Source organism: Sphingomonas bacterium, assembly GCF_903642285.1.
GTDB lineage: Bacteria > Pseudomonadota > Alphaproteobacteria > Sphingomonadales > Sphingomonadaceae > Sphingomonas.
The window spans coordinates 1-54,610 of record NZ_CAHJWJ010000018.1; the positions used below are offsets into that span (position 1 = coordinate 1).

The 54,610-nt window shown below is 66.4% G+C and carries 60 protein-coding genes, 1 tRNA gene and 1 pseudogene (1 of these 62 cut by a window edge); 28 read left to right on the forward strand and 34 right to left on the reverse strand.

The window, feature by feature from the left end:
- Window positions 1-315: pseudogene (locus HUU99_RS10115) on the reverse strand (tRNA (N(6)-L-threonylcarbamoyladenosine(37)-C(2))-methylthiotransferase MtaB); the annotation flags it as partial.
- Between the two features lie 150 nt (window positions 316-465).
- Between HUU99_RS10115 and HUU99_RS10120 the strand changes: the two are divergent.
- From HUU99_RS10120 to rimM, 5 genes are all read left to right on the forward strand, one after another.
- On the forward strand, window positions 466-762 hold the full coding sequence (locus tag HUU99_RS10120) for a GIY-YIG nuclease family protein (RefSeq protein WP_174286461.1): 297 nt from the start codon (window positions 466-468) through the stop codon (window positions 760-762).
- Between the two features lie 316 nt (window positions 763-1,078).
- A complete protein-coding gene (gene ffh / locus HUU99_RS10125) occupies window positions 1,079-2,596 on the forward strand; it encodes a signal recognition particle protein (RefSeq protein WP_174286462.1) in 1,518 nt (505 codons plus the stop codon).
- Window positions 2,597-2,632: 36 nt separating this feature from the next.
- A complete protein-coding gene (gene rpsP, locus HUU99_RS10130; RefSeq protein WP_174286463.1) occupies window positions 2,633-3,127 on the forward strand; it encodes a 30S ribosomal protein S16 in 495 nt (164 codons plus the stop codon).
- A gap of 60 nt (window positions 3,128-3,187) precedes the next feature.
- The gene (locus HUU99_RS10135; RefSeq protein WP_174286464.1) at window positions 3,188-3,334 is read left to right on the forward strand and encodes a hypothetical protein; all 147 of its coding nucleotides are present in this window, start codon (window positions 3,188-3,190) and stop codon (window positions 3,332-3,334) included.
- 7 nt (window positions 3,335-3,341) lie between these two features.
- The gene (gene rimM / locus HUU99_RS10140) at window positions 3,342-3,830 is read left to right on the forward strand and encodes a ribosome maturation factor RimM (RefSeq protein WP_174286465.1); all 489 of its coding nucleotides are present in this window, start codon (window positions 3,342-3,344) and stop codon (window positions 3,828-3,830) included.
- Between the two features lie 3 nt (window positions 3,831-3,833).
- Here rimM and HUU99_RS10145 read toward each other — a convergent pair whose 3' ends face one another.
- Entirely contained in the window at window positions 3,834-4,739 is a 906-nt protein-coding gene (locus HUU99_RS10145; protein ID WP_174286466.1) for an NAD(P)/FAD-dependent oxidoreductase, read from the reverse strand.
- Window positions 4,740-4,824: 85 nt separating this feature from the next.
- On the opposite strand from HUU99_RS10145, the gene HUU99_RS10150 reads away from it, so the two are divergent.
- The 5 genes from HUU99_RS10150 to HUU99_RS10170 all read left to right on the forward strand — a co-directional run bounded on the left by HUU99_RS10150 (window position 4,825) and on the right by HUU99_RS10170 (window position 7,669).
- Window positions 4,825-5,094 carry an AbrB/MazE/SpoVT family DNA-binding domain-containing protein gene (locus HUU99_RS10150; RefSeq protein ID WP_174286467.1) on the forward strand — a complete coding sequence of 90 codons (270 nt, stop codon included), beginning with the start codon at window positions 4,825-4,827 and terminating at the stop codon, window positions 5,092-5,094.
- Window positions 5,095-5,484 carry a type II toxin-antitoxin system VapC family toxin gene (locus HUU99_RS10155; protein WP_174286468.1) on the forward strand — a complete coding sequence of 130 codons (390 nt, stop codon included), beginning with the start codon at window positions 5,095-5,097 and terminating at the stop codon, window positions 5,482-5,484.
- A complete protein-coding gene (gene trmD / locus HUU99_RS10160) occupies window positions 5,481-6,215 on the forward strand; it encodes a tRNA (guanosine(37)-N1)-methyltransferase TrmD (RefSeq protein WP_174286469.1) in 735 nt (244 codons plus the stop codon). Before HUU99_RS10155 ends, trmD begins: the two co-directional genes overlap by 4 nt.
- Window positions 6,212-6,604 (forward strand): 50S ribosomal protein L19, encoded by a 393-nt coding sequence (rplS, locus tag HUU99_RS10165; RefSeq protein ID WP_174286470.1) that lies wholly within the window; start codon window positions 6,212-6,214, stop codon window positions 6,602-6,604. The genes trmD and rplS overlap by 4 nt, the downstream gene beginning before the upstream one ends.
- Window positions 6,605-6,682: 78 nt before the next feature.
- The gene (locus HUU99_RS10170; protein ID WP_174286471.1) at window positions 6,683-7,669 is read left to right on the forward strand and encodes an MlaA family lipoprotein; all 987 of its coding nucleotides are present in this window, start codon (window positions 6,683-6,685) and stop codon (window positions 7,667-7,669) included.
- 223 nt (window positions 7,670-7,892) lie between these two features.
- On the opposite strand, the gene rpoD is transcribed toward HUU99_RS10170, so the two are convergent.
- From rpoD to HUU99_RS10190, 4 genes are all read right to left on the reverse strand, one after another.
- Window positions 7,893-9,929 (reverse strand): RNA polymerase sigma factor RpoD, encoded by a 2,037-nt coding sequence (rpoD, locus tag HUU99_RS10175; RefSeq protein ID WP_174286472.1) that lies wholly within the window; start codon window positions 9,927-9,929, stop codon window positions 7,893-7,895.
- Entirely contained in the window at window positions 9,929-11,800 is a 1,872-nt protein-coding gene (dnaG, locus tag HUU99_RS10180; protein ID WP_174286473.1) for a DNA primase, read from the reverse strand. Before dnaG ends, rpoD begins: the two co-directional genes overlap by 1 nt.
- Window positions 11,797-12,180 carry a GIY-YIG nuclease family protein gene (locus tag HUU99_RS10185; protein WP_174286474.1) on the reverse strand — a complete coding sequence of 128 codons (384 nt, stop codon included), beginning with the start codon at window positions 12,178-12,180 and terminating at the stop codon, window positions 11,797-11,799. Before HUU99_RS10185 ends, dnaG begins: the two co-directional genes overlap by 4 nt.
- Before the next feature lie 110 nt (window positions 12,181-12,290).
- Entirely contained in the window at window positions 12,291-12,758 is a 468-nt protein-coding gene (locus HUU99_RS10190) for a GatB/YqeY domain-containing protein (RefSeq protein ID WP_174286475.1), read from the reverse strand.
- 142 nt (window positions 12,759-12,900) lie between these two features.
- On the opposite strand from HUU99_RS10190, the gene carA reads away from it, so the two are divergent.
- The 5 genes from carA (at window position 12,901) to HUU99_RS10215 (ending at window position 19,456) form a co-directional block, all read left to right on the forward strand.
- Window positions 12,901-14,181: a glutamine-hydrolyzing carbamoyl-phosphate synthase small subunit gene (gene carA, locus HUU99_RS10195; protein WP_174286476.1), complete on the forward strand. Its 1,281-nt coding sequence runs from the start codon at window positions 12,901-12,903 to the stop codon at window positions 14,179-14,181.
- Window positions 14,181-14,927 carry a hypothetical protein gene (locus HUU99_RS10200; protein ID WP_174286477.1) on the forward strand — a complete coding sequence of 249 codons (747 nt, stop codon included), beginning with the start codon at window positions 14,181-14,183 and terminating at the stop codon, window positions 14,925-14,927. The genes carA and HUU99_RS10200 overlap by 1 nt, the downstream gene beginning before the upstream one ends.
- Complete coding sequence (gene carB, locus HUU99_RS10205; protein WP_174286478.1) at window positions 14,927-18,259, forward strand: carbamoyl-phosphate synthase large subunit; 3,333 nt, start codon at window positions 14,927-14,929, stop codon at window positions 18,257-18,259. Before HUU99_RS10200 ends, carB begins: the two co-directional genes overlap by 1 nt.
- A gap of 76 nt (window positions 18,260-18,335) precedes the next feature.
- A complete protein-coding gene (gene greA, locus HUU99_RS10210; RefSeq protein ID WP_174286479.1) occupies window positions 18,336-18,812 on the forward strand; it encodes a transcription elongation factor GreA in 477 nt (158 codons plus the stop codon).
- Window positions 18,813-18,922: 110 nt separating this feature from the next.
- Complete coding sequence (locus tag HUU99_RS10215; protein ID WP_254603116.1) at window positions 18,923-19,456, forward strand: rhomboid family intramembrane serine protease; 534 nt, start codon at window positions 18,923-18,925, stop codon at window positions 19,454-19,456.
- A gap of 106 nt (window positions 19,457-19,562) precedes the next feature.
- On the opposite strand, the gene HUU99_RS10220 is transcribed toward HUU99_RS10215, so the two are convergent.
- From HUU99_RS10220 to HUU99_RS10240, 5 genes are read right to left on the reverse strand one after another with little or no spacing between them, the layout of a single operon-like run.
- Window positions 19,563-19,793, reverse strand: a complete 231-nt coding sequence (locus HUU99_RS10220; RefSeq protein WP_174286480.1) for a DUF4170 domain-containing protein — start codon at window positions 19,791-19,793, stop codon at window positions 19,563-19,565.
- A 38-nt stretch (window positions 19,794-19,831) separates the two neighbouring features.
- Complete coding sequence (locus HUU99_RS10225; RefSeq protein WP_174286481.1) at window positions 19,832-20,305, reverse strand: hypothetical protein; 474 nt, start codon at window positions 20,303-20,305, stop codon at window positions 19,832-19,834.
- Window positions 20,302-20,622 carry a DUF3618 domain-containing protein gene (locus HUU99_RS10230; protein WP_174286482.1) on the reverse strand — a complete coding sequence of 107 codons (321 nt, stop codon included), beginning with the start codon at window positions 20,620-20,622 and terminating at the stop codon, window positions 20,302-20,304. The genes HUU99_RS10225 and HUU99_RS10230 overlap by 4 nt, the downstream gene beginning before the upstream one ends.
- Window positions 20,619-20,975: a phage holin family protein gene (locus HUU99_RS10235; protein WP_174286529.1), complete on the reverse strand. Its 357-nt coding sequence runs from the start codon at window positions 20,973-20,975 to the stop codon at window positions 20,619-20,621. Before HUU99_RS10235 ends, HUU99_RS10230 begins: the two co-directional genes overlap by 4 nt.
- Complete coding sequence (locus HUU99_RS10240) at window positions 20,975-21,475, reverse strand: hypothetical protein (protein ID WP_174286483.1); 501 nt, start codon at window positions 21,473-21,475, stop codon at window positions 20,975-20,977. The genes HUU99_RS10235 and HUU99_RS10240 overlap by 1 nt, the downstream gene beginning before the upstream one ends.
- Window positions 21,476-21,609: 134 nt before the next feature.
- Here HUU99_RS10240 and eno point away from each other — a divergent pair, with 134 nt between their 5' ends.
- Together eno and HUU99_RS10250 are read left to right on the forward strand one after the other, a co-directional pair.
- Window positions 21,610-22,890, forward strand: coding sequence for a phosphopyruvate hydratase (gene eno, locus HUU99_RS10245; RefSeq protein ID WP_174286484.1), 1,281 nt, complete (start codon window positions 21,610-21,612; stop codon window positions 22,888-22,890).
- A gap of 32 nt (window positions 22,891-22,922) precedes the next feature.
- Window positions 22,923-23,234: an FtsB family cell division protein gene (locus HUU99_RS10250; protein WP_254603117.1), complete on the forward strand. Its 312-nt coding sequence runs from the start codon at window positions 22,923-22,925 to the stop codon at window positions 23,232-23,234.
- A 28-nt stretch (window positions 23,235-23,262) separates the two neighbouring features.
- Here the strand turns inward: HUU99_RS10250 and HUU99_RS10255 are convergent, their stop codons facing one another.
- Complete coding sequence (locus HUU99_RS10255) at window positions 23,263-24,090, reverse strand: alpha/beta fold hydrolase (RefSeq protein ID WP_174286485.1); 828 nt, start codon at window positions 24,088-24,090, stop codon at window positions 23,263-23,265.
- A 113-nt stretch (window positions 24,091-24,203) separates the two neighbouring features.
- Window positions 24,204-25,601, reverse strand: a complete 1,398-nt coding sequence (locus tag HUU99_RS10260; RefSeq protein WP_174286486.1) for an MFS transporter — start codon at window positions 25,599-25,601, stop codon at window positions 24,204-24,206.
- Window positions 25,602-25,721: 120 nt separating this feature from the next.
- Between HUU99_RS10260 and HUU99_RS10265 the strand changes: the two genes are divergently transcribed.
- Window positions 25,722-27,830: a prolyl oligopeptidase family serine peptidase gene (locus HUU99_RS10265; RefSeq protein WP_174286487.1), complete on the forward strand. Its 2,109-nt coding sequence runs from the start codon at window positions 25,722-25,724 to the stop codon at window positions 27,828-27,830.
- Here HUU99_RS10265 and HUU99_RS10270 read toward each other — a convergent pair whose 3' ends face one another.
- Window positions 27,831-28,292 (reverse strand): DUF3617 domain-containing protein, encoded by a 462-nt coding sequence (locus HUU99_RS10270; protein ID WP_174286488.1) that lies wholly within the window; start codon window positions 28,290-28,292, stop codon window positions 27,831-27,833.
- Window positions 28,293-28,419: 127 nt separating this feature from the next.
- On the opposite strand from HUU99_RS10270, the gene HUU99_RS10275 reads away from it, so the two are divergent.
- Window positions 28,420-28,833, forward strand: coding sequence for a DoxX family protein (locus tag HUU99_RS10275; RefSeq protein WP_174286489.1), 414 nt, complete (start codon window positions 28,420-28,422; stop codon window positions 28,831-28,833).
- 30 nt (window positions 28,834-28,863) lie between these two features.
- Here HUU99_RS10275 and HUU99_RS10280 read toward each other — a convergent pair whose 3' ends face one another.
- From HUU99_RS10280 to HUU99_RS10300, 5 genes are all read right to left on the reverse strand, one after another.
- The gene (locus tag HUU99_RS10280) at window positions 28,864-29,280 is read right to left on the reverse strand and encodes a hypothetical protein (protein ID WP_174286490.1); all 417 of its coding nucleotides are present in this window, start codon (window positions 29,278-29,280) and stop codon (window positions 28,864-28,866) included.
- A 428-nt stretch (window positions 29,281-29,708) separates the two neighbouring features.
- The gene (locus tag HUU99_RS10285) at window positions 29,709-29,924 is read right to left on the reverse strand and encodes a DUF2283 domain-containing protein (RefSeq protein WP_174286491.1); all 216 of its coding nucleotides are present in this window, start codon (window positions 29,922-29,924) and stop codon (window positions 29,709-29,711) included.
- Window positions 29,925-30,169: 245 nt separating this feature from the next.
- The gene (locus HUU99_RS10290) at window positions 30,170-32,446 is read right to left on the reverse strand and encodes an ATP-dependent helicase (RefSeq protein ID WP_174286492.1); all 2,277 of its coding nucleotides are present in this window, start codon (window positions 32,444-32,446) and stop codon (window positions 30,170-30,172) included.
- Between the two features lie 210 nt (window positions 32,447-32,656).
- Window positions 32,657-33,199, reverse strand: coding sequence for a 16S rRNA (guanine(966)-N(2))-methyltransferase RsmD (gene rsmD, locus HUU99_RS10295; RefSeq protein ID WP_174286493.1), 543 nt, complete (start codon window positions 33,197-33,199; stop codon window positions 32,657-32,659).
- Window positions 33,199-34,395, reverse strand: a complete 1,197-nt coding sequence (locus HUU99_RS10300) for a pseudouridine synthase (protein WP_438827180.1) — start codon at window positions 34,393-34,395, stop codon at window positions 33,199-33,201. Before HUU99_RS10300 ends, rsmD begins: the two co-directional genes overlap by 1 nt.
- A 241-nt stretch (window positions 34,396-34,636) precedes the next feature.
- On the opposite strand from HUU99_RS10300, the gene HUU99_RS10305 reads away from it, so the two are divergent.
- A complete protein-coding gene (locus tag HUU99_RS10305) occupies window positions 34,637-35,065 on the forward strand; it encodes a response regulator (protein WP_174286495.1) in 429 nt (142 codons plus the stop codon).
- A gap of 64 nt (window positions 35,066-35,129) precedes the next feature.
- The gene (locus tag HUU99_RS10310; protein ID WP_254603118.1) at window positions 35,130-36,515 is read left to right on the forward strand and encodes an AmpG family muropeptide MFS transporter; all 1,386 of its coding nucleotides are present in this window, start codon (window positions 35,130-35,132) and stop codon (window positions 36,513-36,515) included.
- Here HUU99_RS10310 and HUU99_RS10315 read toward each other — a convergent pair.
- From HUU99_RS10315 to HUU99_RS10380, 14 genes are all read right to left on the reverse strand, one after another.
- Window positions 36,493-37,803, reverse strand: a complete 1,311-nt coding sequence (locus HUU99_RS10315) for a bifunctional folylpolyglutamate synthase/dihydrofolate synthase (protein ID WP_174286496.1) — start codon at window positions 37,801-37,803, stop codon at window positions 36,493-36,495. The genes HUU99_RS10310 and HUU99_RS10315 overlap by 23 nt on opposite strands.
- A 107-nt stretch (window positions 37,804-37,910) precedes the next feature.
- A complete protein-coding gene (gene accD / locus HUU99_RS10320; RefSeq protein WP_174286497.1) occupies window positions 37,911-38,762 on the reverse strand; it encodes an acetyl-CoA carboxylase, carboxyltransferase subunit beta in 852 nt (283 codons plus the stop codon).
- Window positions 38,759-39,571: a tryptophan synthase subunit alpha gene (gene trpA, locus HUU99_RS10325; protein WP_174286498.1), complete on the reverse strand. Its 813-nt coding sequence runs from the start codon at window positions 39,569-39,571 to the stop codon at window positions 38,759-38,761. Before trpA ends, accD begins: the two co-directional genes overlap by 4 nt.
- Before the next feature lie 118 nt (window positions 39,572-39,689).
- The gene (trpB, locus tag HUU99_RS10330) at window positions 39,690-40,919 is read right to left on the reverse strand and encodes a tryptophan synthase subunit beta (protein WP_174286499.1); all 1,230 of its coding nucleotides are present in this window, start codon (window positions 40,917-40,919) and stop codon (window positions 39,690-39,692) included.
- A gap of 85 nt (window positions 40,920-41,004) precedes the next feature.
- Entirely contained in the window at window positions 41,005-41,640 is a 636-nt protein-coding gene (locus tag HUU99_RS10335; protein ID WP_174286500.1) for a phosphoribosylanthranilate isomerase, read from the reverse strand.
- A complete protein-coding gene (locus HUU99_RS10340) occupies window positions 41,640-42,152 on the reverse strand; it encodes a GNAT family N-acetyltransferase (RefSeq protein ID WP_174286501.1) in 513 nt (170 codons plus the stop codon). Before HUU99_RS10340 ends, HUU99_RS10335 begins: the two co-directional genes overlap by 1 nt.
- Window positions 42,153-42,203: 51 nt before the next feature.
- Window positions 42,204-42,875: an orotidine-5'-phosphate decarboxylase gene (pyrF, locus tag HUU99_RS10345; RefSeq protein ID WP_174286502.1), complete on the reverse strand. Its 672-nt coding sequence runs from the start codon at window positions 42,873-42,875 to the stop codon at window positions 42,204-42,206.
- Entirely contained in the window at window positions 42,872-43,219 is a 348-nt protein-coding gene (locus HUU99_RS10350) for a lipopolysaccharide assembly protein LapA domain-containing protein (RefSeq protein WP_174286503.1), read from the reverse strand. The genes pyrF and HUU99_RS10350 overlap by 4 nt, the downstream gene beginning before the upstream one ends.
- Window positions 43,220-43,295: 76 nt before the next feature.
- Window positions 43,296-45,593 carry a patatin-like protein gene (locus HUU99_RS10355; RefSeq protein ID WP_174286504.1) on the reverse strand — a complete coding sequence of 766 codons (2,298 nt, stop codon included), beginning with the start codon at window positions 45,591-45,593 and terminating at the stop codon, window positions 43,296-43,298.
- 2 nt (window positions 45,594-45,595) lie between these two features.
- Window positions 45,596-46,309, reverse strand: a complete 714-nt coding sequence (locus HUU99_RS10360; protein ID WP_174286532.1) for an endonuclease/exonuclease/phosphatase family protein — start codon at window positions 46,307-46,309, stop codon at window positions 45,596-45,598.
- Between the two features lie 57 nt (window positions 46,310-46,366).
- Window positions 46,367-46,442: transfer RNA gene (locus tag HUU99_RS10365), tRNA-Thr, on the reverse strand.
- Between the two features lie 17 nt (window positions 46,443-46,459).
- A complete protein-coding gene (locus HUU99_RS10370; RefSeq protein WP_174286533.1) occupies window positions 46,460-47,314 on the reverse strand; it encodes a hypothetical protein in 855 nt (284 codons plus the stop codon).
- Window positions 47,304-47,648, reverse strand: a complete 345-nt coding sequence (locus HUU99_RS10375) for an MmcQ/YjbR family DNA-binding protein (protein ID WP_174286505.1) — start codon at window positions 47,646-47,648, stop codon at window positions 47,304-47,306. The genes HUU99_RS10370 and HUU99_RS10375 overlap by 11 nt, the downstream gene beginning before the upstream one ends.
- Complete coding sequence (locus tag HUU99_RS10380; RefSeq protein WP_174286534.1) at window positions 47,645-48,967, reverse strand: replication-associated recombination protein A; 1,323 nt, start codon at window positions 48,965-48,967, stop codon at window positions 47,645-47,647. Before HUU99_RS10380 ends, HUU99_RS10375 begins: the two co-directional genes overlap by 4 nt.
- Before the next feature lie 300 nt (window positions 48,968-49,267).
- Between HUU99_RS10380 and HUU99_RS10385 the strand changes: the two genes are divergently transcribed.
- A complete protein-coding gene (locus HUU99_RS10385) occupies window positions 49,268-49,849 on the forward strand; it encodes a PadR family transcriptional regulator (protein WP_217430815.1) in 582 nt (193 codons plus the stop codon).
- Complete coding sequence (locus tag HUU99_RS10390) at window positions 49,846-50,169, forward strand: DUF2218 domain-containing protein (RefSeq protein WP_174286507.1); 324 nt, start codon at window positions 49,846-49,848, stop codon at window positions 50,167-50,169. The genes HUU99_RS10385 and HUU99_RS10390 overlap by 4 nt, the downstream gene beginning before the upstream one ends.
- Before the next feature lie 47 nt (window positions 50,170-50,216).
- On the opposite strand, the gene HUU99_RS10395 is transcribed toward HUU99_RS10390, so the two are convergent.
- On the reverse strand, window positions 50,217-51,365 hold the full coding sequence (locus HUU99_RS10395; protein ID WP_174286508.1) for a glycosyltransferase family 4 protein: 1,149 nt from the start codon (window positions 51,363-51,365) through the stop codon (window positions 50,217-50,219).
- Between the two features lie 89 nt (window positions 51,366-51,454).
- Here HUU99_RS10395 and HUU99_RS10400 point away from each other — a divergent pair, with 89 nt between their 5' ends.
- The 5 genes from HUU99_RS10400 to HUU99_RS10420 all read left to right on the forward strand — a co-directional run.
- Window positions 51,455-51,673, forward strand: a complete 219-nt coding sequence (locus HUU99_RS10400; RefSeq protein ID WP_174286509.1) for a DUF2945 domain-containing protein — start codon at window positions 51,455-51,457, stop codon at window positions 51,671-51,673.
- 35 nt (window positions 51,674-51,708) lie between these two features.
- Window positions 51,709-53,082 carry a DNA repair protein RadA gene (gene radA, locus HUU99_RS10405; protein ID WP_174286510.1) on the forward strand — a complete coding sequence of 458 codons (1,374 nt, stop codon included), beginning with the start codon at window positions 51,709-51,711 and terminating at the stop codon, window positions 53,080-53,082.
- A 251-nt stretch (window positions 53,083-53,333) separates the two neighbouring features.
- Entirely contained in the window at window positions 53,334-53,912 is a 579-nt protein-coding gene (locus tag HUU99_RS10410; RefSeq protein WP_174286511.1) for a CvpA family protein, read from the forward strand.
- Window positions 53,909-54,355, forward strand: a complete 447-nt coding sequence (locus HUU99_RS10415) for an iron-sulfur cluster assembly scaffold protein (protein WP_174286512.1) — start codon at window positions 53,909-53,911, stop codon at window positions 54,353-54,355. The genes HUU99_RS10410 and HUU99_RS10415 overlap by 4 nt, the downstream gene beginning before the upstream one ends.
- Window positions 54,352-54,610, forward strand: partial view of a cation:proton antiporter domain-containing protein gene (locus HUU99_RS10420; protein ID WP_174286513.1) — the start only. 1,505 nt of this gene lie beyond the right edge of the window; only the first 259 of its 1,764 coding nucleotides appear in the window; the start codon lies at window positions 54,352-54,354; its stop codon lies off the right edge, out of view. Before HUU99_RS10415 ends, HUU99_RS10420 begins: the two co-directional genes overlap by 4 nt.

The window sequence follows — 54,610 nt, forward strand, 5'->3', positions numbered from 1 at the left end:
CGGCGGCGCGGCGGGCAGCGCGCTGCCCCAGCTGGCGGGCGCGAGCTTGGCGTAGTTGGCGACGACCCGGTCGACCTCGGCCATCGCGGCGAACCCGGCGGGGTCGATCGTTGCCGCGCAGCCGGTGACGATCAGCTCGGCACCCGGCCGCTCGCGGCGCAGGCGTCTGATCGCGGCGCGCGTTTCCTTGACGGCGGCGGCGGTGACCGCGCAGCTGTTGACCACTACCGTGTCGCAGTCGCCGAGCAGTGCACGGATGGTTTCGCTTTCGGCGATGTTTAGGCGGCAGCCTAGGGTTACGACGTCTGCGGACATGGCAGCGCGACGTAGGGATGGGGTGGGGGTAAGTCCACGGAAAGGACGGCGACCGCCTCGCGTCCCGAGCGCTTTGACCTTGCAAATCCATCCCTGTACCTATCCTGATCCACCCCCGCGAAGGCGGGGGCCCAGTTGGGAAGCGCCCCGATGAGCGAACAAGCGTGCGTCTACATCATGGCCAGCAAGCGCAACGGCACGATCTATATCGGCTCCGCCACCGACCTCGCGAAGCGCATATGGGAACACCGCAACGACGTCGTCCCCGGTTTCACGCGCCAGTACGACTGCAAGCTCCTGGTCTGGTACGAGGTCGCGGGAAGCTGGGAAGCCGCGCGGCTCCGCGAGCGGCAGATGAAGAAATGGAACCGCGCCTGGAAGCTGCGCGAGATCGAAGGCTTCAACCCTGATTGGGAAGATTTGTACGACCGTGTGGCGTTGCCGTGAGGACATCCCAACTGGGCCCCCGCCTTCGCGGGGGTGGAGCGGTTACCACCTCGCGAGCTGTGAACAGCGAGGGGTACCTTCTCGCTTTCGGCGATGTTGAGAAGCGAGGGTGATGTTGCGGTTGTTGATCGGCGTCGAATGCACCCACTTTCGCGACGAGTTAGCCATCTTGTATTTTGCCTGGCTGCCGTCTAACGCTTCGCCAACGTTCAGTCACTGAACGCCCAATCCTAGCGCCCACGGGCGCACGCTGGCCGGCGAGGTTTCGCCCGCCGGCGTTTTGTGCGTTTTGTGGCCCGATTGGAGGTGAAGGCGCATGTTCGACAGTCTGAGCGACCGGCTAGGCGGCGTCTTCGATCGCCTGCGCGGTCGCGGCGCGCTGACCGAGGCGGACGTGCGGGCGGCGATGCGCGAGGTCCGCGTCGCGTTGCTCGAAGCGGACGTCGCGCTGCCCGTCGCGCGCAAGTTCGTCGACGAGGTCACCGAACAGGCGGTCGGCCACAACGTCCTGCGATCGATCACGCCCGGCCAGCAGGTCGTCAAGATCGTCAACGACGCGCTGGTCGCGATGCTGGGCGGCGCCGAGGGACAAACCGGTGCGTCCGAGCTGGACCTGAACGTCGCGCCACCCGCGATCGTCATGATGGTCGGGCTCCAGGGTTCGGGCAAGACGACGACGACCGCGAAGATCGCCAAGCGGCTGTCGGGCGGGCAGGGTGGGCGCGACCGCAAGAAGGTCTTGATGGCGTCGCTCGACGTCAATCGCCCCGCCGCGCAGGAACAGCTGGCGACTTTGGGCACGCAGATCGAGGTCGCGACGCTGCCGATCGTGCAGGGCCAGCAGCCGGTCGACATCGCCCGGCGGGCGATCCAGGCGGCGAAGCTGCAGGGCTACGACGTCCTGATGCTCGACACCGCGGGCCGGTTGCACGTCGACCAGGCGCTGATGGACGAGATGAAGGCGGTCGCCGACATCACGCGGCCGCAGGAGATCCTGCTCGTCGTCGATTCGCTGACCGGCCAGGACGCGGTCAACGTCGCGCAAAATTTCAGCGAGCAGGTGCCGCTGACGGGGATCGTGCTGACGCGGATGGACGGCGATGCGCGCGGCGGCGCGGCGCTGTCGATGCGCGCGGTGACGGGCAAGCCGATCAAGTTCGCTGGCACGGGTGAGAAGCTCGATGCGCTGGAGGCGTTCCATCCGGAGCGTGTCGCGGGCCGTATCCTCGGCATGGGCGACGTCGTGTCGCTCGTCGAGCGCGCCGCGGAATCGATCCAGCAGGAAGACGCCGAGCGCATGGCGTCGCGGCTGGCCAAGGGTCAGTTCGACATGAACGACCTGCGCGGCCAGCTGCAGCAGATGCGGCGCATGGGTGGCCTCGGCGCGCTGGCGGGGATGATCCCCGGCATGAAGAAGGCGCAGAACGCGATGGCGGCCGCGCCCGGCAGCGACAAGGTGCTGGTGCATATGGAGGCGATCATCGGATCGATGACGCTGAAGGAGCGCGCCAAGCCCGAGGTCATCACCGCCAAGCGCAAGATCCGCATCGCCAAGGGCTCCGGCACCAATGTGCAGGACGTCAACAAGCTACTGAAGATGCACCTGGAAATGTCGACCGCGATGAAGAAGATCCGCAAAATGGGCGGCATCAAGGGCATGATGGCGATGCTGGGCAAGGGCGGCATGGGCGGCCTGGGCAACGCGATCGGCGGTGCCGACATGGGTGAGGCGATGAAGGGGCTCGGCGGCGGCCTGCCCGGCCTGCCGGGGCTTCCCGGATCGGGCGGCGGGTTGCCACCGGGCATGGCCGGTTTCGGCAACCGCAAGAAATAATCAATCAACGCAATAAGCTACAAGGAAGACTATATAATGGCACTCAGCATTCGTCTGTCGCGGGGCGGCTCCAAGAAGCGTCCTTACTACCGCATCATCGTCGCCGATGCGCGTAGCCCGCGCGATGGCAAGTTCATCGAGAAGATCGGCAACTACAACCCGCTTCTCGCCAAGGATAACGACCAGCGCGTCCAGATCGACGCCGAGCGCGCGAAATACTGGCTGTCGAACGGCGCGCAGCCGACCGACCGCGTCGCGCGCTTCCTCGATGTGGCGGGCGTGCGCGAGCGCGCGGCACGGCTGAACCCCACCAAGGGCAAGCCCGGCGAGAAGGCCACCGAGCGCGCCGAGGAACGCGCGACCAAGCAGGCCGAAGCCGACGAGGCCGCCGCTGCCGCTGCAGCCGCTGCGACCCCCGCCGCCGACACGCCGGAAGAGGCCGAAGCCGTCGTCGCCGCCGATGTCGAGGCCGCGACCGAAACGCCGACGGCCGAGGCCGAGCAGGTCGCCGAGGCCACCAGCGAACAGTAAGGCACGGATCATGGCACCGCGCGTTTCGTTCTTCCCGACCCGATAAGAAAGGAACGCGCGATGACCTTGCCACCCGATCCGCGAACGGCGTCCGATGAACCGGTGGAAACCGGACCCGATGTCGGCAACCGCGGCGTTTCCGCGGACGAACCCGCCGAAGGTGCCGACGACGAACCCGCCGGGCAGCCCGGCTCCCCCGAGGGATGATGAGTCCATGTCCGTCGACACGGTGACTCTGGCGGTCGTCGTCGGTGCGCACGGGATCGGCGGCGAAGTGCGTCTGAAATCCTTTGCCGACGATCTGTCCGCCTACCGCGTCTTCAACGGCGGCGCGCTGACCATCCGGTCGCTGCGGCATGGTGGCAATGGCGCGATCGCGCGGTTCGATCAGGTCGCCGATCGCACCGCCGCCGAGATGATGCGCGGCACCGAACTGACGGTGCCGCGCTCGGCGCTGCCGCCGCTGGGCGAAGGCGAGTATTATCACGCCGATCTGATCGGACTGCCGGTCGCCCTGGCCGACGGCTCGGCCATCGGACGCGTGGTCGCCGTCGAGAATTTCGGTGCCGGGGACGTGATCGAGATCGAGCGGCCCGGTGCGGACGGCAAGCCCGGCGCACGCTTCATGGTGCCCATGCGACCCGAAGCGGTACCCGAATGGAACGCTCAGCGCCTCCTCCTGGACCCCGCGTTCGTCGTGTAACGGTCAGCGGCGGATCGGATGCCGGTCGGCCAGCAGATTGCGGATCGCGGTCGCGGCCACGCCGGCTTCTCCCATCGCATGGCTGATCTGATCCAGCCCGCGGACCACATCGCCGGCGGCGAACAGGCCGGGGATCGAGGTTCGCTGGTGCTCGTCGACCTCCAGGCAACCCTCGTCGGTCGCGCGTGCGCCGGCCGCGACCGCCAGCTTGGAGCGGATGACCGATCCCATCGCGGGGTAGATGCTGTCGAAGTGCAGCGCGCCGGCGGGTGTATCGACGACGATCCGGTCGCCTTCGATCGCGAACCCGCGGCACGGACCGTCGACCCGCAAGATGCCGCCATCGTCCAGCGCGGCACAACAGGACGGGTCGAGCGTCAACGCGGCGGACGGTGCGATCAGCGTCAGGTCGCGCGTGTAGCCGCGCAGGAACAGCGCCTCCCGCATGCCGTGCGCGCCGTCCCCGATCACACCGACGCGCTTGTCGGTGACTTCGTACCCGTCGCAGATCGGGCAATAGCGGATCAGACCCCGCGCGAGCGCCTCGTCATGCAGGTCGTCGGGCATCGCGGGCCGATTGTTGACCACCCCCGTCGCCAGCAGCACGGTGCACGCCGGCAAGCGGCCGTTCGTGGTCGACACGACGAAATTCTCACCGTCGCGCGCGATCGCGGTCGCCTCGACCATCTCGACCACCGCACCGTACTGTTCGGCTTGCGCCTGCATGAGCCCCAGCAGGTCGCGGCCCGGTATGCCGTCGGGGAAGCCCGCATGGTTACGGGTGCGCGGGATCGTCGCTGCGCGGCTCGATCCGTTGTCCAGCAAACGGATCGAAAGATGGAACCGGGCGAGATAGATCGCTGCGGTGAGGCCGGCCGGGCCGGCACCGATGATGATGCAGTCGTTCATTGGGACGGGAAGCCTTGGGACAGCAGGAGGTTCCTTGCTGGCATACGTGCGGCCGTATATACAGGACGTAGATACGGAGGTGGTCATGGGCGAAGAATATCGTGCCAAGGTGTTCAAGTCGGGCAATTCGCTGGCGCTAAGGCTGCCGAAAGCGCTCGGGCTGGAGGATGGCGACGAGGTCGAACTGATCTCCGACGGCAAAGGGGGTTTCGAAATTCGGCCTCCTCTGGACGAGGCTGCGACACTGGATCGCCTGTACGGCAGCTTTTCGCCGGATTTCATGGATGGGGGACGGTTGCCCATGGACGATGTCGATCGTGATTGGTCGACGGCCTCCGATCGATCCGCCGCCTGAATGCGGTTCATCCTCGATACCAATAGCTGCATCGACTTTGCCCGAGGCCGGTCGGCGTCGCTTCTCAGACGCATGAAGGAGCGGCGACGCGATGGTCTCGTCATGTCGGCGATCAGCTATGCCGAACTGTCGGTTGGCGCACGCGAACATAGCGAGGGCCCGGATCGCGAGCATCTCGAGACACTCGTCAGAATCGTACGAGTCGTACCCTTCGATGCCGTGGCCGCTCGAGCCTATGGCAGGTTGGTTCGCGAGCACGGGGTGAAGCGGCATGACTTCGATCGGCTGATCGCGGCGCAGGCGCTGTCGCTGGACGTTACGCTCGTCACGAACAACGAGCGGCATTTCAACGGCATCGCAGGTCTTCGTGTAGAGAACTGGACGCGGTGACCTTCACCGCCACGATCCTGACGCTCTACCCAGACATGTTCCCTGGACCGCTCGGCCAATCGCTGGCCGGACGCGCGCTGGCGGACGGGAAATGGTCGTGCGAGGCGGTCAACATCCGCGATTTCGCAGCCGATAGACACCGGACGGTCGACGATACGCCGGCCGGGGGTGGTGCGGGAATGGTGCTTCGCGCGGATGTCGTGGCGGCCGCGCTCGACGCCGTCACGGTCGGTGATCGCCCCGTCGTCGCACTCACTCCGCGCGGGAAGCCACTCACCCAGACGCGGGTGCGGACGCTCGCTGCCGGCCCCGGCCTCGTCCTCGTTTGCGGTCGGTTCGAGGGGTTCGACGAGCGGCTGTTCGATGCGCGGGCGATCGAGCAGATGTCGATCGGCGACTATGTCCTGTCGGGCGGCGAGATGGGGGCGCTGGTGCTGCTGGATGCTTGCATCCGGCTGCTTCCCGGCGTAATGGGCGCGACCTTGAGCGGCGTGGACGAGAGCTTCGAGACGGGGCTGCTCGAATACCCGCATTATACCCGACCCGGCATATGGGAAGGGCGCACGATCCCCGAAGTGCTGCGATCGGGGGATCATGCACGGATCGCGGCCTGGCGAAAGCGACAGGCCGAGATCGATACACGGCTAAGGCGGCCGGACCTTTGGGAGCGCCACGAGGGCGCTCGGGTCCAGTCGCCCTCTGGCGCGCAGGCGAAGAAGGACGACCGATGAATCTGATCCAGACGCTCGAAGCCGAGCAGATCGCCAAGTTCCTGGGCAACAAGACGATCCCCGAATTCCGTCCCGGCGATACGCTCAAGGTCGGCGTGAAGGTCGTCGAGGGCGAGCGCACCCGCGTGCAGAATTACGAAGGCGTGTGCATCGCGCGCTCGAACAAGGGCATGGGCAGCAACTTCACCGTTCGCAAGATGTCGTTCGGCGAGGGCGTCGAGCGCGTCTTCCCGCTCTATTCGCCCAACGTCGAATCGATCGAGGTCGTCCGCAAGGGCGCGGTCCGCCGCGCCAAGCTGTATTATCTGCGCGGCCGCACCGGCAAGTCGGCGCGCATCGCCGAGCGTCGCGACACGCGGCCTGCAAAGGGTACTGCCGCCGCCGAGTGAAGGCGTGTAAGGGGATAGGGGATCGGGGCGCGAAGGCATCGGCTTTCGCGCCCTTTCTTTTTGAACCCGGGGCGGCAATTGACATTCATCCTATGGACGACGGCCACGATGCTGGCGGGCACGCCCGTTCCCCAGGCGACCGTGCCAAGCGGCGCGACAGTCCCGCCGGTCGCGGGTCGTCCCGACGCCGGTGACACCGGACCGGGCAGGGCACCGGAACCGGCCGATGCCGCCACGACGCCGAACGAACCGGTCCGGCGTGACAAGCACGACAGCCCGCAGGCGAGCGCATCGCCAAACGATATCATCGTGACCGCGCGCGATCCGGCCGCCGCCCCCGATCCGCTGCGCGCGCTCAACGCGCAATCGTTCGCGGTGACCCAGGCGGTCGACAGTGCCATCATCGGCCCCGTCTCGCTCGCCTACAAACACACCGTCCCAAGCCCGTTGCGTAGCGGCGTCCATAATTTCCTCTACAATCTGCGCGAACCCGTCGTGCTGGTGAACTTCATCTTCCAGCACAAGATCGGCAAGGCGGCGGAAACCGTCGGCCGTTTCGTGGTCAATTCGACGATCGGTATCGCGGGCGTGATCGACGTCGCGAAGAAGCGGCCGTTCAGGCTACCGCGGCGCGGCAACGGCTTCGCGGATACGCTCGGCTTCTACGGCGTCCCGCCGGGCCCGTTCATGTTCCTGCCGATCGTCGGTCCGACGACCGTGCGCGACCTGTTCGGGGGTTTCGCCGACCGCCTGGTCCTGCCCGCGATCGTCGGCAGCCACCGCCTGACGAACCCGGCCTATGCGGTACCCGCGGCTGTCCTCGGCGTGCTCGACCACCGCGCCGAATTCGACGAGACGCTGCACACGTTGCACGACAATGTGGCCAATCCGTACGCCAATACGCGTGCCTTCTACCTTCAGCGTCGTCAGGCGGAGATCGACCATCTGCGCGGAAGGGACGTGGGTAATTCCAGCCCGATGTCTGAGGCACCGACCGAGCCGATCCGCGTGAAGAAACTGCCGTCGCCGCCGACGCCGCAGCGGGAGCATGCGCCGCAGCGCTAGAGGAGGCCGTTCTCCTGCGAACGCAGGAGCCCAGGATCTCAAGCAGTGACGATCGTCATCCTGGGTTCCTGCGTTCGCAGGAAAACACCGTTTGCTGAATGCCGCAGAACCAAACGAATCGTCACCCCGGGCTTGACCCAGGGTCACGCTTCTTCGGCGGCGGAAGAAGCGGGATCCCGCCTCGAGGCCGGGATGACGGCAATGGGTAGGCGAACTCGCGGACCTACTGATCCAGGAACGACCGCATCTTGCGGCTGCGGCTGGGATGCTTCAGTTTCCGCAGCGCCTTCGCCTCGATCTGCCGGATACGTTCGCGCGTGACCGAGAATTGCTGCCCGACCTCCTCCAGCGTGTGGTCGGTGTTCATGCCGATCCCGAACCGCATCCGCAGCACGCGCTCCTCGCGCGGTGTCAGGCTCGCCAGCACGCGGGTGACGGTTTCCTTCAAATTCGCCTGGATCGCGGCATCGACCGGGATGACCGCGTTCTTGTCCTCGATGAAGTCGCCCAGGTGTGAATCCTCCTCGTCGCCGATCGGCGTTTCGAGGGAGATCGGCTCCTTGGCGATCTTCATCACCTTGCGGACCTTCTCCAGTGGCATGGAGAGGCGCTCGGCCATTTCCTCGGGCGTCGGTTCGCGACCCTGCTCGTGGAGGAACTGGCGGCTGGTGCGGACCAGCTTGTTGATCGTCTCGATCATATGGACCGGGATGCGGATCGTGCGCGCCTGGTCCGCGATCGAGCGCGTGATCGCCTGCCTGATCCACCACGTCGCATAGGTGCTGAACTTGTACCCGCGGCGATATTCGAACTTGTCGACCGCCTTCATCAGGCCGATATTGCCCTCCTGGATCAGGTCCAGGAACTGCAGCCCGCGATTGGTGTATTTCTTAGCGATCGAGATCACGAGGCGCAGGTTCGCTTCGACCATTTCCTTCTTGGCGATCCGCGCCTCGCGCTCGCCCTTCTGGACCATGTTGACGATACGGCGGAATTCGACGAGCGCCATGCCCGTCTGCTGCGCGATATCGGCGATCTCGCTTCGGATCCGTTCGACCGCGTCGCCTTCGTTGGTGACGAAGGCTATCCACTTCTTGTCCAGCTTGGCGACGCTGGGCAGCCACTGCTCGTCCATCTCATGGCCGATATAGCGGTCGAGGAAATCCTTGCGCGGCACCTTGTGACGCTCCGCCAGGCGCAGCATCTGTCCGCCAAGCGCGGTCAGCCGGCGGTTGAACGCGTAGAGCTGGTCGACCAGATATTCGATCTTGGCGTTGTGGAACTGAACGCTCTCGACTTCCGCGGTCAGTTCCTCGCGCAGCTTGTGATATTTACGCTCGTCGCTTGCGGACAGTTCGCCGCCCGCACCCATCGCGTCGAGGCGCGACTGCTGGACCTTCGAGAATTTCTTGTAGAGCGCGGTGATGTTCGCGAACCGTTCCAGCGCGATCGGCTTGAGCTGCTCCTCCATCTGCGCGAGACTGAGGGTATTGTCCTCCTCCTCGTCGTCCGACGGGCGCGGGGTGCGGCGCTCGGTCAGCGATTCCTCGTCCTCGTCGACGAGCGTCGCTTCCTCCGGCTCGGCTTCTTCCTTGAACGACGGGCCCGCCGTCTTTTCCGAAATCTCTCCGGTGCCGTCGACCGCGTCGTCGGCCAGCGCCTCGGGCGCAGGGTCCTTGGACAGCATCGCGTCGAGATCCATGATCTCGCGCAGCTGCATCGTGCCCTCGTTCAGCGCGGTCGACCAGTCGATGATCGCATTGAAGGTGATAGGGCTTTCACACAGCCCCAGGATCATCGTGTCGCGACCCGCCTCGATCCGCTTGGCGATAGCGATCTCGCCCTCGCGGCTGAGCAATTCGACCGCGCCCATCTCGCGCAGATACATGCGGACGGGATCGTCGGTGCGATCGATCGTCTCCTTCTTCTTTTCCGGGGCGGGGCCGGTATCGGCCTCGGCGTCGACCGATTCGACGTCGTCATCGTCGTCCTTGGCCGTTTCGGTCTCGCCGTCTTCGCCCGCTTCGTCGTTCTCGACGATATTGATGCCCATCTCGGACAGCGCCGCGGAGATATCCTCGATCTGGTCGGAGGACATCTCGCCTTGCGGCAGCGCTTCGTTCAGCTGTTCGTAGGTGATGTAGCCGCGCTTCTTGGCGCGCGCGATGACCTTCTTGATCGTCGCGTCGTTCAAGTCGATCAGCGGCGCGTCGCCGCTTTCCATCGTCTCGGCGGTATCCGCCGCATTCGCCTTCGCCATCAATCGCCCTCAGCACCCAAAGCCCGGGCGTCTTCGTTCGCCTGCACCAGATTTGCAAGCCGAACGTCCAACGCCTGCTTCTCTCTCACCAACGCCACTTGTCGCTCGAATGCCTCATCGGTGAACCGCGCCTGCATCGCAGCCGTCGCTTCGCCCAACGCCGCGTCCACTTCGGGTCGCGCGATCAGAATCGCGATCGCCTCATCCAGGTCGGACCGAACGATCACCGGATCGGCGATTTTCATCGTAAACGAATATGGCATCGAATCGGCTCTCAACAGATCGCTCGCGACCCCGTCAAACCCCGACCGTGCCAATATGGTGAGAAGCCGCGCGCTATCAAGCGCCTGATCCTCCAGCGCCAGATCGACGACGGCCTCGAACAACCGTCCGAGCGCGCCGTCGACCAGGCGGAGACTCGACAATATCTCGACATGACGCGCGATCTCGGCCGGGTGGCGGATCAGGCCGGCGAGAACCGCCTTGGCAAGCACGCGGTCGATACCGGCCGAACCAACGGCCTTTGCCTCGGCACCGACCGGGGCGATGGGAGGCTTCCACGCCCCCTTCTTGAAAGGAGCGCGCTTCTCAAACGGGACGAAGGGGCGGGGGCCGCGGGCGAACTGGAGGTCGAAGCGGCGGCGGAATTCGGACTGATACTCGCTACGGACGCTGGGATCGGCGATGGTACCCGCGGCCTCGTTCAATCGCTGGCGCAAGCCTGCGCGCTGTTCGGGCGTGTCGAGCGCTTCGGCGGCAAGCTCGCTCGCCCATAGCCGCTGCACCAGCGGCTCGGCCTCGCGCAGGACTGCCTCCATGCCCGCCGCACCACGGGCGCGGACGAGGTCGTCCGGGTCCTGCCCCGCGGGCAGCGTCGCGAACGACAGGCTTCGCCCCGGTGCCAGCAACGGCAGCGCGCGGTGCGCCGCCCTGAGCGCCGCCTTCTGCCCCGCGGCGTCGCCGTCGAAGCACAGGATCGGGACATCCGTCATCCGCCACAGCCGTTCCAGCTGCGCCTCGGTCAGCGCGGTGCCGAGCGGGGCGACCGCCTCGCCGATCCCCGCCTGGGCGAGCGCGATGACGTCCATATAGCCCTCGACCACGATCACGCGCCCCGCCTTGCGCGACGCCGGCGCGGCGCGGTCGAGATTGTAGAGCGTGCGACCCTTGTCGAATAACGGCGTGTCTGGGGAGTTCAGATATTTCGGCTCGCCCTGATTGAGGATTCGTCCGCCGAACGCGATGGTCCGTCCGCGCGCGTCGCGGATCGGGATCATCAGTCGGCCGCGGAACCGGTCATACGGGTCTTTACCCTCGACCTGGATCAGCATCCCCGCCTCCACCAGCATCGGGTCGCCATAGGTCTTGAGCGCGGTCTTCAGCTTCCCGCGGCTATCGGGGGCGAAGCCCATGCCAAAGACGCGCGCGGTCTCCGGCGTGATCGCGCGCCGGTCGAGCAGCGCCCGCGCCTCCGCCCCGGCGATGCCGCCCAGTTGTTCGGCGAACCAGGCTGCTGCGTCGGCCATCACGTCATGCAGGCCCTTGGCGCGTTCGGCCTTTTCCGCGGACTGGCGGTCCATCGCGGGCAGCTCCAGCCCCGCCGCCTGGGCGAGTTCCTTCACCGCATCCATGAACGGCAACCCGCGCTGGTCGGTCATCCACCGGATCGCATCGCCATGCGCCGAGCAGCCGAAGCAATGGTAGAAGCCCTTGGCGTCGTTGACGTAGAAGCTGGGCGTCTTCTCGTTATGGAACGGGCAGCAGCCCTTGTACTCGCGGCCGGCCTTCTGGAGCTTGGTGGTCTTGCCGACGAGCGTCGACAGCGACGTGCGGGCGCGCAGTTCGTCGAGAAATTGCGGAGTGAGGGTCATGGCGTGGCGCTCGGCAAATGTCCGTCGACGGGCGCCGGTTGGATGCAGGAGATGACGTCTCCTCCTTCCTCCGTTCGTGCTGAGCTTGTCGAAGCACGTTTCCCGTACGACACGGCCAATTGGGATACGCGATCCCAATCCCCCGCGATGAGCGCTTCCTTCTTAGCGCGCGACCAGCCCTTTATACGGCGTTCCGCTTCGAGGGCTTCCAGACGAGACGGGAAATCTTGTGCCCAGGCGAACGTCACCGGCTGTCGCCGCGCCGTATAGTCGCTTCCTCGTCCCTGGCGATGCGCACCGATCCGCGCTTCCAGCGCATCCGTGTGCCCGGCGTAGAAACTGCCATCGCCGCAGCGGAGGAGGTACGCCCAAAACGCCATCTCCTCCCCATGCCATGCGAGCGCGATTCGGGCGAGTGGGTCGTTTGCGGCACGTCCTTCGACAAGCTCAGGACGAACGGAAGGCAGGAGGCCGATGCGGCGACATGCACTTAAGTCAAAGCCGCCTTCACCAACCCGCTAGCCTTCGCCATATCCAACGTCGTCGCGTGCCGTGCCTTCAGCTCCGCCATCACGCGCCCCATGTCCTTCATGCCGCCGGCGCCGAGCTCCGTCTTGATCCCCTCGATCGCCGCCTTCGTCTCGTCCTCGGTCATCGTCTGCGGCAGGAACCGCTCGATCACCGCGACCTCCGCAGCTTCGGCGTCGGCCAATTCCTGCCGCCCGCCCTTCACATACATCTCGATCGACTCGCGGCGCTGCTTGACCATCTTCTGCAGCACCTCGACCACCAAAGTATCGTCGTCCGCCGGTGCCTTGCCCTCGCGCGATTGCGGCGCGCGGGCTTCGATGTCGCGGTTCTTGATCGAGGACTGGATCAGGCGGATCGCGGCGGTGGTCTGCTTGTCGCCGCTTTTCATCGCGGTAACGAGGGCGGTCTTGATATCGTCGCGAATCATGGCGTCGGCTTTCGGCGTTTCGGTAAGCTGTCAAGCCTAGCCCAAGCGCGTCCGCACGTGAACCGGTTGACGCGCAGGGGGTGGGGGCTTAGCGAACGGGCCTTAGCGACATCGCCGCCAATCTATGGAGTGCCCGCCGATCATGGCCGACGCCACGTCTTCGCCTGCGCCCCTTTCCGCTGCCCCCCAGCCCGCGGGCGCGACCGGCGTATTGGTGCTGGCGTCGGGGGACGTCGCCTGGGGCCGCGGCTTCGGCGCGGAGGGGCAGGCGGTCGGCGAGGTGTGCTTCCACACCGCGATGACGGGTTATCAGGAGATCATGACCGACCCGTCGTTCGCGGGTCAGATCATCACCTTCACCTTCCCGCACATCGGCAATGTCGGCGCGAACCCCGACGATGTGGAGGCGGACAATCCGCATGCGCTCGGCATGATCGTACGCGAGGACGTGACCGCGCCGTCGTCGTTCCGCGCGGTGGAACGGCTGGACGGCTGGATGAAGCGGCATGCGCGGATCGGCCTGTCGGGGATCGATACGCGCGCGCTGACGCGGCGGATACGCAGCGGCGGCGCGCCCAATGGGGTTATCGCGCATGCGGCGGATGGGGTGTTCGATATTCCCCTTTTGCTGGAACTGGCGCGGGCTTGGCCGGGGCTGGAGGGGATGGACCTGGCGGCGTCGGTGTCGACCGAGATGGATTATGGCTGGGACGGCGGCGTCTGGCGGCTGGGGTTCGGGTATGGGGAAGGCGAGGCCCCTGGAACCCGTCCTTCGACAAGCTCAGGACGAACGGGAGAGGGAGCGGAAGCGTCGCCCATCACCACCGTTCGTGCTGAGCCTGTCGAAGCACATGCCCCGGATACCAAACCCCACATCGTCGCCATCGACTACGGCTCCAAACGCAACATCTTCCGCAACCTGGTGAAAGCCGGTGCGAAGGTGTCCGTCGTGCCCGCCACCGCGAGCTACGACCAGATCATGGCGCTCGCCCCCGACGGCATCTTCCTGTCGAACGGCCCCGGCGATCCCGCGGCGACGGGCGCATACGCCGTCCCCGTGATCGCCAAGCTGCTGGAAACGGGCAAGCCGCTGTTCGGCATCTGCCTCGGCCACCAGCTGCTCGGGCTGGCGGTGGGGGCGACCACGACCAAGATGTTCCAGGGCCACCGCGGCGCCAACCACCCGGTCAAGCGGCTGAGCGACGGCGCGGTGGAGATCACCAGCATGAACCACGGCTTCGCAGTCGAGCGCGCCTCGCTGCCCGCGAACGTCCGCGAGACGCACGTGTCGCTGTTCGACGGGAGCAATGCGGGGCTGGAACTGACCGACCGGCCTGCGTTCAGCGTGCAGTATCATCCCGAGGCTAGCCCGGGGCCGCAGGATAGTCTGTATCTGTTCGAGCGGTTTGTGGGGATGCTTTGATGAATTCGGCGACTGATTACCTTGCTATGGCGGTTCTTCTTGGGCTCAGAACCGCGGCTGGATCAAGAGGTCTACCGCGCAATCGTGTTGGTCTAATCGAAGAGTTTGAAGACCGGTATGGCTGGCAGGCAGACCCCAGTGCGGTTCAAAAGGCACTATTAAAAGTTCAGGAGTGGGGTTTTTTGACGATTGTTCACGACCGTTATGCTGGTGAGGCATTGCGGTTCACGAAACTTTCAACTGATGAAACAATGATTAAATATATGCCGGACACGTTAGACGAGCTTTTCACGAAGGCACGGCTTGGCGGCATTCCATGGTTTAAAGACGTCTTCGGAAATAAGGAATTTTGGATCGATATTCACAACGATCCTGTACCTGACGACACATCCAAAAATGTTGACAGTCAGGAAGTTTTAATTGGAACCGATGTTCCGGCCTCAGACCGTATAGTTCGGATTGATGATAACCGGCCAGCGATAGACCTTCTTTCGGCCGATCTCCGTAGCATGGCGGAGGAAATTAGAGAGAGTAACGAGATATCAGAAGAATTAGGCGATGAAAAGGATGTAATATCTGGCGAAATAGCGGCTGCTGAGACGCTATTATCTAGATCTGCGTTCAGATTAAATAGCCTTTATATTTTGATTATGCCTGCCTTACGGTTTCTCGCCGAAAAGTTTGCATCGAACGCTGTTGGCGAAATGGCGAAGCGAATTATCTCGCATCTTTTTGGATTGGCTTAATGCCCAAACGCACCGACATTTCCTCTATCCTCGTCATCGGCGCAGGACCGATCGTCATCGGGCAGGCGTGTGAGTTCGATTATTCGGGCACGCAGGCGATCAAGGCGTTGAAGGAGGAGGGCTACCGGATCGTCCTCGTCAATTCGAACCCCGCCACGATCATGACCGACCCCGAACTGGCGGACGCGACCTATGTCGAGCCGATCACCCCCGAGGTCGTCGCCGCGATCATCGCCAAGGAGCGGCCGGATGCGGTGCTGCCGACGATGGGCGGGCAGACCGCGCTCAACACCGCGCTGGCGCTGTTCCGCGACGGCACGCTGGCGGAATACGGCGTCCAGATGATCGGCGCGGATGCCGATGCGATCGACATGGCGGAAGACCGGCTCAAGTTCCGCGACGCGATGGACCGGATCGGGCTGGAAAGCGCGCGCTCGGCGATCGCGCATACGGTCGAGGAGGCGCTGGCCGGGCTGGAGAAAACCGGGCTGCCCTCGATCATCCGGCCCAGCTTCACGATGGGCGGATCGGGCGGCGGCATCGCGTATAATCGCGAGGAGTTCCTAGAGATCGTCCGGCGCGGCCTGGACCTGTCGCCCACCACCGAGGTGCTGATCGAGGAATCGCTGCTCGGCTGGAAGGAGTACGAGATGGAGGTGGTCCGCGACCGGGCGGACAATTGCATCATCATCTGCTCGATCGAAAATGTCGATCCGATGGGCGTCCATACCGGCGACTCCATCACCGTCGCGCCTGCGCTGACGCTGAGCGACAAGGAATATCAGATCATGCGCAACGCGAGCATCGCGGTGCTGCGCGAGATCGGCGTGGAAACAGGCGGTTCGAACGTACAGTTCGCGGTCAATCCGAAGGACGGCCGGCTGATCGTCATCGAGATGAACCCGCGCGTGTCGCGGTCGTCGGCGCTGGCGTCCAAGGCGACGGGCTTCCCGATCGCGAAGGTCGCCGCCAAGCTGGCGGTCGGTTACACGCTCGACGAGATCACCAACGACATCACCGGCGCGACGCCCGCGTCCTTCGAACCGACGATCGATTATGTCGTCACCAAGATTCCGCGCTTCGCGTTCGAGAAGTTTAAAGGCGCGTCGCCCAATCTCGGTACGGCGATGAAGAGCGTCGGCGAAGTCATGGCGATCGGGCGGAATTTCCAGGAAAGCGTCCAGAAGGCGCTGCGCGGTCTGGAGACCGGGCTCAGCGGATTCAACCAGGTCGACCACCTTGTCGGTGCGCCGCGCGCGGAGATCGAGGCGGCACTGGCGACCGCGACGCCCGACCGGTTGCTGGTCGCCGCACAGGCGCTGCGCGAGGGGTTCACCGTCGCCGAGGTCGCCGCGATCGCGAAATACGATCCGTGGTTCCTGGAGCAGATCGCGGGCATCGTCGCGGCCGAGGAAGAGGTCGCCACCAATGGCCTGCCGATCGAGGCGGCGGGGCTGCGGCGGCTGAAGGCGATGGGGTTCAGCGACAAAAGGCTCGCCTATCTCGCGCTGAAATCCGCCAATCTGCGTGGCATGGAACGCGGGATCGCGCGCGGGTCGGGGCTGATCCACGATGCCGTCGTCGCGATGACCGGCGGCGTGACCGAGGACGAGGTGCGCGCGCTTCGCCACCGGCTGGGCGTACGGCCCGTCTTCAAGCGGATCGACACCTGTGCGGCCGAGTTCGACGCCAGGACGCCGTACATGTATTCGACCTACGAAGCCCCGAGCTTCGGCGAGCCCGAGAATGAGAGCCAGCCGACCGACCGGAAGAAGGTCGTGATCCTCGGTGGCGGACCGAACCGGATCGGGCAGGGGATCGAGTTCGATTATTGCTGCTGCCACGCCTGCTTCGCGCTGGAAGAGGCGGGCTATGAGACGATCATGGTCAACTGCAACCCGGAAACGGTGTCGACGGATTACGACACCTCCGACCGGCTGTATTTCGAGCCGCTGACCGCGGAGGACGTGCTGGAAATCCTGCACGTCGAGCAGCAGAACGGCACGCTGGCGGGCGTCATCGTCCAGTTCGGCGGCCAGACTCCGCTCAATCTCGCGCGCGCGCTGGAGGCGGCGGGCATCCCGATCCTCGGCACCTCGCCTGACGCGATCGACCTCGCGGAGGACCGCGAGCGGTTCGCCGATCTCGTGTCGAAGCTGAAGCTGCGCCAGCCTGCCAACGGCCTCGCGCGCAGCCGCGACGAGGCGATCGCGGCGGCGGAGCGGATCGGCTATCCCGTATTGATGCGGCCGAGCTACGTGCTGGGCGGTCGCGCGATGGAGATCGTCGACGGGCCGGCACAGCTCGACGATTATATCCAGACCGCGGTGCAGGTGTCCGGGGACTCGCCGGTGCTGATCGACCAATATCTGCGCGACGCGGTCGAGGTCGATGTCGACGCGATCTCCGACGGCACCGATGTCGTCGTCGCTGGCGTGTTGCAGCATATCGAGGAGGCGGGGGTCCATTCGGGCGACAGCGCCTGTTCGATCCCGCCCTACAGCCTCACCGCGGAGGTCATCGCGGAGATCGAGCGCCAGACCGTGCTGCTCGCGCATGCGCTGCGGGTCGTCGGCCTCATGAACATCCAGTTCGCGGTCAAGGACGAGCTGGTCTATCTCATCGAGGTCAATCCGCGCGCGAGCCGGACCGTACCCTTTGTCGCCAAGGCGATCGGCGCGCCGATCGCGAAGATCGCGGCCCGCGTGATGGCTGGGGAGATGCTGACCGACCTTCCGGCGATCGATCGGCATATTACGTATTATGCGGTCAAGGAGGCGGTGTTCCCCTTCAACAAATTTCCCGGGGTCGACCCGGTGCTCTCACCCGAAATGAAGTCCACCGGCGAAGTCATGGGGATCGCGAGCGATTTCACGACGGCGTTTGCCAAGGCGCAGCTCGGTGCCGGGACCGTGCTGCCGACGAACGGTGCGGTGTTCGTGAGCGTGAAGGACAGCGACAAGCCGTTGATCCTGTCGGGCGTCCGCGCGCTGGCGGAGAAGGGGTTCGGTATCGTGGCGACGGGCGGCACCGCGGACTATCTGATCGCCGCAGGCGTTCCGGTGGAGCGCGTCAACAAGGTCGCGCAGGGGCGGCCGCATATCGTCGACCGGATCAAGGACGGCGAGATCGATCTGATCTTCAACACGACCGAGGGCTGGCAAAGCCTGAAGGACTCCAAGCCGATCCGTCAGGCGGCGCTCGCGCAGCGCATTCCGTATTTCACCACCGCGTCGGCCAGCGTCGAGGCGGCAAAGGCCATTGCGGTGTCCGCGACGGCGAGCCTTGAAGTACGGCCGCTGCAATCCTATTATTCGCAATCGCATAATTGATCCCGACATCGACAGAATGATGTGTGGGCGGGCCGATACCGGACCGCGCGGGGTAATGGGAATTGGGGACGAAGCGATGGCGACCGTCGAAAAAATGCCGATGCTGCAGGAGGGCTATGCGACGCTGAGCGCTGATCTGAAGCGCCTGAAAGCCGAGCGCCCGCTGATCGTCGACGCGATCGAGGAAGCGCGGGCACATGGCGATCTGTCGGAAAACGCCGAATATCACGCTGCCAAGGAGCAGCAGGGCCAGAACGAGGCGACGATCTCCGACATCGAGGACAAATTGTCCCGCGCGCAGATCATCGATCCCAAGGATCTGTCCGGCGACAAGGTCGTATTCGGGGCGACCGTGACTTTGCTCGACGAGGACGAAAAGCCCGTCACCTATCAGATCGTCGGCCAGACCGAGGCGAATGCGAAGGTCGGGCGGATCAGCTATAATTCGCCGCTAGGCCGCGCGCTGATCGGGCGCAAGGTCGACGACGAGGTCGAGGTGACGGTGCCGTCGGGCGATCGCTACTATCTCGTGTCCAAGATCGCGTTTATCTGAGCGCCCTCCATCTTCGGGCGGCACCGGCAACCTGGGCGATCACCGGCGCGACGGTCCTGATATCCGCAGCCATCCTGCTTGCCGGACAGCTCGACCGGGCGGCGATCGAGTTGGGATTCATTCCTTTACGTGTCGCCGCGACATCATCGCCGCCGGATCATCTGTTCTGGGTCCCCGCGTGGCTGACGCCGCTGACCGCGACGCTGGTGCATGGCGGGATCGGGCATATCGCGTTCAATCTCGTGATGCTGGCCTATTGCGGGCAAGCGACCGAGAAGGTCGTCGGATCGGTCGGGATCACGATGCTCTACGTCGACGGCGCCTATTTCGCGGCGTTCGGCCAATGGGTTATGGACCCCTCGCTCGTCCAGCCGATGATCGGGGCGAGCGGTGCGATCTCTGCGGTGGTCGGGGCCTATGCGCTGCTGTTCGGCCGCCGTCGCGCAGCGGCGATCGGGCCCGTCTCCGGCGATGTGGTGCACATCGTCTGGCTGGCCCTCGCCTGGGTCGGCATCCAGCTGTTGATCGGCTTCGCCGGCATAGGCATGGGCGGAAATATCGCGATCGGCGCACATATCGGCGGGTTCATTGTAGGGCTGTTACTCGCGCGACCGCTGATGCTGTGGCGGTACCGGCACGCCTGAGCGGTGTTCGCGCTCAGCGACGGTGGTTGTGCTCCTGCTTAGGCAAGCCTGGGATACCACGCGCAACTCCGGTAAAATCTCGGCTCCTGCGGTCGCTGGAGAACAGCTACGCGTTCGCACCCTTCAGCATGTCCGGTTCAAGCAACCGGTGCATGTGAACGACGACGAACTTCATTTCCGCATCGTCCACGGTCCGCTGCGCCGCTGCACGCCATGCCTTTTCGGCGCTGGCATAATCGGGGAATACACCGACGATTTCGATCGATTTCAGATCGTCGAAATCCAGGCCGCGCGGGTCGCGAACGCGGCCGCCGAAGACGAGGTGAAGCTTGCTCATCCCCGTCTCCTAGCGGCTGACGTCCCCGGATAGAAGCGTCAACCGTGCTCGGCGGCAGATTTCGCCGCGGCGGTGCCGACATTCTGCGCAACCGTGACGAGACTTTCGACAAGCCCGCGTATCTGCGACTGGGCGGCGTTCTTGGTCAGGCCCATCTGACCCAGCTCGGTCTTGCCCGTCTCACGCGCCGCTGCGATCGCCGCCCGCGCACGCCCGCCAAGCGATTTGCCTACCGGCGCAAGCAATTCCTTCTCCTGCGCCGACCGCGGGAGCAGTGCGCCGATCAGCGCGCCAAGCGCCAGTCCACCGACCAGTATACCCAGCGGATTGGCTTCGATTCCTTCCGAAGCGCGGCGGGCGGCTTCAGCCGCCGCGTCGCGTGACACCTCGAGCGCGGTACCGGCTTTGTCCTTCACCAAAGCGAGGCCGCCGGCGGGCGGAGCGGACTCCGGTGCGTCATGCGCGAAGCGGCCATGCGAATCGCGAGCTTCGGTGTGAGTGGGGTCGGTCATGATGGTTCCTTCAACGGCGCGGGGGCTTCGCCCGGCTTGCTTACGGTGCGGCGGACGACCTTTGCGATCGGACGGCGGGCGAAGAACAGACCGGCGAGGAGCGCGACGCCAGCGACGATCGTCGGATTGCGACGCGCGCCTGCGACCCCGGCCTTCGCAGCGGCGGTGCTGCGATCCGCGATCTCGGTCGCCGTCGTGCGGGCCAGCGTCTTGGGATCGAGCTTTACCTGAAGCGTGCTGACCGTCGACGAGAGCCGTTCACGTGCAACCATGGCATCGCGTTCGGCCTCGACGAGACGCTTGGCCGGATCGGTCATGGCAAAACCTCCGGGCGGGGCGCGGCGAGGTGCCCCTTGCCGATGATTCCCAATACCGCCGCGATGACCAGGGTGGACACTATGACGACCGCGGTCGCATAGCCTGGCCCGATCCATGTCGCGATCGTCAGGATCAAACCGACCAGCAGTGCGATCAGCGCCGCCAATGCCAGAACGCCGGCGATGGCAAAGAAGATCGCCGCGCTTTTGTACGCGGCGATCCGCTCGCCGATGCGAGCCTTGACCAGAGCGACCTCCGCGGCCGCAAGGTCGCGCGCATCGCTGACGACGCGCGTGACGAGCGTCGATACGTTCTGATCGACTGCGGTGTCCTCCATCCCGAGCAGCGCCATCAATCCGCCGTCCCGCTAGCGTCGACACCCGACTGTACGAGCCGCGCGACCACGAAACCAAGCGCGGCGGCAACGCCGATGGCGACGGCAGGGCTCTTGCGCACGTAATGGCGTGCGTCGTCGACCAGCACATCGACATCCTTTGCCTTCAGCTGTTCGGCGAAACCAGAAACCTGGCCGGCAGCAGTGCGGGCATATTCGCCATATTGCGCGCCGAGCCGCTCGTCGATCTGACCGGCGGCGTCATGGAGCATCTGGGAAAGCTGATCGAGCGCGCCGGTCGCACGCTGCTTGCCGGTATCGGCGAATTCGCGTGCCTTGTCCGCGGCCTGAGCGCCGTATTTCGTCGCGTTGTCCTTGAAACCATCGGTTACGGAAGCCGACGCGGTCTTCGGCTCGGACGGCGTGTCGGTGGCCTTCGGTTCGACCGAAGACTCTGCCGTTTTCGGTTCGGCGGGGGGATCGGCCATATTAGCGTCGCTGATGGTCGTGTCGGTCATGCCAGCCCTTTCGAAACATATCGCCTTTCAACCCCGCCGCCCGAGCTGCGGTTCCATCGGCACGACGATTGCCGCGCTGACGATAGAAATGTAGAGCGCGCGCCATCTGGCGCAAAGTCTAGGAGCATCGTTACGTGACCGCAATCATCGACATTCATGCGCGCCAAATTCTCGACAGCCGGGGCAATCCGACGGTGGAGGTCGACGTGCTGCTCGATGACGGCAGCTTCGGACGCGCTGCGGTACCGTCGGGCGCGTCGACCGGGGCGCACGAGGCCGTCGAGAAGCGCGACGGCGACCGGGGGCGCTGGGGCGGCAAGGGGGTCGATCAGGCGATCGATGCGGTGAACGACGAGATCATGGACAAGGTCCTCGGCATGGACGCGGAGGATCAGGCGGATCTGGACCGCGCGATGATCGAACTGGACGGTACCGAAAACAAGGGGCGGCTTGGCGCTAACGCGATCCTGGGCGTCAGTCTGGCGGCGGCGAAAGCGGCCGCGGAGGCGCGGGGACTGCCGCTGTATCGCTATGTCGGCGGCGTGTCGGCGCACATCCTACCGGTGCCGATGATGAACATCATCAACGGCGGCGAACATGCCGACAACCCGATCGACTTCCAGGAATTCATGATCGTCCCGGTCGGCGCCTCGTCGCTGCTGGAAGCGGTGCGCTGCGGGTCGGAAATCTTTCACACGCTGAAGAAGGGCCTGAGCGATAAGGGCCTGTCGACCAGCGTCGGCGACGAGGGCGGCTTCGCGCCCAATATCGGCAGCACGACCGAAGCGCTCGATTTCATCATGGCGAGCATCGAGAAAGCCGGATACCGGCCGGGCGACGACGTCATGCTGGCGCTCGACTGCGCGGCGACCGAGTTCTTCAAACAAGGCAAATACGATATCTCGGGTGAGGGCCGGATCCTCGACAGCCATGAGATGGCGGAATATCTCGCCGACCTGACTCGCCGCTACCCGATCTTCTCGATCGAGGACGGCATGGCGGAGGACGATTGGACTGGCTGGAAGGCATTGACCGATCTTATCGGCGACAAGGTGCAACTGGTCGGCGACGACCTTTTCGTGACCAACCCGAAGCGATTGAAGAAGGGCATCGCCGATGGCGTTGCGAACTCGCTGCTGGTGAAGGTCAACCAGATCGGAACACTGACGGAGACGCTGGAGGCGGTGTCGATGGCGCAGCGGGCGGGCTATACCGCGGTGATGTCGCACCGGTCCGGCGAGACCGAGGATTCGACGATCGCCGATCTGGCGGTCGCGACCAACTGCGGGCAGATCAAGACGGGTAGCCTGGCGCGGTCGGATCGGCTCGCCAAATATAACCAGCTCATCCGTATCGAGGAGGAACTGGGCGAGGCCGGGCGTTATGCGGGGCGCGATATCCTGATCGGGGCTTGATTCGCCGGTCTTTTTACGATTCAACGCTTGCGATGAAAAAGCCGTCTCCTTTCGCGAACACGCTGCGCCGCGCGGCGGTGCCGGCGACCGGTCTGACCCTGATGGCTTTTTTCGGGGCTTATGCGATTCTCGGCCCGAACGGGATGTTCGCCTATGGAGACTATCGGCGGAAACTGGCGGCGCACGAGCGTGATTATACAGCACTCGACCAGAAGCGCACCGTCCTCCGCAATCGGGTCGCACTGCTCAATCCGGATCATGCCAACCCCGATATGGTCGACGAGATGGTTCGCAAGGAACTGAACGTGACGCATCCCGACGAAGTGATCGTGCCGCTCAAATAAATATCTCCCTCACCGGGGAGGGATTTGGTCATCTTCCCAGGAAGGTCAGCAGATCGTTCGTCAGCCGATCGCTTTCCGTCACGTTCAGCCCGTGCGGTGCGCCGTCATATTCGACCAGCTGGCTGCTGCTGATGCCGCGCGCAGCGGCGCGACCCGACGCGTCGATCGGAACCGTCTTGTCGCCGGTGCCGTGGACGATCAGCGTCGGTACACGGAATGCGGCCAGATCGGGGCGGAAGTCGGTATGCCCGAACGCTTCGGCACAGGCCAAGGTCGGCTTCAAACCCGCCATCATCGCAAGCGCGGCGGAATGATCGACCTGTTCCTGGCTGACCGGGCTGGATAACATGCCGACGCCGTAGAATTGCGGAACGAACGTATCGCGAAAGAACTTCGCGCGGTCGGTCTTGATGCCCGCCGCAATCTGATCGAACGTCGATTGCGGCGTACCATCGGGATTGTCGTCGGTCTTCAGCATGTACGGCACAACGGACGAGATAAGACCGGCGGCGATCGCACCTTTGCCGTCATGGCGGCTCATATACCGTGCCACTTCGCCGCCACCCATCGAGAAGCCGACGATCGTCGCGTCGCTGTCCGCGCCCGTCGCCGCCATGACGTCGGCCAGGTCGTCCGCCAGCGTATCATAGGTATAGCCATCCCATGGCTGGGCGGATCGACCGAACCCGCGCCGGTCATAGGCGATGGCCCGGAAACCGGCATTCGCCAGCGCCATCGCCTGGGGGTCCCAGCTGTCGGCGTTGAGCGGCCAGCCATGGAGGAGGACGACGGGTCGTCCGCGACCCCAGTCCTTGACGTAGATATCGGTGCCGTCGCGGGTCTTTACGTAGGGCATCGTGGTTCCTTTGCGCGGGCTCGTGAAAGCCTAACGAGGACGTGCGTTCGGTGTTCCCATGGCGCGTCATCACGCGATCGCCATAAGCATGGTACCGATAGGGTCGACCGGGCCTAACGGGTCGTCTTCAATGTCGGCACCGCATCCAGCGTTTCGGTCTGCCCCGGATTGCGCATCGACGGTCGCAGCCGCGCTACGCTGCACAGGCCGGCGACGAGGGCGAACCCCGCCGCCACCAGCGTCGGCACGAAATTCGTGCCGACGCCGATCGCCAGCAACGCCGCGACCATTGTGGCCCCGGTCGTTTGTCCGACCAGCCGAACCGTCGATACCAGGCCGCCCGCCGCGGCGGCGCGCGCGCGCGGGGCGGAGCCGATGATCAGCCGCGCGTTGGGCGGCATGAACGTCCCGAACCCCGATCCGCACAGCGCCATCCGCCAGGCGATGTCGAAATAGGTCGGGTGTGCGGGCAGAAGCGCCAGCAGAATGAGGGCACCGATCGAGATCGCCATGCCGATCCCGCCGAGCAGCCCCGCCGGGACGCGGTCCGACAATGTCCCCGCGAGCGGGGCGACGATCATGTTGGTCAGCGGCCACGGTGCGATCGCAGCACCGATCGCCGCCGCGCCGAAACCCAGTTCATGCAGGCGGAACGGCGTCGACACCAGCAATGTCATCGATGCGATGAAGGCGGTGTATGCGCCGATCACCGACAGCGTGAGGACGGGCTGCGCGAGGAGATCGAGCGGCAGGATCGGGTTCGGCTCACCGCGCTCGCGCCGCACGAATGCATAGCCGATCAGCGCGCCGGTCAGCACGATCGCGGCCGAGACCACCGGGCTATGGCCGTGCACCGCGGTCTCCAGCCCGCCGATCACCAGCCCGAACATCGCCGCGCACATCACCGCACCCAGCACGTCGAACGGCGCATCGCGCGGCGGCGGATCGGGCAGCGCGCGGCCGAGAATCAACGACCCGATCGCGAACGGCACCGCGCTGGCGAAGACCCATGGCCAGGGCGCGACCGCCAGCACGAGCCCGCCGATCGTCGGTGCAGCGGCGGCTGAACTGGCGACGACGACCGAATTAACGCCCAGTCCCCTACCAAGCTGCTTGGCGGGATAGATCTGCCGAAGCAACGCGGACGACAGGCTGAGCGCCGCCGCCGCACCGATCGCCTGCGCCGCGCGGACGATCAGCAGGAAGGCGAGACTCTTGGCGAAGAAGCACAGGATCGTCGCGATCGTGAAGACCAGCTGGCCCCATTGGTACATCCGCTTCAACCCGACCCGCTCGCCCAGCCCCGCGAACGGCAGCAGCAGCATGACGAGCGTCAGCTGGTAGATCGTGACGATCGACACCACCGCGCTCTGGTCGACATGCAGGTCGCGCGCGATCGTCGGCAGCGCGACATTGGCGACGCCGCCATCGATCACGATCAGCGCGGTCCCGAACGAGATCGCGCCGATGGCGTAGAAGCGGCGGGGATAGGGAAGGCCGTCTGAGATCATTCTTACAAACCCGTCACCCCGGCCTTGAGCCTGAGCCCGACGTGCCGCAAACAATAAGCGATTTGCTATGCGGATCGATGGACCCGGGAACAAGTCCGGGTTGAGGGATGAGGAATTGGCATGCGCTGGACTTTTTTGGCAACCGCGATGCTTGCGAGCACCACCGCCTTCGCCCAGACCGCGCCGATGACCAAAGCCGACACCGCCGCCGACCCCTATATCTGGCTGGAGGACAAGGACGGCGCAAAACCGCTTGCCTGGGTCGAGGCGGAGAATGCCAAGACGCTGCCGCGGCTCGAGAACGACCCGCGCTACGCGACCTTCCATGCCGAAGCGCTGGCGATCGCGGCGGCGAAGGACCGGATCCCGATGCCCGAACAGCGGTTCGGCCGGATCTACAATTTCTGGCGCGATGCCGATCACCCGCACGGCATCTGGCGCTGGACGACCGCCGCCGGCTACGCAGGCGTCACGCCCGACTGGACGACCGCGCTCGATCTCGACGCGCTCGGCAAGGCCGACGGCAAGCAATGGGTCTACAAGGGTGCGACGTGCCTCCAGCCCGAGGAACGGCTCTGCCTCGTCGCATTGTCCGAAGGCGGCGAGGACGCCGTCACCTATCGCGAGTTCGATCTGGCCAAGGGCGCGTTCGTCGAGGGCGGGTTCGTGCTGCCCAAGTCGAAGCAGGGCGCGGCGTGGATCGATGCCGATACGCTGATGGTCAGCCGCGACTGGGGCGCGGGAACGATGACCGCATCGAGCTATCCGTTCGTCGTGAAGCTGCTGAAACGCGGTCAGACGTTGGCCGCCGCGACCGAAGTGTATCGCGGCGAACCCGGCGATCAGCTCGGCACCTACGCTTCGACCCTGACCGACGCCAAGGGCAATCACGTCGTCTTCATCGAGCGCCAGAAGACGTTCTTCGGCAGCGACAAGCTGGTGTGGACCGCGAAGGGTGGCGCGAGGAAGCTCGACATCCCGGCGCGCGCGAACCCGCAGGGGATGATCGACGGGCATGTCGTCTTCCAGACCAGCGACCCCTGGGGCTCGGTGCCCGCGGGTGCGATCGCGGCAGTGCCGCTCGCGCAGATCAACGGCGGAACGGCGACGCCGAGCGTGATATTCGCGCCGAACGCGCGCCAGGCGATCACCGGCAGCGACACGACGCGCGACCGGCTGGTCGTGCTCTACACCGACAACGTCAACGGTCGCGTCGCGATCTATACGCCCGGTGCCGGTGGCTGGACCGCCCGGCAGATGGCGCTCCCCGATAACGCAAGTTTCGGCGTGGCCGGGACGAGCGACCGCAACGACCACGCCTATCTGGCGACGACGGGGTTCCTGACACCGACGACGCTGGTGTCGTTCGATACCACCAGCGCCGCGGCCCCGGTGCCGGTCAAGGCGCTGCCGGCGAAGTTCGACGCGTCGAACGACGTCGTCGAGCAGTTCGAGGCGACCTCGACCGACGGCACGAAAGTCCCGTATTTCGTCGTCCACAAGAAAGGCGTGGTACTCGACGGCACCACCCCGACGATCATGACCGCCTATGGCGGCTTCCAGATCCCGATGCTGCCGAGCTATGCCGCGACGATCGGCAAGCTCTGGCTCGAACGTGGCGGCAGCTACGTCCTCGCCAATATCCGCGGCGGCGGGGAGTTCGGCCCGGCGTGGCACGATGCCGGCCGCAAGACGCATCGCCAGGTGATCTATGACGATTTCGCCGGCGTCGCGAAGGATCTGTTAGCGCGGAAGCTGACGAGTGCGGCGAAGCTCGGCATCTATGGAGGCTCCAACGGCGGGTTGCTGATGGGGGTGGAATTCAACCAGCATCCCGACCTCTGGAAAGCGGTGGCGATTCAGGTCCCGCTGCTCGACATGGTCCGGTACGAGGGGATCGAGGCAGGGGCGTCCTGGGTGGACGAATATGGATCGGTCGCCAATCCGGAAGAGAAGGCGTTTCTCCAGACGATCTCGCCTTATCAAAATCTGAGGCGGGGCGTCGCCTATCCCGAGCCCTATATCTGGACGACGACCAAGGACGACCGCGTCGGGCCGCAACATGCGCGCAAGTTCGCCGCGCGGATGAAGGAATTCGGGCTGCCCTATCTGTTCTACGAGGACACTGCGGGCGGCCATTCGGGGGATGCGGATATCGCGCAGGGCGCACGGCTTCAGGCGCTGCAGATGACCTATTTCGCGCAGAAGCTGCTCGGACCGGCCGGGTAGCTATTTCCGCGCGGGGCAGGCTCCGACGCGACGGCCGGCGATCGTCCCGGTGAACCCCATCTTCCCGTTCTCGCCGACCGTCGTCGTTGCAAATCGAAGGTCGTATCGTTCCGGCGTCCAGGTACCCGTCAGCTGGACGGTGCCCGGTGCATCGCCGGCCGCCTGTCCCGGGCAATTCGCCCGGATATCGACTCGCCCGTTTGCGATCGCACCCTGCGACACCGCGCAGCCGGTGCCCGAGTCCCGCGCGAACCAGCGTGCGGGATCGGCGGCCTCGGCGGGGGACATGCACACCGATTGCGGGCCGTTCGCGGTATAGGGCAGATCGCCGAGCGGCCGACCGTTTAGCGTCGCGCCGACCGGAACGGTATCGACCCGCCACAACCCGGGTGCGAGCCGTGCCGCCGGTGCCGCCGCGCCCCCGATCGCGATCGCGGCGATACCCAGCAGGATCGATCTCATGACGCCACTCCTCCATCGCCCGCCGCCTTGTCCGCACATTCGACCGCGGAGGCAAGGCGTCATCGACTGGTAAGGCGGGATCGACCTGCACGGACGAATGGCGCATGACCGGCGCGGGAGAATGCGCATGGAGCAGCGGGTAGACGGCGGCGGTGCGGAGCGCAGGCGGACGATCGCCCGCTGGCTGCTGGCGTCGTTCTACGCCGTGGCCGGCGTGGGGCATCTGCTCGCGACCGATGCCATGGTGCGGATCGTACCGGACTGGGTGCCGTTCCCGCATGCGGTGGTGATCGCGACGGGGGTGTGCGAGCTGGCGGGTGTCGTCGCACTGCTCACGCCGCGCTGGCGTCGTCTCGCCGGCTGGGCCTTCGCCGCCTATGCGGTGTGCGTCTACCCGGCGAACGTCAAGCACGCGATCCACGATCTGGGTACGGGAACCGGCCTGCCGATCTGGTATCACGGCCCGCGATTGCTGCTGCAGCCGCTGATCGTGTGGTGGGCACTGTGGGCGAGCGGGGCGGTGACGCTGCGCCGCCGCTAAGTTTACAAAGGTGATGGTAGTGCGCAAGATTCACGGCTCCCACCCGCCGGGGCGTCGACCCATGCGCGCGCGGGTATTCAGCGCCGCCATCGCCATCCGGTTGTCGAAGCGGTGGATGCGCGCGACCTCCCGCCCGGCGTAGAAGCGCGGCACGGTATAGCCGTTGATTCCCCGCTGCATCGCGAGCGACAGCGCGCGGGTAAAGCCCTCGTCCTGCGCCGCGTCCCACGCCGCCGCGAAGCTCTCCGCGCCGGGACGATCGCGCAGCCGATAGGCCGACTGCGCCGACATCCCCACCGCCCGCGCCGCCGCCGATACGACGCCGGTGACGGCGAGCACCTCGATGAACCCGCGCTGCCGCGCGGGCGTCCATCCGTCGTGGCGGACGCGGGCGAGCGCGACGGGCGTGAAGTCATAGGGTTCGGGGGCGGGTTCAGCGTGGGTCATCGAACAGGGTATGTCGGGGGCGGGCCGTGTAGGACAGGGTTTTGTGGGGAGCGCATCCGTCATGCCGGGCTTGTCCGGGCATCCATGCCGCGGCACGTTCCTCGACCGATGGGGAGAGCCGACCCCGCGTCTACATGGCTTGAGCGTGACAGACGCCGCGGCGAAATTGCACGTCACGCGGCAGGCGATGAGCAATCTGCTGGGGGCCGGGCGGGGCTGTCGGTCGAGATGGCGATCCGGTTCGAGAAGGCGTTCGGGCTGAGCGCCGACACGCCGATGCGGATGCAGGCGGGGTATGATCTGGCGCGGGAGGGGGCGATCGAGGTGGAGCGGGTGGCAGCTTAGTGCGACCTTTCAATTAGCTAAGCCGTTCGGCCCGACGGCAATACGACATGAATTGGATGCAGCGTCGGTAGTCCGCTGCGAGGTTACGCCGCCCGCAGCACCTGAAATGGCAATGCCGATGTCTCCAGCGTGGTCAGGTCGAGTTGCTTCGACGCATGATCGATGTCGATGCCGACAATCCCGCCTTCCGAATCAAAGTCGAGATTGACGTTATCCGTCGCCGCGCGGGTCTCGACGCTGTCGCCAGCGGACAGTTCGATGTAGAGGCTGTCAGTATCCGGGTAGTAATGCAGCTTCATGCATCGGCGTCCTTATAATCGCGGTCGAAGAATGCGTTGTGGACGGTCTCGCCGTCCGTCAGCGTGACAACGCGCCGCATATACGCCTTGCCGCGCTCAAGCTCAACGCGTCTCCAGAAGCGGACTCGGCCATCCTCTTGCTCTCCGATTGCGCGGCATCGGCAAGCGTTTGCACAATCCACGCGTCGCGCAGATACGGCCGTTTCTCTCGGACCTGCTCGGCGAAATAGCGCGTAGTCTTCACGTCATCCCACCGTGACAAACGAATCCATCACCCGCTTCCGCCCGGCACTCTCGAAATCGATCTCCAACTTGTTGCCTTCGATCTCCGCGATATCGCCGTAGCCGAACTTCTGGTGGAACACGCGCTGGCCGACGGACAGGTCGCTGCGGCCCTTGTTGCCCAGACTGACCGCGGAGGTCCGCGCCTCCACCACGCGCGAGGGTTCGCGGACGAAGCCGCCGACCGTCGCCGCACGCTGCCAGCCGGGGCCGCGGCCGGTGCCGCGGGCGATGTCCGCGAACGGGTCGGCGCGTTCGCTCCAATTCGCCTGCCACAGGCTCGCGCCGCCCGACATCGTCGTTTCCGCTTCGTGATGTTCGCTGGGAAGTTCGCCGACGAAGCGGCTGGGAATGCTGGAGTTCCACTGACCGTAGATGCGCCGGTTCGCGGCGTGGAGGATCGTCGCGCTGCGCCGGGCACGGGTGATCGCGACATAGGCGAGGCGGCGTTCCTCCTCCAGCGCGCGGGTGCCGCCCTCGTCGATCGCACGTTGCGAGGGGAACAGCCCTTCCTCCCAGCCGACCAGGAAGACGGTGTCGTATTCCAGACCCTTGGCGGCGTGGATCGTCATGATCGTGACCTTGGGATCGTCGCGGCCACCTTCATTGTCCATGACGAGCGACACGTGTTCGAGGAACGCGCCGAGCGACTCATATTCCTCCATCGCGCGGACGAGTTCGGACAGATTCTCCAGCCGCCCCGCGGCGTCGGCCGACTTCTCCGCCTGGTACATCGCGGTATAGCCGCTCTCGTCGAGCAATTGCCGCGCGAGTTCGGCGTGCGGCATCGATTGCGCCATGTCGCGCCAGCGCGCGATGTCGCCGACCAACCGGCCGAGCGCGTTGCGCGCCGCGCCGGTCAGTTCGTCGCTGTCGAGGATGCGCGCCGCGGCGATCGTCAGCGGCACGTTCAGCGCGCGCGCCAGCTGATGGACCTTCGCCACCGCCTTGTCGCCGAGACCACGCTTGGGCACGTTGACGATCCGCTCGAACGCCAGATCGTCGGCGGGCTGGTTGACGACGCGCAGATACGCCAGCGCATCGCGGATCTCGGCGCGTTCGTAGAAGCGAAAACCGCCGACGATCTTGTACGGCATGCCTATCGCGATGAACCGGTCCTCGAACTCGCGGGTCTGGTGCTGCGCGCGGACGAGGATCGCGATGTCGTTCAGCGACGTGCCGCCGCGCCGCGCCGTCTCGATATCGTCGCCCACCCGGCGCGCTTCCTCCGGACCGTCCCAGACGCCGACGACGCGGACCTTTTCGCCCGCGTCGATCTCGGTCCATAATTGCTTGCCGAGCCGGCCGCTATTGTGCGCGATGACGCCCGAAGCGGCACCGAGGATATGCGGGGTGGAGCGGTAATTCTGTTCGAGCCGGATGACCTTCGCGCCCGGAAAATCCTTCTCGAACTTCAGGATGTTCTCGACCTGCGCGCCGCGCCAGGAATAGATCGACTGGTCGTCGTCGCCGACGCAGGCGATGTTGCGCCGTTCCTGTGCGAGGAGCCGCAGCCAGAGATACTGGACGCTGTTGGTGTCTTGGTATTCGTCCACCATGATGTAGCGGAAGCGCTGCTGGTACAGCTCCAGCACGTCGCGGTGCGTCTTCAGGATGACGAGCATGTGGAGCAGCAGATCGCCGAAATCGCAGGCGTTCAGCGCCTTCAGCCGAGCCTGATAGGCCGCATACAGCTCCCCGCCGCGGCCGTTGGCGTAGCGTTCGCTTTCGCCCGCATCGATCTCGCGCGGACTCAGACCGCGATTCTTCCAGTCGTCGATCACGCCGCCCAATGCGCGCGCAGGAAAGCGCTTCTCGTCGATGTCGGCGGCGAGGATCAGCTGTTTCAGCAGCCGCAGCTGATCGTCGGTATCGAGGATCGTGAAGTTCGATTGCAGCCCGACCAACGCCGCATGCCGCCTGAGCATTTTCGCACCGATCGCGTGGAAGGTGCCGAGCCACGGCATCCCCTCGACCATGTCGCCGACCAGCCGCCCGACCCGGTCGCGCATCTCGCGTGCGGCCTTGTTGGTGAAGGTGACGCTCAGGATCTCGGATGGATACGCCTTGCGCGTATACAGCAGGTGCGCGAGGCGGGCCGTCAGCGCCGCGGTCTTGCCCGTACCCGCACCCGCGAGCATCAGCACCGGCCCATCGGTCGTCAGCACCGCCTCGCGTTGCGGCGGGTTCAGGCCTTTGAGATAGGGCGGGTCGGTCGGCTGGGCGGCGAGGCTGGTCACCGGCGAACAAGTAGTGAACGTGGCGGGTTAGGGCAACCGTCGTGCGGGGTGATGGCGATCGATCCGGCGTAAAAGGATGGCGCGCCCGATTGACGCACAGCCCCCCCGGCAAGGGCCGGGGCCCAGCTGCAAGACCATCATTGGGAAGCGACGACCTCGACAATCATGAACAGCGCACCTGGGCCCCGGCCTTCGCCGGGGAGGCGGACGCTAAACGGCTTCAGCCCGTAACAACGTAATCCGCGCCTTGCTGTGGACGCGCGTCGCATCCACGGCGAAACCGGCCAGCGCGATTTCCTCCGCCTTCGCGCTTTCGATGCTGATCCAGGTCGCAGGCCCGGTCCAGCCGAGCCGCGACAGCTTGTCGAGCGCAACCACGCCGGCCCCGGTGCCATAGGGCGGGTCCATCATCACGATGTCGAGCGGCGCGGGGGCGGGGCCGAGCGCCATCACCGATGTCGCGCGGACATCGGCGCGCGCGCCCAGCCTGGCGAGATTGGCCTTCAGCGCGTCGAGTGCGGCGCGGTCCTGTTCGACGAACAGGCACGCCGCGGCACCGCGCGACAAGGCCTCGATCCCCAGCGCCCCCGATCCGGCGAACAGGTCCGCGACCGCCAGTCCCTCGAAACTGCCGACGCGGCTCGTCAGCATCGAGAACAGCGCCTCGCGCATTCGGTCGGCGGTTGGGCGGGTCGCTTCGCCCCTGGGAGCGGCGAGCGGACGGCCGCGCCACGCGCCAGCGATGACGCGCATCAGCCCCGGTCCCTCGGCGTCTTGCCCCGCGGCGTCTTGTCCTGCGGCGTCCTGGACGGCCGTCCGCGGCCCCCCGCCGGGCCCTTGCCGGGTGCGGGCTTGGTCGAGCGCGGACGCTTGTCGCTTACCGCGCTTCCGTCCGCGCGAATCCGGGTCGAACCCGCGGGCTTGGCCGGGCGCGAGGATTTGCCGGGGCGATCGGCCGCCGGTGCGTCGGATCGCCGGGCAGCGCCGCGCGTCCCGCGAGACGCGGCGACGGCGTCTCCGTCTCTCGGCGGCCGGGCCGGGTGCTGCGCTGCGGCTTCGGCGGGCGGGCGTCGGTCGTCGGCGCGCGGTGGCCTGGTCGTCAAGGCTTCCCCGACCCGCGTCGATCGTTCGGTACGGAACCGGCGGGCGCTGGGTTCCTGGCGCGCGGGCCCGGCGGAACGCGGCGCGCGATCGACGGGTGGCGGCTTGCGCGGGGTCGCGGCAGCGCGCGGTTTCGACCGTGCCTCCACCGCGATCGTGGCACCGGGCGAATCATCGCGCGACCGGCCGTGGCGGACATCGCCGAGCGCACGGCGGAACGCGGCGAGGTCGTGTTCGCCGACTTCTCCGACCTCGCCCGGGCCCAGTTCGCCCAGGACGAACGGGCCGTAGCGCGTGCGGATCAGGCGGCTGACCTGCAATTCGAGATGTTCCAGTACGCGGCGGACCTCGCGGTTCTTGCCCTCGGTCAGGATCATCTCGATCCAGACATTCGCGCCCGTCCGGCGTTCGATGTTCGCGTCGATCGAACCGTAGCGGATCCCCTCGATCTCCACGCCTTCCGCCAGACCCTCGAGCTGCGCCTGCGTCACCTGCCCGTAGGCGCGCGCGCGGTAGGCGCGCTCGACACCGGTCGAGGGCAATTCCAGCTGACGTTTGAACCCGCCGTCGGTGGTCAGCAGCAATAGCCCCTCGGTCGCGAGATCGAGACGACCGACGGGCACGACGCGCGGCAGGTCGTCGGGCAGATGTTCGTAGATCGTGGGTCGCCCCTTGGGATCGCGCTCGGTCACCAGCAGCCCTTGGGGCTTGTGGTACAGGAACAGCCGGGTCGGCTCCGCTGCCTGTACGGGATTGCCGTCGACGGTGACGCCGGCCAGCGAGGTCAGCACCGTCGCCGGCGTGTCGAGCACTGCGCCGTCGATCGCGATCCGACCCTCCGCGATCATCCGTTCGATCTCGCGGCGCGATGCGATCCCGGCGCGCGCGAGAAGTTTGGCGATGCGGTCGCCGTCGCGCGGCGTGTCGGTTTCGGCGCGCGGGGCCTTGATCCTGGTCGTCATCGGGCGGCTGATACAGGCTTATGCACGGGTCACCGAATAAAATTGCGACCGACGTGGTCAACGCGCGTTAAGGCGCGCAGGCACAGGGACGTATCGAGGCGGGCACCCCGCCGGGGAAAAGGCGGGCATGATGTTCATGCGGAAGAAGCGGTCGATCGTCCGGCTCCTCGTCGTCGAGGACGAGCCGCTGATCGCCTTCGATACCGAACATGTCCTGACCGATGCCGATTTCACGATCGTCGCGACCGTCGACCGCGTCGCGGATGCGCTGGCGGTCATCGAAAGCGGCGCGACGATCGATCTGGTGCTGGTCGATGTCAGTCTGGCGGACGGATCGGGGATCGACGTCGCACGCGCCGCCTATGGCCGCGGGGTCGCGGTGATGTTCGTGACCGGCAACTGCCCGGTCGACGCGCATTCGTTCGCGACCGGGTGCCTTGCGAAACCCTATGCCCCGCGCGACCTGCTCGGGTCGATCGCCGCGATCGAGGCGACTCGCGGCGGGCAGACGCCCAAGCGGCTGCCGTCGGGCTTCACGCTGTTCGCGGCGGCTTGAGGCTGCCACTAGCCAGCGCCTGCTATCCCGCTAGAGTTATCCGCATGCAGGGTGGGAGATTGGGGTGGCGGACCAGGACAGGCGATCGGACGGCGGGTCAGCGGTCGCGACGCTGAAGGGTTATTTTGCTCCGGCACCGCTTGGTGCTTTCCTGTTGGGTATTTCGAGTGGCTTTCCGCTCGTGCTGCTGCTGTCGACGATGTCCTACTGGCTGTCGCGCGTCGGTGTCGACAAGAAGACGATCGGTTTCGCCTTCGCGCTCGGGACGCCTTACACGCTCAAATTCCTGTGGGCACCGATCATCGACGGCGTGTCGATCCCGATCCTCGCCAAGCTGGTCGGGCAACGCCGTGCCTGGCTTTACGCCGTACAGGCTCTGTTGGTCGTCGCGGTGATCCAGCTTGGTGCAAGCGATCCGGTGCATCATATCGGACGGTTCGCGCTTTGGGGGGTCGTCATGGCGTTCCTGTCTGCGACACAGGATATCGTGATCGACGCATACCGGATCGAAACGCTGGCGGATGACGAACTGGCGCAGGGGACCGCAACGAACCAAGTCGGCTATCGGACGGGTAATCTGCTTGCCGGTGCGGGGACTGTCTGGCTGGCATCGACCGAAGGTCTCGGGTTGGGCTGGGCATCGGGATATGCGGTGACCGCAGCCCTTGTGCTGCCCGGTGCGATCGCCTCGATCTGGCTTGGGCCCGGCAAGCGAACGGCGGTGCGTGAACCGTTCAGTGCGGCTACCTTCGTCCATTTCCTGCGACACAATGTCGTCGCGCCCTTCCTGGATTTCTTTCAGCGCCGGGGGGCGTGGCTGATCCTGCTGTTCGTGCTGACGTATAAGCTGGGCGATGCGGTCGGGCAGAATATGCTGTCGCCGATGGTCGTCGCACAGGGATATTCGGATACCGATTTCATCGCGATCAACAAGCTGGTCGGCTTTTGGGCGTTGGTCATCGGATCGCTGATCGCGGGCGGATTGATCGCACGGTTCGGGATGGTCCGGCTGCTGTTCGGGGCGGGGGTCATCATGATGGTCGCCAATCTGATGTTCGCCAGCGTCGCGCTGACGGGACATTCGCGGGCGCTGTTGGCGACGGCGGTCGGGACGGAGAATCTGTTCGCGGCGATCAGCCTTACGGTCTTCGCGACCTATCTGGCCGGTCTGTCCAACACCGCCTTTACCGCCACCCAATATGCATTGTTGTCCAGCGTGGCGGCGATCGGGCGGACCTTTGCGACGACGCCCTCGGGGTATGTCGCCAGCGCGCTTGGCTGGCCGAGCTTTTACGTCTTCTGCTGCTGCCTCGCCATTCCGGGGCTGACATTTCTGTGGCTCATGCAGCGCGCGGGGTTCGTCGTCGAAAGCGTTCGGCAAAGCGGCGTAGAGGAACCGGAAAGCGCGCCCGATGCGCGGGCCGCCGTCAGTCGGGCACCTGATCGTTGAGCCGGAGCGTGTCGCCGGCCAGGTAGAGCGATCCCGCCACGAGGACGCAGCGCGGTTCGCCGGTCTGTCCGATACGATCGATCGCATCGGCGACCGACGCGGCGGTGCCGGCCGCAAGTCCGAACGATTGGGCGACACCGGCGAGGATGTCGGGCGCATGATGCAGATGACCCGGTACCGGTACCGCGATCGCATCGCGCAGACCGGGGGCCAACGCGCGGAGGACGCCCGTCGCGTCCTTGTTCGCGAGCATCCCCAGCACCAGTGTCGCGGCCCCTTGCGAGACGCTTCGAAGCGCCTTCGCGACCGGAATCGCGGCGGAGGGGTTGTGGGCACCGTCCAGCCAGACCGCGCTGCCCGCGGGCAGGCGATCGACCAGCGGACCGGGGGCAAGCCGCTGCATCCGCGCCGGCCACTGCGCCCATTCCGCCGCTGCGCGCATCGCCGCCTCCGGAATGTCCAGCGCGCCCTGACGACGCAGCATCGCGATGGCGAGCGCCAGGTTGCGCGACTGGTGTGCGCCGACCAGCCGCGGCCGGTGCGTGACGACGGAAAATCCGGGGTCGGTATACCGCATCGTCGACCGCGCGGTCTCGCTCGACCAGTCGCGTTTGCGGGCGAGCACGGGCGCGCCCGCCGCGGCAGCGACCGCCGCGATGCGGGCGCGCAGCGGCCGCGCATAGTCCATCGTGACGAGCGGCACGCCGCGCTTGGCGATCCCCGCTTTCTCGCCCGCGATGCCGATCAGCCGGTCGCCGAGGAAGGCTTCATGGTCGATGCCGAGCGCGGCGATGCCGGTCACCACCGGTGCGACGACGTTGGTCGCATCGAGCCGCCCGCCGAGCCCGACCTCGACGATCGTCGCGGCCGCGGGATGGCGGGCAAAGGCCAGGAATGCGGCGGCCGTCGTGACCTCGAAGAAGCTGGGCGCGATATCGTCGGCCGCGTCGAGAACCTCCGCGAGCAGCCCCGCGAGCGTGGCATCGTCGACCAGCCGCCCGGCGATCCGGATTCGTTCGTTGAAATGGACGAGGTGCGGACTGGAATAGACATGCACTTTGTACCCCGCCGCCTCGATCGCGGCGCGCAGGAACGCGCAGGTCGATCCCTTGCCGTTGGTTCCCGCGACGTGGAAGACCGGCGGCATCGCACGGTGCGGATCGCCGAGGCGCGCGAGGAGCGTGACGATCCGTTCCAGGCCGAGGATGTCGGCACCGGGGGAGAGGGTGGCGAGGCGGTCGAGTTGCGCCTGGACGGCGGGATTGGTGGAGGTGGCGTGATCCGGCATGACCTATCCCGCTTCAAAACGTCCGTCACCCCGGCCTAGTGCCGGGGGCCAGGGGCGGTGTCGCTCGTGGCTCTGGATGCCGGGACGGGCCCGGCATGACGGGGCACCTACGCCGCCTGCTTCGCGCACAGATATCCGATCGTCTGCGCGATCCGCTCGGGCAGGTCGCGGCGGTGCACCACCATGTCCAGCATCCCGTGATCGAGCAGATATTCCGCGCGCTGGAACCCTTCGGGCAATTTCTCGCGGATCGTCTGTTCGATCACCCGTGCGCCGGCGAAGCCGATCAGCGCGCCGGGTTCGGCGATCTGGACGTCGCCGAGCATCGCATAGCTGGCGGTGACGCCGCCCGTGGTCGGATCGGTCAGCACGACGATATAGGGCAACCCCGCATCGTGGAGCATCGCGATCGCCACCGTCGCGCGCGGCATCTGCATGAGGCTGAGAATGCCTTCCTGCATCCGTGCCCCCCCGGCGGCGGTGAAGATGACATAGGGCACCCCGTCAGCGACCGCGTTCTCCACGCCGCGCACGAACGCCTCGCCGACCGCAATGCCCATCGACCCGCCCATGAACGCGAAATCCTGCACCCCGACGATGGCACCATACCCGCCGATCGTCCCGCGCGCGTTGACGAGCGCGTCCTGTTCCCCGGTCGCGGTCCGTGCGGTCCTGATCCGATCGGCATAGCGTTTCGAGTCGCGGAACTTCAGCGGGTCCTCGGGGACCCTCGGCATCGGCAGAACCTGATAGTCGCCGTCGAAGATCTGGCCGAACCGTATCTTCGGCCCGATCCGCTCATGATGATCGCATTTCGGGCAGACAGAAAGATTTTCCTCCAGTTCCTTCACGAACACCATCTGCCCGCACCCCTTGCACTTGTGCCAGAGATTCTCCTCGGTCGACGCCTTCTTGGCGACGAACGGCAAGGCGTTGCGGACGCTGTTGAGCCAGCTCATGCGCCGATCTCCATGAGGGTTTGCCTTGCGCCCGCGACGGCGTCGGCGAGGGTCCGAATATAGGCGGCGACGGGGCCGGGGGAGCCCACGCCGTGCCGCGCGACGATCTCGACGATCGCGGAGCCGACGACGACCCCGTCCGCGACGCGCGCGACCTGCGCCGCCTGTTCGGGGGTGCGAATGCCGAAGCCGACCGCGACGGGCAACTCGGTCGCGGCCTTTAGCCGGGCGACCGCGGCGTCGATGGAATCCTGCTGTGGCTGTTGCTTACCGGTGATACCTGCAACGGAGACGTAATAGAGAAAACCACTCGCGCCCGTCAATACGGTCGGCAATCGTGCGGCGTCGGTGGTAGGGGTGGCAAGACGGATCGCGGCAATCCCCGCGGCGCGCAGCGCCGGGCCGAGTGCATCGTCCTCCTCTGGCGGGATATCGACGCAGATCACGCCGTCGACGCCCGCATCCTTCGCCGCGGCGGCGAACCGGTCCGCCCCGCGTCGGATCATGGGATTGGCATAGCCCATCAGGACCAGCGGGACGTCCGGGTGGCGCGCGCGGAAGCCCTTCGCGATCGCGAGGATGTCGGCGGTGGTCGTGCCCGCGCCCAAGCTGCGGATATTCGCGGCCTGGATCGCGGGGCCGTCGGCCATCGGATCGGTGAACGGCATGCCCAGCTCGATCACGTCCGCGCCGCCTTCGACGAGCGCTTCGAGGATCGCGGGGGTGGCCGCTGGCGTTGGATCACCTGCGGTGACGAAGGCTATGAGCGCGGGGGAAGGTTTGGCAAAGGCGGCGGCGAGACGGGTCATACCGAATACACCCCGTCACCCCGGCCTCGTGGCGGGGTCCATCGTGCCGCGTGACCAGAAGCGATAGGATGCGGTGCACGATCGATGCCGGGACAAGCCCGGCATGACGAAATGAAGGTCATATCGCAGCCCCGAGCGCTTCGGCGACGGTGAAGATGTCCTTGTCCCCCCGCCCGCACAGATTGGCGAGGATCACCTGATCCTGCCGCATCTCCCGCGCCTTGCGCGTCACCGCTGCAATCGCGTGCGAAGGTTCCAGCGCGGGGATGATGCCTTCCGTCCGGCACAGCAGCTGGAACGCGTCGAGCGCCTCGATATCGGTCGCGCTGTCGTACTGCACGCGGCCGATGTCGCGCAGCCAGGCATGCTCGGGGCCGATGCCGGGATAGTCCAGCCCCGCCGAGATCGAATGCGCCTCGGTGATCTGGCCGTCTTCGTCCTGCAGCAGGTACGTCTTGTTGCCGTGGAGCACCCCGGGCGACCCACCCGCCAAGCTTGCGGCATGTTCCTTGTCGAGGCCGTGCCCCGCCGCTTCGACGCCGAGCATCGCGACATCGGCATCGTCGAGGAACGGATGGAACAGCCCGATCGCATTCGATCCGCCGCCGATCGCGGCGACGAGCAGGTCGGGCAGCCGTCCCGTCCGTGCCAGCATCTGCGCGCGCGCTTCCTTGCCGATCACGCTCTGGAAATCGCGGACCAGTTCCGGATACGGATGCGGCCCCGCCGCGGTGCCGATGATGTAGAAGGTGTCGTGGACGTTCGCGACCCAGTCGCGCATGCCCTCGTTCATCGCGTCCTTCAGCGTATGCGCGCCGCTGGTCACCGGACGGACCTCCGCGCCGAGCAGCTTCATGCGGAACACGTTGGGTGCCTGCCGCTCGATATCGCGCGCGCCCATATAGATCACGCAGGGCAGGCCGAAACGCGCGCAGACGGTGGCGGTGGCGACGCCATGCTGGCCCGCGCCCGTCTCCGCGATGATCCGGGTCTTGCCCATCCGCATCGCGAGCAGGATCTGGCCGACGCAATTGTTGATCTTGTGCGCGCCGGTATGGTTCAGCTCGTCGCGCTTGAACCAGACCTGCGCCCCCATGCCGTCGGGCGCGGACGCGCGCAGCGCTTCGGTCAGACGCTCGGCATAGTAGAGCGGCGAGGGGCGGCCGACATAATGCTCCAGCAGATCGTCGAACTGCGCCTGGAATGCGGGGTCTTCCTTCGCCGCGCGGTATTCGCGGTCGAGATCGAGGACGAGCGGCATCAGCGTCTCGGCGACGTACCGCCCGCCATAATCACCGAAATGGCCGCGATCGTCTGGTTGGGTGCGGAAGGAATTGGGGGCGTTCATACCCGACGCTTTAGCATCTGGCGGTAGCGAGTCACTCCCGCCATACGACATTCCCACCGGGCCTTCGCAGGGGTGGGGTGGATTCCTATGCCGCGACCGCAGCCAGAAACGCGGCGATTTTGCCGACGTCCTTCACCCCCGGCGCGCTTTCCACGCCGGATGAAACGTCGACCGCGCTGGCCCCCGTCGCGCGGATCGCATCCGCCACGTTCGCCGGATCGAGCCCGCCCGACAACAGCCACGGCAGCGGGTGGCGGAAGCCGTCCAGCAGCGTCCAGTCGAACCGGACCCCCATCCCACCGGGCAGCGCCGCACCTTCCGGCGTCTTGGCGTCGTACAGGACCCGGTCCACCGCACCCGCATAGGTTTGCGCCGCGTCGAGATCGGCGCGTGTCTTGACCGCCACCGCCGCCCAGGTCTCGCGGCCGAACCGCGCACGGATCGCGGCGGCGCGGGTCGGGGTTACCCGGTGGAGCTGGACGGCGTCGAGCCGCCCCGCCTCGATCGCCCGCGTCACCAGTTCGTCGTCGGGATCGACGAACACGCCGACCCGTCCGACCCGCCCCGGCACCCGCGCCGCCAGTTCGGCGGCACGATCGAACGTCAGGTCGCGCGGGGAGGGGGCGAAGAACACGAACCCGACCTGCGCTGCGCCATGTCGGATCGCGGCGTCCAGCGTCCCGGGCGTCGACAGGCCGCAGATCTTGGCGGTCGCGGGCATCAGGCGAGCGGCTTTTCGAGGACGACGAGGAACAGCGGCGGATCGAGAGCGATCGGAAAATCGCGACGTTCCCCGGTAAGCACGTACCCGCGGCGACGATAGAAAGCGATCAATTCGCGGCGCTGCTCGATGACGGTCATCTCGATCCGTCTCGCGCCGAACGTGACGCGCGCGATATCCTCGGCGGCGTCGATCAGGTGCTTGCCGTGACCCGCGGCCTGAAGCGGCGGATCGACGCACAGCAGGCCGAGATAGGCGAGATCGCGGTCGATCGTCGCGACGCGGACGCAACCGATCCGTCGATCGCCCGACCATCCGACCAGCAGGCGTTCGGCGGGATCGGCGAGCATCGCGTGCAATTCGGCGAGGTCGATCCGTTCACCCTCGCCGATCAGATCCGCCTCATGCGTCCACCCGGCCCGCGACGCCGCGCCGCGATAGGCGCGCTGTATCAGCGCCTGGAGCGGGACGATGTCGGCGGTGGTGGCAAGGCAAGTCGACAGCGCGGGCATGGCGACGGCTGTAGCATTACGCGGTCGGTGGGCAATGGTAAGGGACGCGCGCTACAACGTCGCCTCGATCGCGCGCGCGGCGGTGTCGGGGTCCTCCGCCTGCGTGATCGGTCGTCCGACCACGAGGATCGAGGCACCAGCGTCGAGCGCCTGGCGCGGGGTCATGATGCGTTTCTGGTCGCCGACATGATCGTCGGGCAAGCGGATCCCGGGGACGACGAGGAAGCCCTTGGCCCAGCGCTTCCGCGCGGCGGCGACCTCGGGGCCGGCGCAGACGATGCCGTCGATCCCGGCTTCCGCGGAGAGGTCGGTCAGGCGTAGCACCTGATCGTGCGCGCTGCCGGAGATGCCCGTCGCGGCGAGGTCGCTGTCGTCCAGGCTGGTCAGCATCGTGACCCCCACCACTTTGGTGGCGGGCGGCGCGGCGGCCTTCGCGTCCTCCAGCATCGCGCGACCCCCGCTGGCGTGCACGGTCAGGATCGCGGGCGCGAGCGGCCCCAGCGCCTGTACCGCCTTGGCGACCGTGTTGGGAATATCGTGAAGCTTCAGGTCGAGAAAGATCGGCAGCCCGATCGCCGCCATGTCACGAACCCCCGGCTGTCCGTTGGCGACGAAGAATTCCAGTCCCAGTTTCAGCCCACCGACATGATGCCGCACCCGCTGCGCGATCGCCCTGGCGCGCGCGAGGTGGGGGGTATCGATCGCGACGTAGAGCGGGCTCATGGATCGATCGCCTGAACGGAAACGATCGGCGTCGGCGGAGTCTCCGATGCGACGACCGGCAGCGGCGATACGGGCGGCTGCGGCGCGGGCGGCACGATGCGCAGATCGGCCAGCGCGCGTTCGCAGGCCGCAAGACGCTGCCGCAACCGCCAGCGCACGGCATGATGGAATACGAGCATCGGCAGGAACCCGGCGAGGAAGGTCACCAGCAGCAGCAGCGGCAGGTTCACGTCCGCGATCAGGCCGCTCCACAAATGGATCTCGACCAGATCCCAATTGCCGTAGGTGAAGATCGCGGCAAGGAACGTCAGCAGACACCAGAACAGGATTTTCAGGAACTGCATCGGCTGGCCATCCTCGCTACCTACGCTCGTTGGGACGACGCTAGCCGTGAAGCGTGTCGCTGGCCAGTGCGAGCGCTCACCCGATTTCCCGCCGCAGCGACGCGACCAGCGCCGCGACAGCGGTAAGACGCGGTTCCTCCTCGTCCAGGATCGCCAGGAACGCGGCGTGCTTGATTGCGGCGACGCGGCCGGGTTTCATTCGCGCCGTGCGGGGCAGGGTGGAGACGGCGATGTCGATCATCCGCTCCGCACCATGCAGCCGTCCCCAGAGATAGTCGTTCTCGCGGTAGGCGCGACTGAAGAATGCGCCGAAGCTGCTGAACTGGATGCCCTTGAGCGTCGCCTCAGCACCGCCCGCGCGGATGGAAACGGCGTCGTCGGGGGCGATGCGATCGACCTTGATCGGATCGAATTCGTCCAGTCCCTCGCCCTGCAGCATCGGCAACGTCGCCGCATCGAAATAGGGAAAGCCGAGATAGGCGAGCAGCAGCGGCCGACGCGTCTCCTTCGATGCGGTGGCGAACGCCGCCGCCAGCCGCGCATCGGTATCCGCGTCGAGCCGGGTCAGGTCGAGCGACCGGGACAGCGCCTCGAGCAACGCGCCCGCATCGCCGCGCAACGATCGCACGTCTGGACGAAGCGCGGCGTGCGCATCGGCCCGTTCGCGATCGAGATAGGCGGAGAGCGATTCGTATATGGCTTCGCGCACCGCCGCCGCTTCGCGTTCGTCGATCGTGGCGTCGCCCGCGGTCCCGATCGCCGCGTCCGCTTCGACATCGGACAATCGCCGCGCGAGCAGCCGAAGGCGGCGGATGCGAAAGCGCAGATCGAAGCGGCGGAGGAAATCGATCTCCGCCGCGTGGCGATCGTCCGACGTGGCGTGCGCGGCGACGGCGGCCTCGATGGCGGCGCGGATCCTGCGCCGGCGCAGCGGCCCGGGTTCGCCGCCGGCGTGGTAAAGCAGGCTGGCGATCGTCTCCACGACGCCGACCACCTTCAGATGCCCGTAAGCGGCGTAGCTGTATCCGGCGCGCGCGGCGGCCGCCATCTGCGCGCGCCGCCGCCAGGCGATCAGCCGCTTCGGCGTCGGCCGATCGAGGAACAGCGTGCGGCCGAACAGCGATTCGATCTCCGCCTCGACATCGGGGCGGATGGTCGCGACGACATTGCGCATCCGCTCGGTGCGTGCGGACCGGGCGGCGATCGCTTCCAGATTGTCGCGGATCGGTTGCTGGCGCGGCAGTTCGCTGATCGATGCGAGGATGGTCTGGAAGAAACCGGGCTTTTCGCTCTGACTGCCGATCCGGAATTTCAGCCCCGGAAACGGATCGATATAGATGAACCGCCGATCGATCTCGCGCCGGGCGGGACGCTCCCGAAGGGCTTCGATCGCCGGCCGGAACGGCGCATTGGCCAGGACCGAGCCGTCGATCAGGACCGCCTGTTCCGCCCCGTGCGCCGCCCAGTGACGCGGCAGGATCCGCGTCAGGAAATCGGCGCGTCCGGGCCACGCGATCCGCCTCCGTTCGATCACCATATCCAGCTCGCCGACCACGAACGGCGGGAAGGCACCCGGGAAACTCGAGGTCGCACGCGCGGCGAACGCCATTTCCGGCACGGCGGCCAGTGTATCTACGGGTACGCCGTGATCGCTGAAGCCGACGACCAGCCGGTGTTCGGTCTCGATCACCTCCGGTGGCGAATGGAGCGACAGGCGTTCGGGGTGGCCGGTGAAATCGGTGACCGTGACGAACAGGTCGAGCGGTTGGCCGAGCGGCAGCAGCCGGGGACCGCGCTCGCTCGCCGCCATCGCATCCAGCGCATCGATCAGCAGGTTGGTGAACGTCGCCCCGCCGAACGGCGGATCGAACCAGCGCGAGCGGACGAAATGCGACAATTTGGCGCGGACCTCTTCACGCGTCGTTTCGTCCAGCGCCTCGACCTTGCTGGCGCTTCGCCCGGCCGCCACCCAAGCCAGCGGAAGCGCCCATAATTTGGAGAAGCGCGAATTGGGGGCCGCGTCGGGATCGATCAGCGCCTCGACATCGGCCGACGTCAGCCATAGTTCGGTCAGCGGATCGAGGCTCTGCCCGGTCGCGATCGCCTGGGCGAGGAAGATGCCGTTGATCCCGCCGGCGCTGGCACCTGCGATGATGTCCGCCAGAACTCGAACCCGGACACCGCTCTGCTCCTGCATTTCGGCGAACAGCGCGTGGTAGACGCTTTCGCTGCCGGTGCTGGGCGCATGGCCGTCATGATAGGCGAGGCTGGCCCGGGCGAGGTGCCATATCTCCTTGGTGATGCCGTGCATGTAGACCGCGAGGCTGATGCCGCCATAGCAGACGAGCGCGAGGCGAAGCTCCTTCTCGCGCACGTCTAGACGTCGTCCCGTGGCGCGCGGGCGGGGTCGATCACGGCCCAGATCGGCAGATGGTCGCTCGCCTTGCGCGCGGTGGCGCTCGTCAGCACGCCGCAATCGACGATCGGCATCGACCGCGACACCATGATTCGGTCGAGCCGACCCACCGGGCGCTTGGCATGGAAAGTGGGACCGGTCGCCGCGAAATGATGGTCGCGCGCGAAATCGCGCAGGCATCCGCTGTGCGAGGACCATTCGTTGAGGTCGCCCATCAGGATCGACGGCAGCGATCGCGGATCTTCCGCGATATGGGCGAGGATCGCCGCCGCCTGCCGCCGCCGCCACAGCCCGGACAGATCAAGATGCATGCCGACCACGCGCACGGCGGCCCCGGTCAGTTCGACATCGGCACTGACCGCACCGCGCGGTTCCAGTGAAGGGAGGTGGATCGTCGCCCCGGCCGACACGACCGCGGACGAGCGCACGAGAATCGCATTGCCGTGCCATCCCATGCTGGCCGAACGCGTCCGCCCGCCGACCACTTGCCAGCCGTCGCGCTCGATCAGCGTATCCGGAATGATCCGCGCGCGGGTGCCGAAGCGGCGGTCGACCTCCTGCAACGCGACGATATCGGCATCCAGCTCGCCCAGCACGTCCATGATCCGCGCCGGGTCGCAGCGCCGATCGCCGCCCACGCCCTTGTGGATATTGTAGCTGGCGACCTTCATCATTCCGCGGACGTAACGCCTTGCCTGGCTACGGTATCCTTCGCGGCCGACGTCGGCGGCTGGTGCCGGTTGCAGGAATCGAACCCGCGACATCCAGTTTACAAAACTGGCGCTCTACCAACTGAGCTAAACCGGCCCGTCCGCGCCAATGCGTCAACGCACGCCGAAGGTCCAGCCCTCGGTTTGCGCGATTTGCCCGGTCATCCCGGGCGGCGACCATAAAGCCGTATCGCCGGCGCTTGCCCGGAGCCAGGCGGCGGCGAGGATCGCATCGGTCGCATGGTCGTCATAGACGGCGAGCGGCGCGTGCGGGCGGGTGCCGAAAGCGGCCAGCGCGGTGTCGAGCGACGCTGCGTCGCGCATCTTGCTTCGGCCTTTGCGCATGCCGGACGCCCGGGCGGCGATCGTGGTGTAAATTTCGACGATCACCAGGCCGTCGGCGGGCACCGGGTCGAACGGCCAGATCGCCGCCCGATCCCCCAGATGGCGGAGCAGGCGCATGCCTGCGAAGCTGGCCTTGGCGACCTGCGCCGCGCCGATCGCGTCGTACACGGTCGACAGCTTGCGCCCCGCATCGGCCGCGATCTCGCACACCCGCCAGTGGAGGAACGACGCCTTGGGGCCGTCCGCCGCGCCCAGGTAGAAATGCGTGCCACGCCGGGTCTCCAGAAACGACGCCGCACCCAGATCGGTATCGGGGCTGTGCCCATCGACAAACGCCCACAGCGCGCGGGCGTCGGCGGTAGCGGGCTCGCCCGGCAAATGGGCACCGCGCGCGACGAACGGCGCGGCGAAGCTGAAATCGAAACCGACCAGCAGCGGTTCGTCGGCATGCGTAACGATCCAGTCGAGGATTCCCCGCCGCGACCAGACCCCGCCGGGGGCGGGGACGAGCGTTGGCGCCCCGTCGCCGCGCCCGCAGACCGCCAGCGCGATCCCCTTGTGGCGGCAGCCCTTTGCCCCCGACCAGTCGATCGCCGCGAACCGGGTGAAGCGGTCAGGGGCGATCGCCGAACGCCTCGCGCTGGGCCTTGCGCGCGCGGTCCCACCAGGCGCGTTCGATAAGGGCGACGATCCGCTCATGCGCAGCGGTGCCGAACCGGGCGAGCACGTTAGGATAGTTGCGGTAGTGATCGGCCTCCCAGAACGTCGCCGGGTCGGTCTCGATCAGCATCGCCTTTTCGTCGATCGACGCGGTGAACAGGACGAAGCTGCCCTCCTCGCGTCCCGGCGCGGCGAACGCCTTGCCATTCACCTTGGGACAAGGCGTCCCGTAATAAGGCGACATCTCCACCGCGGGCAGCGCGCAGGCGAACCGGCAGACGTCGTCCCAATCCTTCATACGTCGTTCCTGCTCTGTCGACGCTCGTCCCACCAGGCGAGGCGTTCAGCCAGTCGCTTCTCGAACCCGCGATCGGTTGGTTCGTAGAAGGCTTGCGGCGGCAGGTCCGCCGGCCAGTAGTTCGCGCCGGAAAAGCCGTCCGTAGCGTCGTGGTCGTAGGCATAGCCCTTGCCATAGCCGATATCGCGCATCAGCTTGGTCGGTGCGTTCAGGATGTTGTCCGGCGGCATCAGCGAACCCGTCTCCCGCGCGGATCGCCACGCCGCCTTCTGCGCCTTGTACACCGCATTCGATTTGGGCGCGGTGGCCAGATACAGGCACGCCTGTGCGATCGCGAGTTCGCCCTCCGGGCTCCCCAGGAAATCATAGGTGTCCTTCGCCGCGATGCATTGCACCAGCGCTTGCGGATCGGCGAGCCCCACATCCTCCGACGCGGCGCGGGTCAGGCGGCGGAGAAGGTATAGCGGTTCCTCGCCCGCGGTCAGCATCCGCGCGAGATAATAGAGCGCGGCGCTCGGGTCGCTGCCGCGGATCGATTTGTGGAGCGCGCTGATGAGGTTGTAATGCCCCTCGCGATCCTTGTCGTACACCGCGACGCGGCGCTGCAGGAACGCGGACAGCCCCGCCGGGTCGAGCGGTTCGGGCAGGTCGACCGCGAACAGCGTTTCGACCTGATTCAGCAGGAAACGCCCGTCGCCGTCCGCACTAGCGACCAGCGCATCGCGCGCCGGGACGTCGAGCGGGAGCGGCCGGTCCATCTCCGCCTCCGCGCGTGCGAGCAGTTGCTCCAGCGCGGTCCGGTCGAGCCGGTGGAGGATCAGCACCTGCGCGCGGCTGAGCAACGCGGCGTTCAGCTCGAACGAGGGGTTCTCGGTCGTCGCGCCGACCAACGTGACGGTGCCGTCCTCGACATAGGGTAGAAAACCGTCCTGCTGCGCGCGGTTGAAGCGGTGGATCTCGTCCACGAACAGCAATGTGCGCTTGCCGATCTTCGCGTGGTCGCGCGCCTCGCCGAAGGCTTTCTTCAGGTCCGCGACGCCCGAGAACACCGCGGAGATCGCGACGAAGCGCAGGTCGACCGCGTCCGCCAGCAACCGCGCGATCGTGGTCTTGCCGGTGCCGGGCGGCCCCCACAGCACCATCGACGACAACCGCCCCGCCGCGACCATCCGCCCGATCGCGCCCTCCGGTCCCGTGATGTGATCCTGCCCCACCACCTCGCCCAATGCGCGCGGGCGAAGCCGGTCGGCGAGCGGCGCGTTCTCGTGCAACGTATCGGGGGCGGGCGGGGGTTCGATCCCGGCAAAGAGGTCGGCCATGCGGAACATGTAATCATTCCTCCCCGGTACGGGGAGGGGGACCGTTCGCGTAGCGAATGGTGGAGGGGGCGGGCCGCGAGCGATACCTTCGTGTACAGCCCCCTCCACCATCCTGCGGATGTGTTCGAGCGAGATCGTGTCCCCCGACACGATCTTGGCAGGCTGGGAGCTGCCAAAGCTCGAACACCCTCCCCGCGAGCGGGGAGGACCGAAGATATATCTAGATCGGCTCTTGATCTTTGGTTTCAGAGATATATCTTTGTGCTATCGTGATACAGTAAGGAATGAACGATGTTTAGCATGCATGGCCGCGGAGGCGGCTCACGGGGCGGGCGGTTCGAGCGCGGCCCCTTTTCGATGAGCTGGGAAATCCATGGCGAGCGGCATGGCGGCCGGCACGGCCGCGGCGACGGCGGCGGTCGCAGCCGACGGATGTTCGACGGCGGTGAGCTTCGGCTGGTGATGCTGAAACTGATCGCCGACGCGCCGCGCCACGGCTACGACCTGATCCGCGAGATCGAGACGATGACCGGTGGTGCCTATGCGCCAAGTCCCGGCGTAGTGTATCCGACGCTGACCCTGCTCGACGAGATGGGGCTTATCGCCGAACAACAATCGGAAGGGTCCAGGAAGCGCTTCGCGGCGACCGACGAGGGGCGTGCGCATCTTGCCGAGAATGCCGATCAGGTTGCGGCATTGATGGCGCGGCTGACCGGGCTCGGGGTAGAGCGCCAACGGGTGGACCGGACGTCGGTCCGCCGCGCGATGGGAAACCTGCGCATGGTGCTGACCGGGCGGCTGTTCGACGTTTCCGACGAGACCGCACACGAGATCGTGGCGCTGATCGACGAGGTCGCGCAGAAGATCGAGCGACTGAAGTGAGCCGGCATAGCGCGGTCGCGGAGGTGCCGACGGGGTCGGCTAGCAAGTATCTACAGCAATTGTGCAAGCATTGGCAGCACAATCTGAGTGTCGAATTTACCGCCGATCACGGCACCGTGATCTTTCCGAAAGATGCGCGCGGTGCCGATCATCCCGGCGACGGACGGGTGACATTCGATTCGATCCCCGATGCGCTCATCGTTCGGATCGATGCCACGTCATCCGAGCAGCGCGACGGGTTGAAAGGGGCGGTCGCGCGGCATCTGGACCGGTTCGCCTTCCGCGAAGCGCCTCTCGCCTTTCACTGGCGCGACGATTGATCGCGCCAGCAACTGCAAAGTGATCCGCGCCCTGCCTTTTGCGGAACCTAGACCTTTTTCTGGTCGATCAATGCCAGATACTGATCCAGCACCGCCTGGTTCGCGCGGTCCCAGCGGTAGCGTGCGGCTTCGGCATGGCCAGCCCTGCCCATCGCCTCGCGAAACGCGGGCTCGGTGACGATCCGTTCGATCGCATCGGCATAGGCACCGATGTCGCGGGGCGGGACGAGGAAACCCGTCCGTCCCTCCTCGATCAGGTCGACCGCCCCCGTCGCTCGCGCCGCGACGACGGGGACGGCCGCCGCCATCGCCTCGGTCGTGACGTTGCCGAAGGTCTCGGTCTCGCTCGGGTTGAAGAAGATGTCCATCGACGCGACCGCACGCCCCAGCGCCTCGCCGGACTGGAAGCCGGTGAACACCGCGTCGGGGACCTGCCGCGCAAACCATTGGCGCGCCGGACCCTCGCCGACCACCAATACGCGGTGCCGGACGCCGCGGCGGCGCAGTTCCTTCACGACCTCGGCGAAGGCGCGCAGCCCCTTTTCCTTAACGAGTCGGCCGAGAAACCCCACGACCATCTCGTCGTCGTCGATGCCGAGCGACCGTCGCCACGCCATGTCGCGCCGCGTGGGGGAAAAGCGGTCATGGTCGATCCCGCGCGACCAGATGCCGATCGGCGTGGTCACGCCCCATCCGCGCAGCAACGTTCCCATGCTTGGGCTGGGGACGAGGACCCGGTCGGCCCGGTTGTAGAAACGCACCAGCATCCATTGGATCAGCGGTTCGACGAAACCGATATGATAATAGCGGAAATAGGTCTCGAACCGGGTGTGGAGCGCGGCCACCGAGGCGATGCCGTTTTCACGCGCATAGGTCAGCGCGCCGTGACCGAGGAATTCCGGCGCGGAGACGTGGATAATGTTCGGTGCGAACGCCTCCACATCGGCGCGCGTCTCCTTCGGGAAATAACGGCCGAGCTTGTATTCGCCACGCCCGGGAAACGCGAAACTGGGCGCCTTTACCAGCGTACCCGTCGGCGCGAAGGCGGGCGTATCCGTCGTCGGCGAATAAACGCGCACAGTCACGCCCTGCGCCATCAGATGCCCGACGAGCAGGTTCTGTGCCTGGTTCGCACCGTCGCGCACATAATTATAGTTGCCGCTGAACAGCGCAACGCGAAGGTCGGTGGCGTGCATGTGCCTTCGCGATAGCGGGCGGTCACGCCGAACGCCACCGGAACGCGCATCGACTTCGCGGGTTCGAATCGCCGGACGGGAGAACTGGAATGGCGAACGCTTTTCGCAAAGGTGAAAAGGTCAATTGGCACTGGGGCAGCGGTACGGCCGCGGGCAAGGTCGAGGAACGGTTCGACCGGCGCGTACAGCGGACGATCAAGGGATCCACGATCGTCAAGAACGGCACCACCGACAATCCCGCCTATCTGGTCGTGCAGGAAGATGGTGGCCAGGTCCTGAAACGCGGATCGGAATTATCCAAGGGGTAGTTCCCCTTACGTTCCTCATACGCTATGCCGCCGATATGGCCAAAACCCAGAAACGCTATGTCTGCCAGGCGTGCGGATCGGTCGCGTCGCGGTGGCAGGGGCAATGCGCCGATTGCAGCGAATGGAACACGCTGCTCGAGGATGCCGGCGGCGCGGTGACGCCGTTCCGCGCGAAGCATGATTTGCAGTCGGGCGGGCGATCGGTGGAACTGGTCGCGCTGGATGCCGAGGTCGAACTGCCCGCGCGGATGCCGAGCGGGATCGCCGAATTCGACCGGGCGCTTGGCGGCGGTTTCGTCGAGGGATCGGCGACGTTGATCGGCGGGGATCCGGGGATCGGCAAATCGACGCTGTTGTTGCAAGCCGCGGCGCGGATGGCGCTGGCCGGGCAAAGCGTCGCGTATATTTCGGGCGAGGAAGCGGCGGATCAGGTCAGGCTGCGCGCGCGGCGGCTCGGGCTCGGTACCGCGCCGGTGATGCTGGCGGCGGCGACGTCGACGCGCGATATCCTGACGACGCTCTCGCAGGGAAAACCGCCCGTGATGCTCGTGATCGACTCGATCCAGACGATGCATTCGGATTTGATCGAAGGCGCGCCCGGGACCGTCAGTCAGGTTCGCGCGTCGGCGCAGGAACTGATCCGCTTCGCCAAACAGCGCGGCACCGCGGTGGTCCTGGTCGGCCATGTCACGAAGGACGGCAGCATTGCCGGCCCGCGCGTGCTCGAACATATGGTCGACACCGTGCTGGCGTTCGAGGGCGAGCGCAGCCACCAGTATCGCATCCTGCGCGCGGTGAAGAATCGGTTCGGGGGGACGGACGAGATCGGCGTCTTCGCGATGCAGGCGGAAGGGCTGGCGGAGGTCGCGAACCCTTCCGCGCTGTTCCTGACGCAGCGCGATGAGGGGGTGACGGGGACGACCGTCTTCCCCGCGCTGGAAGGCACGCGGCCGGTGCTGGTGGAGATCCAGGCGCTCGTCGTGCGCCTGGCCAGCGGCGCGACACCCAGGCGGGCGGTCGTCGGGTGGGATTCGGGGCGGCTCGCGATGATCCTCGCGGTGCTGGAGGCGCGGTGCGGGCTCAGCTTCTCGTCGTGCGAAGTCTATCTGAACGTCGCCGGCGGCTACCGCGTGCAGGACCCCGCCGCCGATCTCGCGGTCGCGGCGGCGTTGGTGTCGGCGCTCAGCGAACGGCCGGTGCCGATCGACGCGGTGGCGTTCGGGGAAGTCGCGCTATCTGGCGAGGTCCGCCCGGTGGCGCACGGCGCTTTGCGGCTGAAGGAGGCCGGCAAGCTCGGCTTCGAGCGTGCGCTGGTACCGGCCGCGGTGGCGAGCGAGAAGAGTGCGCTGCGGCTGGCGGGGTTCCGGACGCTGGCGCAGTTCGTGGATCACATGATGGGGCGGGGGTAAAAGTAGCTGTTCTCTACGCATCCTCGTTGCCCCGATCTCGACCGGGGTTCTGCTTCCACCTCCAAAAAACCACCTCCCCGGCGAAGGCCGGGGCCCATCGGCCGGCCGGACATGCGGTAGCACCGGTCGCCCCGTCGAGGACGTTGCTATTGGGTCCCGGCCTTCGCCGGGGAGGGGTTAGTGCAGTGAGCAGCAGAAGGCGCGACACCAGGCACTAGCGAACCCGCGCCCGCATCCCTATTCCCCACCGCATGGGTTTCACCGCGCTCGACATCATCGTCCTCATCGCCGTCGCGGGGGCTGCGCTGATGGGGGCGGTGCGGGGGTTCGTCACCGAAGTGCTGTCGCTGTTCGCCTGGGTGGCGATCGTCGCCGCGCTGAAGCTGTTCCACATCCCGCTCGCGCAGGCGATGACACATGTCGTCGGCACGGTGTCGGGTGCGGCGGTGCTGGCGTTCGCGATCATCGCCGGGGTCTGTTACTTCGGCGGGCGGCTGGTGGCGCGGGCGATCGGGGCGCGGACGCGGACGTCGATCCTCGGGCCGGTCGACCGCGCGCTGGGGCTGGGATTCGGCGCGCTCAAGGGGCTGATCCTGGCGAGTCTGGTGTTCCTGCTCGCCACGCTGGTGGTGGACACCGTCGGCGGCGGTCCCTCGCGGCGGCCGTTGTGGATGACCGCGTCGAAGACCTATCCGTTGCTCAACGCGACGAGCGCGGGGATCGCCGATTTCGTCGATCGCCGCCGCCACGGCCAGCCGGTCTTCGGACCGCGTGCGACGCAGGACGGCGCGCCCGCCGATTCGAGCAATCGCATGGAGACGACGCCGTGAGTGCGCCGCTCTACAATGCCGAGATCCTGCGTCTCGCCGCATCGATCCCGCACCATGAACGGCTTCCCGATCCGATGGGCAGCGCGGAAAGGCGGTCCCCGATCTGCGGCAGCCGGGTCACGGTGGATGTCGATACCGACGGGGACGGTCGTATCGAGCAGGTCGGGCTGCTGGTCCGCGCCTGCGCGCTCGGTCAGGCGTCGTCGTCGCTGCTTGCGGCGAACATGATCGGCCGGACGCCGGCGGAACTGGCCGCGGCGAGCGAGGCGCTGACCGCGTGGCTGGCCGGCGGCGAGGATGTGCCGGACTGGCCGGGGATCGCGATCTTCGCCCCCGCGCTGTCGGTGACGGGACGCCATGCGTCGATCCGGCTGGCGTTCGAGGCGGCGGCGGAGGCGGCGGCGCAGGCACGTGATCGTGCGCGATCGCCGGCGGCCGAATGACGGAGACCGGCGCGACGTTGCTGCTGCGTGACGGGTTCGTGTTGCTTGGCATGGGGCTGGTGTTCGTGCTGCTGTTCCGGCGGCTCGGGCTCGGTGCGACGCTGGGGTATCTGGTCGCGGGTGCAGTCGTCGGGCCGCATGTCCTGGGACTGGTCGGCGATGCCGAAGCCAAGATGGGGATCGCCGAACTCGGCATCACGCTGCTGCTGTTCATCGTCGGGCTGGAGCTGAACCCGACCCGGTTGTGGCGGCTGA

What these genes read in the sequence shown, in the direction of transcription:
- HUU99_RS10240 (WP_174286483.1), bottom strand. Translation starts at nt 21,475, where the DNA reads ATGACCGACACGACCATCAGCGACGCTAATATGGCCGATCCCCCCGCC.
- trpA (WP_174286498.1), bottom strand. Translation starts at nt 39,571, where the DNA reads ATGACCCGTCTCGCCGCCGCCTTTGCCAAACCTTCCCCCGCGCTCATA.
- HUU99_RS10395 (WP_174286508.1), bottom strand. Translation starts at nt 51,365, where the DNA reads ATGCACGCCACCGACCTTCGCGTTGCGCTGTTCAGCGGCAACTATAAT.
- HUU99_RS10360 (WP_174286532.1), bottom strand. Translation starts at nt 46,309, where the DNA reads ATGATGAAGGTCGCCAGCTACAATATCCACAAGGGCGTGGGCGGCGAT.
- HUU99_RS10385 (WP_217430815.1), top strand. Translation starts at nt 49,268, where the DNA reads ATGCATGGCCGCGGAGGCGGCTCACGGGGCGGGCGGTTCGAGCGCGGC.
- dnaG (WP_174286473.1), bottom strand. Translation starts at nt 11,800, where the DNA reads ATGACCCTCACTCCGCAATTTCTCGACGAACTGCGCGCCCGCACGTCG.
- HUU99_RS10255 (WP_174286485.1), bottom strand. Translation starts at nt 24,090, where the DNA reads ATGCCCTACGTAAAGACCCGCGACGGCACCGATATCTACGTCAAGGAC.
- HUU99_RS10300 (WP_438827180.1), bottom strand. Translation starts at nt 34,395, where the DNA reads ATGATCGCGGAGGGTCGGATCGCGATCGACGGCGCAGTGCTCGACACG.
- rimM (WP_174286465.1), top strand. Translation starts at nt 3,342, where the DNA reads ATGTCCGTCGACACGGTGACTCTGGCGGTCGTCGTCGGTGCGCACGGG.
- trpB (WP_174286499.1), bottom strand. Translation starts at nt 40,919, where the DNA reads ATGAACGCCCCCAATTCCTTCCGCACCCAACCAGACGATCGCGGCCAT.
- HUU99_RS10380 (WP_174286534.1), bottom strand. Translation starts at nt 48,967, where the DNA reads ATGGCCGACCTCTTTGCCGGGATCGAACCCCCGCCCGCCCCCGATACG.
- HUU99_RS10135 (WP_174286464.1), top strand. Translation starts at nt 3,188, where the DNA reads ATGACCTTGCCACCCGATCCGCGAACGGCGTCCGATGAACCGGTGGAA.
- HUU99_RS10250 (WP_254603117.1), top strand. Translation starts at nt 22,923, where the DNA reads ATGAAAAAGCCGTCTCCTTTCGCGAACACGCTGCGCCGCGCGGCGGTG.
- HUU99_RS10145 (WP_174286466.1), bottom strand. Translation starts at nt 4,739, where the DNA reads ATGAACGACTGCATCATCATCGGTGCCGGCCCGGCCGGCCTCACCGCA.
- HUU99_RS10225 (WP_174286481.1), bottom strand. Translation starts at nt 20,305, where the DNA reads ATGACCGACCCCACTCACACCGAAGCTCGCGATTCGCATGGCCGCTTC.
- ffh (WP_174286462.1), top strand. Translation starts at nt 1,079, where the DNA reads ATGTTCGACAGTCTGAGCGACCGGCTAGGCGGCGTCTTCGATCGCCTG.
- HUU99_RS10230 (WP_174286482.1), bottom strand. Translation starts at nt 20,622, where the DNA reads ATGACCGATCCGGCCAAGCGTCTCGTCGAGGCCGAACGCGATGCCATG.
- HUU99_RS10200 (WP_174286477.1), top strand. Translation starts at nt 14,181, where the DNA reads ATGAATTCGGCGACTGATTACCTTGCTATGGCGGTTCTTCTTGGGCTC.
- pyrF (WP_174286502.1), bottom strand. Translation starts at nt 42,875, where the DNA reads ATGAGCCCGCTCTACGTCGCGATCGATACCCCCCACCTCGCGCGCGCC.
- HUU99_RS10375 (WP_174286505.1), bottom strand. Translation starts at nt 47,648, where the DNA reads ATGAAGGATTGGGACGACGTCTGCCGGTTCGCCTGCGCGCTGCCCGCG.
- HUU99_RS10185 (WP_174286474.1), bottom strand. Translation starts at nt 12,180, where the DNA reads ATGGCGTTTTGGGCGTACCTCCTCCGCTGCGGCGATGGCAGTTTCTAC.
- HUU99_RS10270 (WP_174286488.1), bottom strand. Translation starts at nt 28,292, where the DNA reads ATGAGATCGATCCTGCTGGGTATCGCCGCGATCGCGATCGGGGGCGCG.
- HUU99_RS10150 (WP_174286467.1), top strand. Translation starts at nt 4,825, where the DNA reads ATGGGCGAAGAATATCGTGCCAAGGTGTTCAAGTCGGGCAATTCGCTG.
- rplS (WP_174286470.1), top strand. Translation starts at nt 6,212, where the DNA reads ATGAATCTGATCCAGACGCTCGAAGCCGAGCAGATCGCCAAGTTCCTG.
- HUU99_RS10305 (WP_174286495.1), top strand. Translation starts at nt 34,637, where the DNA reads ATGATGTTCATGCGGAAGAAGCGGTCGATCGTCCGGCTCCTCGTCGTC.
- HUU99_RS10340 (WP_174286501.1), bottom strand. Translation starts at nt 42,152, where the DNA reads ATGCCCGCGCTGTCGACTTGCCTTGCCACCACCGCCGACATCGTCCCG.
- HUU99_RS10260 (WP_174286486.1), bottom strand. Translation starts at nt 25,601, where the DNA reads ATGATCTCAGACGGCCTTCCCTATCCCCGCCGCTTCTACGCCATCGGC.
- HUU99_RS10265 (WP_174286487.1), top strand. Translation starts at nt 25,722, where the DNA reads ATGCGCTGGACTTTTTTGGCAACCGCGATGCTTGCGAGCACCACCGCC.
- HUU99_RS10190 (WP_174286475.1), bottom strand. Translation starts at nt 12,758, where the DNA reads ATGATTCGCGACGATATCAAGACCGCCCTCGTTACCGCGATGAAAAGC.
- HUU99_RS10400 (WP_174286509.1), top strand. Translation starts at nt 51,455, where the DNA reads ATGGCGAACGCTTTTCGCAAAGGTGAAAAGGTCAATTGGCACTGGGGC.
- HUU99_RS10335 (WP_174286500.1), bottom strand. Translation starts at nt 41,640, where the DNA reads ATGCCCGCGACCGCCAAGATCTGCGGCCTGTCGACGCCCGGGACGCTG.
- HUU99_RS10285 (WP_174286491.1), bottom strand. Translation starts at nt 29,924, where the DNA reads ATGAAGCTGCATTACTACCCGGATACTGACAGCCTCTACATCGAACTG.
- rpsP (WP_174286463.1), top strand. Translation starts at nt 2,633, where the DNA reads ATGGCACTCAGCATTCGTCTGTCGCGGGGCGGCTCCAAGAAGCGTCCT.
- carA (WP_174286476.1), top strand. Translation starts at nt 12,901, where the DNA reads ATGGCCGACGCCACGTCTTCGCCTGCGCCCCTTTCCGCTGCCCCCCAG.
- rpoD (WP_174286472.1), bottom strand. Translation starts at nt 9,929, where the DNA reads ATGGCGAAGGCGAATGCGGCGGATACCGCCGAGACGATGGAAAGCGGC.
- HUU99_RS10275 (WP_174286489.1), top strand. Translation starts at nt 28,420, where the DNA reads ATGGAGCAGCGGGTAGACGGCGGCGGTGCGGAGCGCAGGCGGACGATC.
- radA (WP_174286510.1), top strand. Translation starts at nt 51,709, where the DNA reads ATGGCCAAAACCCAGAAACGCTATGTCTGCCAGGCGTGCGGATCGGTC.
- greA (WP_174286479.1), top strand. Translation starts at nt 18,336, where the DNA reads ATGGCGACCGTCGAAAAAATGCCGATGCTGCAGGAGGGCTATGCGACG.
- rsmD (WP_174286493.1), bottom strand. Translation starts at nt 33,199, where the DNA reads ATGCGCGTCATCGCTGGCGCGTGGCGCGGCCGTCCGCTCGCCGCTCCC.
- carB (WP_174286478.1), top strand. Translation starts at nt 14,927, where the DNA reads ATGCCCAAACGCACCGACATTTCCTCTATCCTCGTCATCGGCGCAGGA.
- HUU99_RS10315 (WP_174286496.1), bottom strand. Translation starts at nt 37,803, where the DNA reads ATGCCGGATCACGCCACCTCCACCAATCCCGCCGTCCAGGCGCAACTC.
- HUU99_RS10155 (WP_174286468.1), top strand. Translation starts at nt 5,095, where the DNA reads ATGCGGTTCATCCTCGATACCAATAGCTGCATCGACTTTGCCCGAGGC.
- HUU99_RS10350 (WP_174286503.1), bottom strand. Translation starts at nt 43,219, where the DNA reads ATGCAGTTCCTGAAAATCCTGTTCTGGTGTCTGCTGACGTTCCTTGCC.
- HUU99_RS10410 (WP_174286511.1), top strand. Translation starts at nt 53,334, where the DNA reads ATGGGTTTCACCGCGCTCGACATCATCGTCCTCATCGCCGTCGCGGGG.
- HUU99_RS10120 (WP_174286461.1), top strand. Translation starts at nt 466, where the DNA reads ATGAGCGAACAAGCGTGCGTCTACATCATGGCCAGCAAGCGCAACGGC.
- HUU99_RS10235 (WP_174286529.1), bottom strand. Translation starts at nt 20,975, where the DNA reads ATGGCGCTGCTCGGGATGGAGGACACCGCAGTCGATCAGAACGTATCG.
- accD (WP_174286497.1), bottom strand. Translation starts at nt 38,762, where the DNA reads ATGAGCTGGCTCAACAGCGTCCGCAACGCCTTGCCGTTCGTCGCCAAG.
- HUU99_RS10220 (WP_174286480.1), bottom strand. Translation starts at nt 19,793, where the DNA reads ATGAGCAAGCTTCACCTCGTCTTCGGCGGCCGCGTTCGCGACCCGCGC.
- HUU99_RS10280 (WP_174286490.1), bottom strand. Translation starts at nt 29,280, where the DNA reads ATGACCCACGCTGAACCCGCCCCCGAACCCTATGACTTCACGCCCGTC.